At 56.9% G+C, this 47,206-nt stretch carries 31 protein-coding genes and 1 tRNA gene; 14 read left to right on the top strand and 18 right to left on the bottom strand.

Features of this window, described 5'->3' with window-relative positions; all coding sequences use genetic code 11:
• Positions 1–174: 174 nt before the first annotated feature.
• Positions 175–1,392 (top strand): IS481 family transposase, encoded by a 1,218-nt coding sequence (locus ADA16_RS09685; protein WP_048761456.1) that lies wholly within the window; start codon positions 175–177, stop codon positions 1,390–1,392.
• A 29-nt stretch (positions 1,393–1,421) separates the two neighbouring features.
• On the opposite strand, the gene ADA16_RS09680 is transcribed toward ADA16_RS09685, so the two are convergent.
• The 10 genes from ADA16_RS09680 to ADA16_RS09635 all read right to left on the bottom strand — a co-directional run bounded on the left by ADA16_RS09680 (position 1,422) and on the right by ADA16_RS09635 (position 14,125).
• Positions 1,422–1,494 (bottom strand) — tRNA-Arg (locus ADA16_RS09680).
• 93 nt (positions 1,495–1,587) lie between these two features.
• On the bottom strand, positions 1,588–2,379 hold the full coding sequence (locus ADA16_RS09675) for an ABC transporter ATP-binding protein (protein ID WP_048761453.1): 792 nt from the start codon (positions 2,377–2,379) through the stop codon (positions 1,588–1,590).
• Positions 2,379–3,554 (bottom strand): FecCD family ABC transporter permease, encoded by a 1,176-nt coding sequence (locus tag ADA16_RS09670; RefSeq protein ID WP_048761450.1) that lies wholly within the window; start codon positions 3,552–3,554, stop codon positions 2,379–2,381. The genes ADA16_RS09675 and ADA16_RS09670 overlap by 1 nt, the downstream gene beginning before the upstream one ends.
• A gap of 30 nt (positions 3,555–3,584) precedes the next feature.
• Positions 3,585–4,787 carry an ABC transporter substrate-binding protein gene (locus tag ADA16_RS09665; RefSeq protein ID WP_048761447.1) on the bottom strand — a complete coding sequence of 401 codons (1,203 nt, stop codon included), beginning with the start codon at positions 4,785–4,787 and terminating at the stop codon, positions 3,585–3,587.
• Between the two features lie 170 nt (positions 4,788–4,957).
• On the bottom strand, positions 4,958–5,410 hold the full coding sequence (locus ADA16_RS09660; RefSeq protein ID WP_048761446.1) for a MarR family winged helix-turn-helix transcriptional regulator: 453 nt from the start codon (positions 5,408–5,410) through the stop codon (positions 4,958–4,960).
• Between the two features lie 72 nt (positions 5,411–5,482).
• A complete protein-coding gene (locus ADA16_RS09655; RefSeq protein ID WP_048761443.1) occupies positions 5,483–5,974 on the bottom strand; it encodes a MarR family winged helix-turn-helix transcriptional regulator in 492 nt (163 codons plus the stop codon).
• A 14-nt stretch (positions 5,975–5,988) separates the two neighbouring features.
• On the bottom strand, positions 5,989–8,646 hold the full coding sequence (locus ADA16_RS09650; protein ID WP_048761442.1) for an ATP-binding protein: 2,658 nt from the start codon (positions 8,644–8,646) through the stop codon (positions 5,989–5,991).
• Between the two features lie 3 nt (positions 8,647–8,649).
• A complete protein-coding gene (locus tag ADA16_RS09645) occupies positions 8,650–9,825 on the bottom strand; it encodes a metallophosphoesterase family protein (protein WP_048761439.1) in 1,176 nt (391 codons plus the stop codon).
• Positions 9,826–9,827: 2 nt separating this feature from the next.
• A complete protein-coding gene (locus tag ADA16_RS09640) occupies positions 9,828–10,886 on the bottom strand; it encodes a hypothetical protein (protein WP_048761437.1) in 1,059 nt (352 codons plus the stop codon).
• Positions 10,886–14,125 carry a DEAD/DEAH box helicase gene (locus tag ADA16_RS09635; protein WP_048761434.1) on the bottom strand — a complete coding sequence of 1,080 codons (3,240 nt, stop codon included), beginning with the start codon at positions 14,123–14,125 and terminating at the stop codon, positions 10,886–10,888. Before ADA16_RS09635 ends, ADA16_RS09640 begins: the two co-directional genes overlap by 1 nt.
• 589 nt (positions 14,126–14,714) lie before the next feature.
• Here ADA16_RS09635 and putP point away from each other — a divergent pair.
• The 3 genes from putP to ADA16_RS09620 all read left to right on the top strand — a co-directional run bounded on the left by putP (position 14,715) and on the right by ADA16_RS09620 (position 17,575).
• Positions 14,715–16,238, top strand: a complete 1,524-nt coding sequence (putP, locus tag ADA16_RS09630) for a sodium/proline symporter PutP (protein WP_053084315.1) — start codon at positions 14,715–14,717, stop codon at positions 16,236–16,238.
• A gap of 97 nt (positions 16,239–16,335) precedes the next feature.
• Positions 16,336–16,965 carry an HNH endonuclease family protein gene (locus ADA16_RS09625; RefSeq protein WP_048761428.1) on the top strand — a complete coding sequence of 210 codons (630 nt, stop codon included), beginning with the start codon at positions 16,336–16,338 and terminating at the stop codon, positions 16,963–16,965.
• 109 nt (positions 16,966–17,074) lie between these two features.
• Positions 17,075–17,575 carry a hypothetical protein gene (locus ADA16_RS09620; protein WP_048761425.1) on the top strand — a complete coding sequence of 167 codons (501 nt, stop codon included), beginning with the start codon at positions 17,075–17,077 and terminating at the stop codon, positions 17,573–17,575.
• 195 nt (positions 17,576–17,770) lie between these two features.
• Here ADA16_RS09620 and ADA16_RS09615 read toward each other — a convergent pair whose 3' ends face one another.
• The gene (locus ADA16_RS09615) at positions 17,771–19,771 is read right to left on the bottom strand and encodes a DEAD/DEAH box helicase (protein ID WP_048761422.1); all 2,001 of its coding nucleotides are present in this window, start codon (positions 19,769–19,771) and stop codon (positions 17,771–17,773) included.
• A 709-nt stretch (positions 19,772–20,480) separates the two neighbouring features.
• On the opposite strand from ADA16_RS09615, the gene ADA16_RS09610 reads away from it, so the two are divergent.
• Positions 20,481–21,413, top strand: coding sequence for a bile acid:sodium symporter family protein (locus ADA16_RS09610; RefSeq protein ID WP_048761418.1), 933 nt, complete (start codon positions 20,481–20,483; stop codon positions 21,411–21,413).
• On the opposite strand, the gene ADA16_RS09605 is transcribed toward ADA16_RS09610, so the two are convergent.
• Complete coding sequence (locus ADA16_RS09605) at positions 21,410–22,792, bottom strand: MFS transporter (protein WP_048761416.1); 1,383 nt, start codon at positions 22,790–22,792, stop codon at positions 21,410–21,412. The genes ADA16_RS09610 and ADA16_RS09605 overlap by 4 nt on opposite strands.
• A gap of 119 nt (positions 22,793–22,911) precedes the next feature.
• Here ADA16_RS09605 and ADA16_RS09600 point away from each other — a divergent pair, with 119 nt between their 5' ends.
• Together ADA16_RS09600 and ADA16_RS09595 are read left to right on the top strand one after the other, a co-directional pair.
• A complete protein-coding gene (locus tag ADA16_RS09600) occupies positions 22,912–23,304 on the top strand; it encodes a (deoxy)nucleoside triphosphate pyrophosphohydrolase (RefSeq protein ID WP_048732825.1) in 393 nt (130 codons plus the stop codon).
• A 41-nt stretch (positions 23,305–23,345) separates the two neighbouring features.
• A complete protein-coding gene (locus tag ADA16_RS09595; protein ID WP_048761413.1) occupies positions 23,346–26,234 on the top strand; it encodes a DUF3427 domain-containing protein in 2,889 nt (962 codons plus the stop codon).
• 98 nt (positions 26,235–26,332) lie between these two features.
• Here the strand turns inward: ADA16_RS09595 and ADA16_RS09590 are convergent, their stop codons facing one another.
• Together ADA16_RS09590 and ADA16_RS09585 are read right to left on the bottom strand one after the other, a co-directional pair.
• Positions 26,333–27,502, bottom strand: coding sequence for a trypsin-like serine protease (locus ADA16_RS09590; protein ID WP_048761410.1), 1,170 nt, complete (start codon positions 27,500–27,502; stop codon positions 26,333–26,335).
• Positions 27,503–27,759: 257 nt separating this feature from the next.
• Positions 27,760–28,842, bottom strand: coding sequence for a S1 family peptidase (locus ADA16_RS09585; RefSeq protein WP_239659435.1), 1,083 nt, complete (start codon positions 28,840–28,842; stop codon positions 27,760–27,762).
• Positions 28,843–29,119: 277 nt separating this feature from the next.
• On the opposite strand from ADA16_RS09585, the gene ADA16_RS11035 reads away from it, so the two are divergent.
• Positions 29,120–29,674 carry a hypothetical protein gene (locus ADA16_RS11035; RefSeq protein ID WP_082150699.1) on the top strand — a complete coding sequence of 185 codons (555 nt, stop codon included), beginning with the start codon at positions 29,120–29,122 and terminating at the stop codon, positions 29,672–29,674.
• A 27-nt stretch (positions 29,675–29,701) separates the two neighbouring features.
• Here ADA16_RS11035 and ADA16_RS09580 read toward each other — a convergent pair whose 3' ends face one another.
• Positions 29,702–30,544 (bottom strand): hypothetical protein, encoded by an 843-nt coding sequence (locus tag ADA16_RS09580; protein ID WP_048761406.1) that lies wholly within the window; start codon positions 30,542–30,544, stop codon positions 29,702–29,704.
• Positions 30,545–30,742: 198 nt separating this feature from the next.
• The gene (locus ADA16_RS09575; RefSeq protein ID WP_048761403.1) at positions 30,743–31,555 is read right to left on the bottom strand and encodes a (2Fe-2S)-binding protein; all 813 of its coding nucleotides are present in this window, start codon (positions 31,553–31,555) and stop codon (positions 30,743–30,745) included.
• 185 nt (positions 31,556–31,740) lie between these two features.
• Here ADA16_RS09575 and ADA16_RS09570 point away from each other — a divergent pair, with 185 nt between their 5' ends.
• The 3 genes from ADA16_RS09570 (at position 31,741) to ADA16_RS09560 (ending at position 40,258) form a co-directional block, all read left to right on the top strand.
• Positions 31,741–32,559, top strand: a complete 819-nt coding sequence (locus tag ADA16_RS09570; RefSeq protein WP_239659434.1) for a hypothetical protein — start codon at positions 31,741–31,743, stop codon at positions 32,557–32,559.
• 90 nt (positions 32,560–32,649) lie between these two features.
• The gene (locus ADA16_RS09565; protein WP_048761399.1) at positions 32,650–36,486 is read left to right on the top strand and encodes an ABC transporter ATP-binding protein; all 3,837 of its coding nucleotides are present in this window, start codon (positions 32,650–32,652) and stop codon (positions 36,484–36,486) included.
• 103 nt (positions 36,487–36,589) lie between these two features.
• The gene (locus tag ADA16_RS09560; RefSeq protein WP_048761396.1) at positions 36,590–40,258 is read left to right on the top strand and encodes a multifunctional oxoglutarate decarboxylase/oxoglutarate dehydrogenase thiamine pyrophosphate-binding subunit/dihydrolipoyllysine-residue succinyltransferase subunit; all 3,669 of its coding nucleotides are present in this window, start codon (positions 36,590–36,592) and stop codon (positions 40,256–40,258) included.
• A 419-nt stretch (positions 40,259–40,677) separates the two neighbouring features.
• Here ADA16_RS09560 and ADA16_RS09555 read toward each other — a convergent pair whose 3' ends face one another.
• A complete protein-coding gene (locus ADA16_RS09555; RefSeq protein WP_239659433.1) occupies positions 40,678–41,382 on the bottom strand; it encodes a hypothetical protein in 705 nt (234 codons plus the stop codon).
• 94 nt (positions 41,383–41,476) lie between these two features.
• On the opposite strand from ADA16_RS09555, the gene ADA16_RS09550 reads away from it, so the two are divergent.
• A complete protein-coding gene (locus ADA16_RS09550) occupies positions 41,477–42,700 on the top strand; it encodes a magnesium and cobalt transport protein CorA (RefSeq protein WP_048761394.1) in 1,224 nt (407 codons plus the stop codon).
• Positions 42,701–42,921: 221 nt separating this feature from the next.
• The gene (locus ADA16_RS10805; RefSeq protein ID WP_053084313.1) at positions 42,922–44,847 is read left to right on the top strand and encodes a DUF6777 domain-containing protein; all 1,926 of its coding nucleotides are present in this window, start codon (positions 42,922–42,924) and stop codon (positions 44,845–44,847) included.
• A gap of 122 nt (positions 44,848–44,969) precedes the next feature.
• On the opposite strand, the gene ADA16_RS09540 is transcribed toward ADA16_RS10805, so the two are convergent.
• On the bottom strand, positions 44,970–45,452 hold the full coding sequence (locus ADA16_RS09540) for a general stress protein (RefSeq protein WP_048761391.1): 483 nt from the start codon (positions 45,450–45,452) through the stop codon (positions 44,970–44,972).
• 334 nt (positions 45,453–45,786) lie between these two features.
• Here ADA16_RS09540 and ADA16_RS09535 point away from each other — a divergent pair, with 334 nt between their 5' ends.
• Positions 45,787–46,920, top strand: coding sequence for an Mrp/NBP35 family ATP-binding protein (locus ADA16_RS09535; RefSeq protein ID WP_048761389.1), 1,134 nt, complete (start codon positions 45,787–45,789; stop codon positions 46,918–46,920).
• Positions 46,921–47,206: the final 286 nt, after the last annotated feature.

The following is a 47,206-nucleotide window of genomic DNA, read 5'->3' as shown; positions in this document are numbered from 1 at the left end:
GTGTCTGGTTCGGTGACATCGTTCCGCATGTCTCATGAGATCGTTCCGGTGCCGAGAACCATCATGTCTCGTCACATCGTTCCGGCGAGAAACGATGTGCCCGGCAACACGCCACAGTTGCCCCAAACACGCTGAAACTGATGTCTCGCGACATCGTTCCTCCATGCTGAAACCATGGAGAAACCAGCTCCGAAAATCATCATCGAAACCATGCTCGCCACCGGCATGACCCAAACCGAAGCAGCCCAACACTTCGGCGTGACAACGCGTTGGATCCGAACATTACAAAAGCGCTACACCGAAGGCGGCATCAAGGCACTGACCCCTAAATCAAAACGCCCTCATACAAATCCACGCGCTACCGCCCCTGACGTAGTCGACCGCATCCTCCAATTACGCTACGAACTAACCAACCGCGGCACCGACGCGGGAGCCCACACCATCCGCTGGCACCTCGAGCAAGAAGACACAACCCCACTGCCAGCAACAGCAACGATTCATCGCATCCTCAAAAACAACGGACACATCACACCCCAACCACAAAAACGTCCCCGCAGCTCATGGATACGATTCCAAGCAGACCAACCCAACGAAACATGGCAAATGGACTACAGCGACTGGACCATCGCCGGCCACCAACGCGTCGTCATCCTTACAATCCTCGACGACCACTCACGCTATGTACTTCACTGCCAAGCCTTTAACAGCGCAACCGTCACCCACGTCATCGAAGCCTTCACCTACACAGCCACCATCCACGGTTACCCACAATCAACCCTGACCGACAACGGACGAGCATTCACAACCAGCAACGACCGCACCAACCCAGCACGCAATGGCTTCGAACAACTCATCCTAGACCTAGGAATTGAACAGAAAAACGGCAAACCCTACCACCCGCAAACCCAAGGGAAAGTTGAACGATTCCACTACACACTCAAACTGGCACTACGTAACAGACCCCAAGCTAGAGACATCGACAACCTCAACGAACAACTCGATGACATCATCGACTACTACAACAACAAACGCCCCCACCGAGCACTCAACCGATGTACCCCTGCGGAGGCCTACAACGCTTTACCCAAAGCGCATCCCCGCCCAGGAAACAAGACTCATGACTACCGCCTGCGCACCGACAAAGTCGCCAAAAACGGCAAAACAACACTGCGGTGGGGCGGACAACTCAGACGCCTCTATATCGGACGCCGATGGGCCGGAGAGCCCATCACCATCATGTGCGTAGACAACACAGCAGACATCAAAATCACCGCCACGGGGCAACACATAGCCCACTACACACTGACCTCAGACAAGATCTACTACAACCAAAAAGACAACGAACTAAACCCCACCCCGGGCAACAAAAATAAAGGAAGCCTCGAGACATAACCGGAACGATGTCTCGAGACTTCACATCGTGCCCCCGAGAGGAGTCGAACCTCCGACCTTCGGTACCGGAAACCGGCGCTCTATCCACTGAGCTACGGGGGCCTGTAGCACAAGTACAACAAGTGCAACGAGAAAAGATGTTACCACTTGGCTGGGGCGATTAGCGAAATGCCCCGCGCCCCAGCCAAATCCGCACTACGCAGCCTCCGAAACCTGGTCTTCCTCAATAGGACACACCACGGGCACGCCTTCGTCATCAAGCACGCGGGCTCGAATTCCATAGACGCGGGCCAAAAGGTCCGGAGTGAGAACATCAGCAGGACTCCCCTGGGCAACCACGTGGCCGTCGTGAAGCATGACAAGCTCATCGCAGTAGCGGGCAGCGAGGTTGAGATCGTGGATTGCGACGAGTGCCAAGGAGCTCCGCGAGGCGACCTCCGCGCGGATGAGCTGTAGGAGTTCCACCTGGTGGCGCAGGTCGAGGGCGGAGGTGGGTTCGTCGAGAAGCATGACCTCGGGGTCGCGCACAAACATCTGCGCGACGGCGACGAGTTGACGTTGGCCACCGGAGAGCTCACCGACGAAGCGATCGGCAAGGTGCTCAATGCCAACCTTTCGGAGAACTGCCGCCGCGTGCTCAATCTCAGAGCCGCGCACGCGCAGTCGCCCGGCGCGTCGCCCGGAGACCAACACCGACTCGAATGCGGTCAGCGAGGCACTAGCGGGCAGGTCCTGTGGCACGTAGCCTACGACATCGCGCAGCTCGGAGCCGATAACCCGCTCATTGTCACGGGTCAGGACAATCTCCCCGGACATCGGCTTTCGAATCCCCGCCAGCGTCGTCATCAGTGTGGACTTGCCCGCAGCGTTTGGCCCCAGCAGCCCCGTCACCGTCCCCGGCTTCAGGGTGCGAACTAACGCCCCGCGCAGCACTTGCCGCTTGCCATAGCCGGCGACTACGTCATTGACATCGAGAAATACACTCATTAGTTCCACACCGTCCTCTTGCGTAGGAAAACCAAGCCGACAAAGAATGGGACACCGACGATTGCGGTAATGATGCCAATCGGCACAGCCACGCCCGGCACCACCGTGATGGATACCGCATGGGCTGCCGCAAGCAGCGCCGCGCCCGCCGCCATTGATGCCGGGGCAAAGAAGCGCTGTTCCTCACCGACCAGCATGCGCGCAATGTGCGGGCCGACCAGTCCGATGAACCCGATGATGCCGGCAAAGGCCACAGCGGTGGCCGCCAGCAACGAGGCTACAATTAACGTCGCAATGCGCAGCCTATCCACATTGATACCCAGGGCTTTTGCGCGGGCATCGCCAAGCCGCAGCACTGTCAGCGCCCAGGCATAGCGGATGGTGAACGGAATAGCGATCAGCAGCGCTGCCGCGATGATGCCGTTGGCCACCCAGTTCGCGCGCTGAAGCGACCCCATCGTCCAGAACACAATCTGCTGCAACGCCTCGGTGGTCGCGCGGTACTGCAGTAGGGCCAGCAGCGCCTGAAACAGAAATACCAGGCCAATACCCAGCAGGATCATCGATTCCTTGCCCGAGCCACGCCACACCGACGCCGCCGCCACAATCGCCACAGCGATGACCGACGATACCCAGGCCACGGCCGCGAGGTTGAACTGTGCGTGCGGAATAATCACCCAGCCCAACACAATCGATGCCGCCCCACCGAACGCCGCTGCGGCCGAAATGCCGAGCGTAAACGGTTCCGCCAGCGGGTTGTCGAGGATTGTCTGCATCTGCGCGCCGGCCAGCGACAGCGCTGCACCAATCAGCACTGCCATCACCGATGCAGGCAGACGCAGCTTCCACAGCACCGTGCGGGTAGTTTCGTCAACATCATTCGGGCTCACGATGCCGCGGACAACGTCCCCCACGCTCAACGACATCGGCCCCACAATCGTCGCCACCACGAACGCGCACAGGGCCAGGCCCACCAGCACCGCAATGATGGCAACCTTCCGCGCCGAGCGTCGTCGGTACTGTCGCGCAGAGTCGTAGGCCGTGCTTGACGACGGACACTCGTGCTGGTCGGTGACGGGCTGCGACTCTTGACCACCACTGTCGTTGGTGGAGGTGGACTCGCGGGGTTCGTCGTCAAGCCCTGGCTCGGGGGCGTGCAGATTGGTGTAAATCATCGGATTCCTTCTTCGGTGGCGGAAGGTGGGTTACTTGGTTGGCTCCAGGGAGGTGAAGAAGGTGCCGCTGAGCTCGAAGGGCAGGTAGTCCTTGTGGAACTTGGCGAAGTCCGCGACCGGATCGAGATCAGCGAACTCTTCGGGGTGGATCCACTTCGCAAACTGCTCGAGGGCGAAGACGTTGTACGGCGAGTCGTAGAACTGGTGGAAAGCAGCGTGCAGTTCGCCCTTCTTCGGTGCGTTCAACGTGTCGAAACCTGGGGTCTTCAGCAGGCCTTCCAGAGTGCGCTGTGCAGTCTCTGGGCCGACGGTGTAGCCGAGTTCGACGTGTGGCAGGACTTCCGGTTTCTTCGGGTCGAGTGCCCAGGATCCACCGGTGGCGATGATCTTCTCCGGCTGGACGGACAGGACCTTCTCTGCGGTCACGTCGCCGGATTCGGTGTCGAGAAGGGTGTCACCGAGGTTTTCACCTCCGGCGGCCGTGACGAGGTCGCCGAGGTTGGACTTATTGACGGTCGAGCAGCAGTCCTTAAGACCAGCTGCTCGCCAGACGAAGGTCTTGGGCTTGTCTTCGAGCTTGGCGGCACGTTCGCTGATCTCGTTAACCCGCTTGGTGTAGAAATCGGTGAACTTCTTGGCATTGTCCTGCTCATCGACAATCTGGCCGAGGAGCTCGACGGACTTGGCGGTGTTCTCCAGGGGCTTTTGGCGGAAGTCAGTGAATACGTACTTCAGGCCTGCCTGATCGAGCTTGGTGAGGAAACCGGACTGCTCCGCGGCCTTCTTGTGGTCAAGGGTCATGACGACCACGTCCGGGTTGTGGGAGATGAGGTTTTCTACCGTAACATCGCCCTTGGCGATATTGCCGATGGTCGGCATGTCCTTCAGCTCTGGGTTCGTCTCGAAAAGCTTGCTTTCAAACGACGGTGCACCCGAATGCAGATCGCTTCCCATGGCGACAACGTGGTCACCTGGGTTGTCCCGGTCAAGCATCGCGGTAACAAACATGGCGCGACCTTCACCAAGTACAATCCGTTCTGGCTGCTTATCGAAAGTCACCGTACGACCGGCGACATCAGTGACAGTGAGTTCTCCCTTGTTGTCGGCAGCGTCATTCGACTCCGCGTCTGCACCGCAAGCTGCGGCGACGAAGCTCAGCGCGGCGCATCCGATGGCAGCGAGGGTTTTGGTTTTTGGCGTGGTTTTTGCCTTGGCGAAAATATTGGCTCTCATGCGTTTTTGTTTCTGCCTTGTTTATCTCTGCGTAGTTTTTTGGTGTTTAGGGTGCACAAAGGGAAGTAAACACTCATCCCTTTGTATTAGGCACGCCTTACCTTACAACTTGAGCTGAAGATAAAAAAGAGCCCTGCTAGTCAGGGTTTTACTAGCAGGGCTTGGAAGTCTTACTTCCTTTCGAGAACCGCCTGGAAGCACCTCAGCATCGCTTCTCGGTCTTCATCGGCAAGTGGGGTAATAACTTCCTCGCGGACGGTGTCCACATAATCCGGCGCGGCCTCGGCGAACACGTGTCGGCCAACCCCGGTTAGGACGACGACATAATCCGAGTCCGGGTCCTCGCCGTGATCTTCGGTGTGAATAAATCCGCGCTTTTCCAACCTGTTGGTATGCAGCAGCGCGCGCGGGTGGTTCCACTTCAGTCGGTCACAAATCTTGTCAACGTGCAGGATGCCATCCTCCACCTCATGCAAAGCGATGAGCAAGGTAAAGTCCGCGAATGTCAGCCCAGTTCGAGTACGCAGGCTCCGCTCAATATTGCGCTCTACCTCGCGAAAAGAAGCCACCATCGACTGCCAAAAGAGCTGTTCTTCATCACTCAGCCATTCATACGAGTTCATACTGCTCTAGGCTAATGGTGAAAGCCTCGGAGTGGAAACGAATGAGAAAAACAGTCACAGAAAAACCTTTAACTACTCCGATTTTCCGCCAATCGGATCGGTGACGGTTGCATTAGCGGTCTCTGCGATTTTATCGAGCACAGCGGAAATCCCCTGATAATCAATGTTTTCGCCCAGTACGTCGAACACCACATGACGCACGAGCTTCACATGATTCGGCGCCGCCTTCTCAATCACGGTTCGACCGTGCTCAGTTAACGTGACATCGATACCGCGGTTATCGCAGGCACAGCGTTCCTTGGTTACTAGTCCCCGTCGCTCCATGCGAGTAATTTGGTGCGACATTCGGCTGCGGTCCCAGTCCAGGGACTCACACAGTGTGCGCATGCGCACGACATTGTTTTCGGCCTCAGAAAGAACAACCAGAACCGAAAAATCTGCAGTGGAAATATCGAGAGTTTCTTGCAACTGAAGGTCGATTGACCTGTCAACGGCCCGTTTTGCGCTCAGAATTGAGCGCCATAACCGCTGCTCTTCATCACTTAACCACGGAACATCTTGCATATATACAGAGCCTACTATCTTGTAACCAAATCCTGAATTTTCATAAATTCCGCTCCTGTCACACGGTCAAAGCGTGCTTCATCGCACGTCAGGACTAGTACCTGCATATCCCGCCCTGCTTTGGCAAGAGCATTATTCATCCGCCGCAAACGGTGTTCGTCTGAATAACCTAATGCATCATCAATAATTACCGGCGCACCTTGTCCGCCCTCCATTACGCCGGCGACGGCCAAGCGCAACAGAATGTCCAACTGTTCCTGTGCTCCACCAGATAGCTCATCGACATCGAACTTGCCGTCGGCATTGGACCGTGACTCGATCTGCAAGTCCTCGGTCATCGTGAACTGGGTTCCCGCACCGAACACACCCCCGCCATACTCTTCGAGCTTGCGGAGCAAAGGTTCAGCTAGCGCATTCCGCGATGCCGCGCGTGCCTGTGTCATTACCTCCATCAGAGTCTTGGCGGCAGCTGCACGTCGACGCATTGAGTCTCGATCTCGCTGTGTTCGCTCCACTACGCCTTTTGCTGCTGCCAGCTTCTCATTCGCGCTGTCGAAATAGTCCAAGTGCACCCGAATTTCTTGCCGACGCTTTTCCAGCTCAGCCAGGCGCTTCTCCACTGCATCCCGTCGCTGCTGAGCGCCCGCGAGCGATGCCTCCACATCGTCGGCGTCCCGCTGTGCCAGCTCCTTCTGAGCCGCGGCAAGCTGCTCTTCGGCGACCTGGAAGTCCTTGCCCCGGTTTTCCACTGCAGCAAAGATCTCAGCATCCGAGGCCTTTTCTCGCGCCGTCCTGAGCGAATCTTCTCGCACCTTCAGCACAGACCGGAACCCTTCAAGCTCGCTGCTGGCCTTCGTATAGTTGGCGTGCGCAGGACGCTTTTCCAACTTCGACAGGCGCATATCCGCATTGTCGCGATCCGACTCGGCATCCTTACGCCCTGCTGTGGCTTCTTCCAACCGCGCTCTTGCCGACGCCAAGTCAATCTCCGCCGGCGCATCTTCGCCCGCGAGTTCCCGATACCGCTCACCGTGTGCTCGCGCTTCCTCCGTCGCGTCGTCCAACTCTCCTGTGAGCTGGTGATACTCCGCGCCGTCGGATACCGCAGTAATGGATGTCTCCACCTGGAACTTTGCTTTTTCCGCTTCACGACGTCGTGTGTGAGCCTTTTGTGCTTCCGCAACGGAACCAGCGCCCGCAGCCTCAAGCTGTTCCTTGAGCGATTTCTCTGCCTTTTCTAGCTTGCGCTGCTGTGAGTCTGAACCGTCACCGGGCTGGATAGCAACCGTCACATCGCCAACTTCAATCGCCACCGGCTTCGTAACCGCGCGTTGGACTGCCCCGGCGTCCGGCGCTAACCCCACTTTCTCACCGTCAACCGTGACCTCTTGCGCGCTGCAAGCCGAAAGCTGCACACTCGGGCTGGACGCTTCCAAAACAGCGGTTGCTGTTGCAACTTCGCGCTCGCAGGTCAATAGCTTTTCCAGTGCCTCCTCGGTTACAGCATTCCGAGCGATAACCTCCTTGTGCTCTGCCAATTGCGCGCGGAGCACATCGAGCTTCTCCACTCGCTTCGACAGAGATTCAACCAAGCTGCGCTTGTCTCCCAACGCAACCTCGGCAGCAGCCAGCTCTTCCGTCTTCCGCGCTTCGCGGTAGGCGCTCACAACCGCATCGCGGTCTTCCTGCGCCTGTTTTAATGCCGCCGTCTCCTTATCGAATGCTTCCTTGAGTTCAGCGACTTTCTTCTCTGTGGCAGAGTGCTGGTCCAAAGCTTCCTGCGCTTGTTGAATAAGGGTCTCCCGCTCTTCCTGCGCCTGCTTCGCCAAGTCCAGCTGCTGCTGTGCCGCTGCAGAAACCTCCTGCGCCTTCGACACGGAGAGCCTAAACTGCTCGAGCTCTTCAAGGGCTTGTGTCCAGTGCTCGACCTCAGTCTTGGCTTCTGGCAACGACGCCCGCTGCGTATGCTGACTCTCTTCATTACGAGCAGCTTCCTCATTGAGCGCTTCGAATTCCCGAACCTTTTTCGCCGCTTCGTCACGCACCTGCTGGGCTTCCACCAGCTCCTTGTCTACGTCGGTAAGCTGCTTGCGTTCCTTGCCATTTTTTTGGAAATAATTGTTGTACTCAGCTTCGACGGCTTCAAATAGGCCAACTTCTTCTGCGGTTTCCGCGCGCTGCCCCGATGCCGACTGCAGTGCGCTAGTGACCTGCGTGTAACCGCCCAAGGATAGGGTCTTTTGAGCTTGCCCTTGTTCGGCAACAAAGACCTGCCACAGGTTCTTGGTGTCTGCATTTTGCATTCGGGCGGCTAACCATTCTTCCGCCTGGTCGTCTTTAAGTACCTCGGCTGTCGGCGAGTGGACAGTGATGATTGTGCCGGTGTCCTTGGTGCTACCGAAAATCTTATCCAGAGTAAATTCGTAACCGTCGAGCTCCACCCGGAGCTTAACCTGTGGCTTTTCCTGGCTGTAGTGGCTGTTCAGACTAAGCGCTTCGCTGGACCTGGACTTCCATTTTGTCGTCAGCGCCACGTGAATGGCTTTGGCGATTGTTGTCTTACCCGACTCGTTTTCACCGGAAATCACTACCACGCCACGCTCGGCGAGCCCCGTGATTGAGAGTGAATCAATCGCACGTACATTGTGTAATTCGATGTCGTGGAAGCGCATGATTTATTCCTTCTCTCCTGCCAAACGAGCCAGCAAGCGAAGTGCATCGGCGGCCGCGGTGGTTTCTGATTCAGGTAGTGGGCTACCGCTCTCGGTTCGCCCCTTACTCAAGACCGTTAGTTTTTCTGCAGCTATCAGCGGATACCCGGTGAGGTTGAGGTTGGAGATATCCCCCTCGGACGGAACCACTGTCAGATCAGAGCCACTTTCCCGGCGGTAAAGTGCAGCGAAAAGCTGTTGATACTGCTCAAGTCGTTTTTCAAAGGCAGTCGACTCTGACAGTGTCACGGTTCCTCGCAGGGAATACTTCACCGCTGTATCTGTCTTCGCCTCTATACCGTCCAGTTCGGCAAAGAATTCACCGAGATCTTCCGCTCCAGTGATATCCATGTCGATGGCATGAAAAGCCCACTGTCCCACTCTGTGGGAGGTCACAGTGACGGATCCCTTTTCGGGACCGTCCTCTGTGATGTCGACGACTAGCGCATTGCCGGAATCTCGCTCTTTGTCGTCATACGCTGTGGTTTCGTGTGCGCCGGAAAAGTAAACCCGACCGGCATGATCAAGTTGGCTCGTGGAGTGGGAATCCCCGAGCGCAACATAGTGCAATGCCCCTCGATCAATAGCCTGTTCTAGACTGGTCAGGTCAATGGTGGCTCCGGCATCAGCGCCAAAACCTTCCACTTGGCCGTGTGCCACCATCACTCGGATTCCCACTGCGGGCTCAAGCTCTGTGGCGATTTCTGCCACGATGTCGTCTGCCGAATACTTTCCGCGTACTGGCACACCGATGAGTTCCACCTCGTCACGGATGGAAATGGGCTCACTGTCGTGGATTACGAAGACTCCTTGGTCTTCCAAAGATTCGAAGGCACTACGTCGATATATGGAAGAAGCATCAAGCGCATCATGGTTGCCCGGTAGGAGATAGACCGGCACTGGTAGCTTGGCGATGCGGTCGAGAGCCCGCAAGAACACCTTGTCCGGCAGCGTATTGGAATCGAACACATCTCCAGCGACGACAATGAATTCAGCGCCTTCGCTGATCGCTAACTCTCCGATACGGTCGATGGCACTGAGGCGGCTTTCATGGAATCTTGCTTGAGCTTCACCGCCATCGAGCTCTAGGAACCACCGAGTCATTCCTAATTGCCAATCTGAGGTGTGAATGAATTTCATGACTAGAGCTCCTTTTGTCCCAGGCTCAGCGATTCCTGCAGATGTTGCCAACAGTCTTCCAAATCGGCGACTGCACGAATGGTCTCTCTCGAAATTACGCAGGTTGGCTGCAACGCTTCATGCAGCATGCTGCGGTCGGTAACTGCTAGTGGGTCGATTATCTCAAGCGAAGGAACACTGACTCGTTCCAAATCATTGCCCCAGTAATCGGCTTCGACAGCGAAAAGCTCGGTAACTTTTTGCTGTTCGGTGTCACCACCTTTATTTTCACCTGTGTCATCCGAATGCTGCGTGGTTTTATTGGGATTTTCCCGAACTGCGCCACCAAGTCCGAGTCGCTTTGGCCCAGTTCGGGTTCTGAGCTGTGTTAGTTCCTGAAGTCGGCGTTGTAACTCGCGCTGCGGATAATCGCGCAGCTGCATTAGCGACAGCGGGTCGCGGTCGATATCAGCGACAAGTTGAGCGGCAACTGCGACGGTGTGCTTACACACAGGCGCCGGATCTGGGCACGTGCATTCGCTGTAAATGTGCTCTTCACCATCGCACAACAGCATTTCCATCTGCTCATACGGCAATTCGCCGTGCTCAAACTCCGTAAAAGCCGACGGATTGTTTACCAACCACCGCAGTACGTCGTCAGTTTGTTTCTGCTCTCGCCGTGGAAACCGAATAAAGACTGAAAACGGTTCCGGTTGGCTGCCCTGTACTTCACCGATGACGTAGCCATCCGCGATTCGAAGCCCCAGCACATTGCCGTCGAACCTGTACTTCTCACCTCTGTGAATACGACCAGAATCGGCGCCACGGATGATGAACTCCCACACCCACCGGGCAAAAGTGGTACGTGGCTCGACTGCCACGCGCGCCGCGCTTCCACGTCGCTGCTGCCCGGTAAATGCACCCGCCCAGTCCTGGGTGGCCAGGAGTTTTTCTATCGTCGAGCTGGTTGCCGGTGCGCTTCGCGCCGTAGTCCTTTTACGACCACGCTTTCCAGAGGGGCCCTTGCCAAACTCGGCAAAGATGACATTGTCACCCCATGTCACGTCTCCGTCGCCGACCATTAGTACCACCTCTTCTGGACTCTAAACGGTGTCACATTATTGGGGATTGAATCGTTATCCGAAGTCGCGGCATCCGATGCCTTAACCTCCGAATTGATCCCATCAGTCACCGTCTCACCGGACTTTGACTCCGCTGCATCCATCGATTCACGCAGTGACTGAATCTTGTCCTTGTCCAATTGCCACAGTGAACGCAATCGGTGAAAGTCCATCTCCGTCAACTTGGTTTCACCAGCGCGTACAACCGCGTCGGCCAGTTCTGCCTTTTCAAAAATCAGCTCATCGATACGCTCTTCAAGCGTTCCTACGCTGACCAGCTTGTGCACATGCACGTCTTTCCGCTGACCAATGCGGTAGGAACGGTCCGTGGCCTGGTTTTCAACCGCAGGATTCCACCACCTGTCAATGTGAATGACATGGTTGGCGGCAACCAGGTTAATTCCGACCCCCGCCGCAAGAGTCGACAGCAAGATGATTGGTGGCCCATCCGGGGCATTAAACTCTGCCACTACTTTCTCGCGCTGAGCCGGCGTCATCGCCCCCTGAATAAACGGAATATCCACGCCCAGGCGCTTACTGAAATAAGGAGCAAGCATCTTGCCGAACTCCACGAATTGTGTGAACACGAGCGCACGTTCACCGTTTTGCACAATCTCATCGACGAGCTCTTCCAGACGTGCAACCTTGCCCGAGCGATGCTGCCCATGATTGAGCAGTCCCGAGCCATCGTGCTGGTAGTGCGCTGGGTGGTTGCAAATCTGCTTCAACTTCATGATGCCGCCAAGAATGATGCTCTTTCGTCCGAAGTTGCCAGAGCGATTCTGCTTCGAGCGCTTGAGCTTGTCCTCCAGGTCCTTTACGGCTTCCTGATACAAGAAAGCCTGCTCCGTAGTGAGAGGCACCATCTCCACCTGCTCATTCTTCTTGGGCAGATCCGGTGCGATAGCTGGATCAGACTTGAGTCGGCGCAGGATAAAAGGTGCTGTAATCGACTGTAATTGCAACAGCATTTCCGCATTCCCGTCACGCTCGATTGGAATCGCGAACTTGTTGCGGAATGCGTTCGCCGACCCCAGCATGCCTGGGTTACAAAAATCCATGATTGTGCGCAGCTCGCCCAAATCATTTTCTACCGGGGTACCGGTCATTGCGATGTTGTGCCGCGAGCGCAGACTCCGCAGCGCCCTGGATACCTGTGCGTTGGGGTTCTTAATCGCCTGCGCCTCGTCAGCAATCACATGGTCCCACTGCACTTGGGAGAGCTCGCCCACGTCACGGGTTGCCACACCGTAGGTCGTCACAACGACATCGTGGTCTGCGATGAATTCTTGTAATTCCTCATCATGAGGGCGATTTGAACCATGCAGCAGCCCAACCTTGAGCTCAGGAGTGAACTTTGCTGCCTCTGCTGCCCAATTGCGCAGCACGCCTGTGGGAACCACCAGAAGCGAAGTCTTGTGATCTTGATCCACCGCATCCGCTTGACGACAGCAACGCTCATATTCCAGCAGCGCCAGAATTTGCACGGTCTTACCAAGACCCATGTCATCAGCGAGAATGACACCAAACCCGCGGTCGGACATATCCGCCAGCCACTCCACGCCGCGCTGCTGGTACTCCCTCAGCTCACCGACAAAACTGGGTGGCACCTCGACTGACTCTGAGGGAGCCGCGGAACCGTCTGAGTACTTCGACACCAGCGCCTTAAGCCAAGATGGATCCCTGGGGGCCACTGGCACCGGCGCTGGAGCTTTCGACTCCAAGCCACCATCGAAGACCAGCTCTTTCAGGGTGGCTTGTCCCTTACCGGTTTCCTCCCCGGCCTTGGTCTGTTCCACCAAAAACTTTAGGGCTTCCCGAGCTACCTCTGGGTTCGCGTGCACCCAGTGGTCTCGAAGATGCACGAGCCCCGTACTCGATGCAGCGAGCTCACGCATTTCTGCTTCCGTCAATACGGCATCGCCCACGGCCAGCTTCCACTCGTAATCAACCAGTTGGTCAAATCCAAGTTTCGGTTCCGAGCGACGCCCGGCTGGACCCGTCGGATCTAACTGCACGATTTCAGTGTGCAGCTGCAAGGTTGTTTCCACCGACTTCCAATTCGGCGGCAACATCACATCAATATCGACCTTGGCCAACTGCGAGATACCGTCAGTCATAAGCTCTATAAGCTGTTCTGAGGTCAGCAGCAAATCCAAACCCGGGTGTCCTGCGGATTTCGCATATCTGAGCGTTGGGAATGCCTCTTGTGCGGCCAATAACTGAGGGCGAAGAAGCGACAGCACGGACCGACGACACATCTCTGGGTTCAGACGCTCCGGAGCTGCAACGCCAATGCGATAGTACATCCGCAATGGCCACAGAGTCTCATGTTCCACCGCAGCCGCACGCGGATCGAAACGGGTCACAGTGCCGCCTTCTTCATCCGCTCGGTCCCGCAACTCCAGCAGTTGCGGAAGATCAACATCCGGCAAGTCTTCCAGCTGGCCTTCAAATCCTACGGGCTCCTGCACCATTAGCTGCAGGCGAACATCCTCGCCATCGGCCGACAGCCTCCACTTTGCCAGCGACTGCGCCACCCCCGGCGTCGCACGCCCCAGGGACTGCGACTGCAACAACGACCGCACGAAACTCTGCCGCTGTTCTGCCGGCTCGTCCAAATCTGCCAGAAGCGCGTTGGTGACCCAATGAAACATCCGATTGATGAAATCCTCAGCCACCGTGGCACCTCCATTATCAATCAACACCGGTGGTGTACGAGAGATGACCTGGCTCTGCCATGCAATCTCACTAAGCCCCTCCGACATCCGCCACGTCGGCCACCACTCATTGTCTTCCCACGTCAGAGCCACCAATGCCCGCCCAGACCGCGCGAAAACATCCAGCCCCTGCACGACATCTACAAAAAACCGAAGATCCGGTGCCATCGCTGCCGAGGAAACTTCCTCCTGCAATTGCACCAGCGTTGTTACGGCCGACCACGGCGGGAACACCCAGGTGGGTACAACTTTCTCTACTTCCCGCCCCTTCGGTGTACGCAACTTTAACGTCAGTTGTGCTCGACTCCCCTGCCCCAGGACTGCAAAAAGCCGACGCTGATGCGCCGGAACTTCCAGCAAATCCACGTCCGAAACAATCCGGTGCCCCTCTGGCCGCTCCACCCACAGATGAAGACCCGAATCGCCCTTCCAGACCGCGTGCAGCAGCAACGGCACCGCTGACTTAGCAACTTGGTCCATTACTTCCTCCCCACTGCTTGCTCAGTCATCACCGTCTAATCACCCGGCGACTTCACCACCAGATATTTCTTCAATGAAGATTCTGCCACGCACCCCGGATCAGACTTTTCACCACACCATCAAATTAGTACATCTGTTCGAATTGCACATCTTGCAAAAATAACTCCGCCCCTACCCAAATACCCCTTTTTCCAGGTAGTTTGTCGGACTTAACCGATTTTTATAGCCTTTTTCAACGCTTCTTATCTTGCAATGCAGCGCATCACATGCAAACGTCGTATGAGCTACAACAATTAAAAATTGTGTGACTCGTGCAATAGTTCTGCCATAGTTCGCATACAACAGTAGGCTCCGCCGACTGTCATCGATAGTCCTGGAGCTGTCGTTGTGTTTCATTGCGACTCACAAGTTCCATCATTTACGCGGGCCGCTTTCTGGCTCAATATGGCTCGATGCTGCTGCGGCGCTGTAAACGTCGTCAAGCGGACTTGATTAAGCGAAATTGAATTGTGCGCCGGAAACGATTTCTGGCGTGCTGGGCAGTGTGCGAGTCCGACTGTACGACTAATAAATAATGAGGAGTTGCCCTGTGGACCAACACACATGGTTCATCATCGCACTAGTCATTTATCTGCTGTTGATGGTCTACATCGGTTGGACCGGATGGAAAAAGACTGCAGAGTATGACGAATACATGATTGGTGGTCGTGGCCTGCATCCGTTCGTCGCGGCACTATCGGCGGGCGCATCGGACATGTCCGGCTGGCTGCTGATGGGTCTGCCCGGCGCGATTTACCTTTCCGGTCTAAATCAGACGTGGATTGCAATCGGCCTGGTCGTAGGCGCATGGCTGAACTGGAAGTTCACCGCACCACGCCTGCGTAGTTACACCAAGATTGCTCGTAACTCGATTACCGTGCCGTCGTTCCTGGAGAATCGTCTGCACGATACGTCGAAGGTGCTGCGCGTTGCTGCAGGCCTGATTATTTTGTTGTTCTTCACCTTCTACGTCTCCTCGGGCATGGTCGCAGGTGGCCGCTACTGGGAGTCGACGTTCGGTGGCAACTACCTTGTCGGCATGCTGTTGGTTGCGGCTATCACTGTCGCATACACCCTGTTCGGTGGCTTCCTGGCTGTGTCCTACACGGACACTGTACAGGGCGTCATTATGTTCATCGCGTTGCTGGCGGTTCCGACTGTCGGCATCATTTACCTGGCCAACAATGGCAACTCCGCCTCGGACATCTTCAGCTTTGCTGCTAACAACCCCTACCCGGGCAGCGAGGGACAGCCGGTCGAGACCTTCTTCGATCCGTTCGCTGGCATTCCGCTAATCACGATTATCGGTCTGCTCGGTTGGGGTCTGGGCTACTTCGGTCAGCCGCACATTATCGTTCGCTTTATGGCTCTGCGTAGCGCAAAGGACGCAACCGAGGGCCGCCGCTGGGGCGTTGGCTGGCAGGCACTGTGCATGCTCGGCTCCGTCCTCGTGGCGCTGACTGCAACTGTCTTTTTCGCTACGAATCCGGATGCTTCGGTCACGGATGCATCTTCTTACGAGACCATCTTCCTGGACATGACCCGCATCCTGTTCCACCCGCTGATTGCAGGTCTGATTCTGACTGCGGTGCTGGCCGCCATCATGTCCACGATTTCCTCGCAGCTGCTGGTGTCTTCCTCCGCGCTGATTGAGGACTTGTTCAAGGCAACGGTCAACAAGTCGCTGCGCCCGAAGACCTACATGACTCTCTCCCGCGTCGCTGTCGCACTAATCGCCGTCATCGCCGCAATCATCGCGGCTAACCCGAACAGCTCCATTCTGGATCTGGTTGGCTTCGCGTGGGCTGGCTTCGGCTCGGCATTCGGCCCGGTTCTGCTGGCTTCGCTCTACTGGTCGCGTCTGAACACCCCAGGTGCGGCAGCCGGCATGATCACTGGTGCGGTTGTCTCCTTCGCATGGGGCATGAGCTCGCTCAGCGATACTCTCTATGAGATTGTCCCGGGCTTCGCCGCTGCAACTGTCGTGATGATTATCGTCACACTGGCTACGAAGGAACCGAACGAGAAGATTAAGGAAGAGTTCGACCACGCAGCCAAGCAGGCTCTGGTCTAAGACTTTGATCTAGGCTCCGCCTCCGCTAGCCCCGCAGGCTAGCCCCGGCGCATACCTCAAAGGGAACCGAAAAAGTATTTTTCGCGCCCAATTAGGTATGCGCCCTTTTTTATTTGCCACCCTCGCCGCCCTCTTCCTCTCATCTTTTGCCGCCACGCGACTTTTTGTTCCATCCTCCCCCGCGGGGCCGGACGCAGAGGTCGTCGTTAAGCAGTTGCGTGCCGTGCGCGTCGTCGCCGACCGCCCCACCGTCACTGGGTACAAACGCGAACGCTTCGCCGTCTGGGAAGGCCCCTCCGACTGCAATACGCGCCGCAAGGTGTTGGTGACGTGGTTCGGGGGTTCTGCATGTTCGCTTGACGACGGCTCCCCGCGCGAGATCCCCGACCCTTACACGGGTGACCCGGTGGGTGCGCATGAGGTTGATATCGACCACGTTTATCCGTTGGCGGCGGCGTGGGATTTCGGAGCCTACGCCTGGAATGCCGAGAGGCGTCGGCAATTTGGTAACGATATCGAGGCCAACCTCGTGCCCACGCGGAGCGCGGTCAACCGGGATAAAGGCGATGCCAGTCCGGCGGAATGGCTTCCTGAGGAGGCAGAGTCGTGTGACTATTCGCACCGCTATTTGACCGTAGCCATTAAATGGGACCTGCCCGTGTCCTCTGCGGACTGGGAAGCAATGGCAGCTGCGTGTGGAATCCGAGCTGGGAAAGGCACGAAATAGAGAATTTAGTGCAAGCGCGTTAAGTTAGGGACTGGTCTTAACAAGGAAAATATTCAGGCCACTCCTCGCTTGAACGCGAGGCCTACATTCAGTCGTGGAAAGGTAATACGTGCAAAACGTAGTTTCTATGGTTCACGTCCTAGCGGCAATTCTGCTGCTTGGACCGGTGACTGTCGCAATTTCGATGTTCCCGAAGCTCGCGCTTGCAGCCCGCGGCGGAGAGGCTGGAACGGTCGGCTCCGCGCGCACCATGCACGCCATTTCGCGCACCTACGGCATGTGGTCACTGCTCGTGCCGCTGCTCGGCTTCGGTGTCATGTTCACCGATGTGTCGACCTACATGAAGTCCGGCGCAATGCACGCCGCAATCCTGCTGGCAATCATCGCCTGGGCACTGCTGTTCTTCCTGATCATTCCGCGTCAGCGTCTGATGATGGCCGGTCTCGGCATCGCTGACGAGGACGAGGATGCCGACGACCCGGAGTTCGTCGAGCGCCGCAAGAAGGCTGATGAGCTTGACTGGGACAAGCAGAAGGGGCAGCTGGCCATGTTCTCCGGCATCTTCTCCCTGCTGTGGGTTGTCGCCGGCATTCTGATGTTCTTCATCTAAGAATTGAGCACTAGCGCCTAGGCAGCGCGCCTACGCACTCGCTCAGACAAAACAAAACTGCCGGTGCGCGTGTACGTTTCGGCCCAACTTATAGGGCTTGAAAGTACGTGCGCACCGGCAGTTTTTATGTGTAGGTTCACTCCCCGGACGATGGTCGCCTGACGACGACCACCTCGCTTACTTCACCTAGCAGGGTTAGCGGCGTCCACCACGGTAACCACCGCGGCGGTCATCACGGTCACCACGGTAGCCGCCGCGTCCACGTCCGCCACCACGACGGTCATCGCGACCGCGACCACGGCCACCGCGGTAACCTCCGCGACCACGGCCACCACCACGACGATCGCCACGGTAACCACCACGGCCACCGCGGTAGTCATCGCTGTCGTCGACCGAGGTGCCGTCGTCAAGCGTCAACCCAATGAGCTGGCCGGAGATGCGGGTGTCGGCGAGATTATCGATGACTTCCTGCGGCAGGTTAGCCGGCAGTTCGACCAGAGTGTGATCACCGCGAATGTCAATGTGACCGAAGTCCTTGGAGTTCAGGCCACCCTCGTTGGCGATAGCACCGACGATGGCACCCGGGCGGACGTGCTGGCGGCGACCAACGCTGATGCGATAGGTTGCGGTGCCCTCGCGGTCGAATTCGACCAGATCAGCGCGCTTGCCCTGACCTCGCTCGCCACGGGAGCGACCATCGTGGCCGCGGTTGCGGTCGCGGTCAAAACGATCACGGTCACGGTCATTACGACGGCCACGCGGCGGCTCCTTCATCAGGAAGTCGCCCGACTGTGCCTGGGCTGCGATGGCAGCGGCGATATCGACCAGCGGGGTGTCGTGCTCTTCTGCGTACTCCTCGATAAGCTCGCGGAAGACCGGAACCTGGGAATCGGCAAGTGCCTCAGTCAAATCATCAGCGAACTTCTGCTTGCGCGAATCGTTGACCTCATCGACAGTCGGCAGCTTCATCTCGTGCAGCTGGGACTTGGTCGCACGCTCAATCGAGCGCAGCAGACGTCCCTCGCGCGGAGTGACAAATAGCAGCGCCTCACCGGAGCGACCTGCACGGCCGGTACGGCCAATGCGGTGGACGTAGGACTCGGTGTCGTGCGGAATGTCGTAGTTGACCACGTGGGAAATGCGGTCGACGTCCAGGCCACGAGCAGCCACGTCAGTTGCCACCAGAATGTCCAGACGACCGTCCTTGAGCTGGTCAATCGTGCGCTCACGCAGGGTCTGCGGGATATCACCATTGATGGCGGCAGCGGAGAATCCGCGGGCACGCAGCTTCTCGGCGAGCTCCTCAGTCTCGTGCTTGGTACGCACGAACATGATCATCGCTTCGAATTCCTCGACCTCGAGAATGCGGGTCAGCGCGTCCAGCTTGTTGCGGTGGCTGACCATAAGGAAGCGCTGACGAATGTTGTCCGCCGTGCGAGTCTGGGACTTGACGGTAATCTCTTCCGGCTCCGTCAGGTACTGCTTGGACAGGCGACGAATCGAAGCCGGCATGGTAGCCGAGAACAGTGCGACCTGCTTGTCATCCGGAGTGTCGGCAAGAATGCGCTCGACATCCTCCTGGAAGCCCATCTGCAGCATCTCATCGGCCTCGTCCAGTACCAGGAAGCGCAGGTCGGAGATGTCCAACGAGCCCTTTTCCAGGTGGTCGATGACACGACCCGGCGTGCCGACGATGATCTGTGCACCTCGACGCAGACCCGACAACTGCACTCCATAGGACTGACCACCGTAAATCGGCAGGACATGAATCTTGCCCAGGTGATCAGCGAAGGACTGGAAGGAGTCCGCAACCTGCAGCGCCAGCTCACGGGTCGGAGCGAGCACCAGCGCCTGAGGTGCGCGAACGGAGCGGTCAATGCGTGCCAGAATCGGCAGCGCAAACGCGGCGGTCTTACCGGTACCAGTCTGAGCCAGGCCGACAACGTCGCGGCCGCTCATCAGAGTCGGGATGGTTGCAGCCTGAATTGGGGACGGAGTCTCAAACCCAACCTTGCGAACTGCATTGACAATGTCATCCGGCAGCTCAAGCTCATCGAAGCCAACGGTGTCTTCGCCATCTTCGGCCACTACATCCTCGGCCTTCACAATTGCGTCCTCGCGCTGGTTTTCGCGCTGATCCTCGCGCTGATCCTCGCGGTTTTCCTCGACGCTGCCATTCATTTCATTATTAGCCATTTGGGGCTCTTCCTGGGCCTTCTCGCCCGCACACTCAATATTCAACAGTTGATTACTCACAGTTGGGTCGCACATACATGACCCGCCCAATTTACGTTCTTGTTTTCAGTGCTCTCACGTCGGAATTGCGATGACATCGCTTCTTTTGCACATACTTCGAAAAATTGCGCCCAAACCCATTTCAGCTATTGCTTTCGAACAGGGCGCCCATCATGCACTATGCACTTTCAAGCGTTTCACCAGCGAATTTATACCGCTGCCAGATTCTCTGCGACATTGTCGTCAGGATTTCACACCGATGGTCCAGGTTACGCCACCGTCGGTCAAAAAACCATTTTCCGTCACCAAGGTCACAATGCTGAGAGCACAATTTCTCGCTCAGAGTCGGCGCTCGGACCGTCGTCAAGCGAGCGCATTGCACCCACTTCGGGGTGCCTATTTTGCAATCTCCCGGGGTGAGGTAGTTAACATTTTCCCTACACGTTTGTTCACGTATCACCAATTCTCCGCCGTGGAACATCCAGCATTCGGCGGACTTTTGCAATTACACAATGTATAAGCCCAAGGTCCCTAGAAAATGTCCAGCAATAACAACGCATCCGAACTACAGCCATCGTCGCCCCACAAATTCCCGCTAAAACCACATTCTCCCGACGAGGTTTCTGGGAACAGCGGACAGGAGAATAAGGAGCCGTCGAAGCTCTCGGCGATGATTGAAGTCCTCGGTTTTCCGGGCTTTATTTTGGCGGGTTCGGCGCTGGCATTCTTCTTCCCCGCCCCTTTTACGCCGCTGACGGATTACATCACGTACTTCCTGATGATCATCATGTTCGCGATGGGCCTCACCCTGACCATCCCGGACTTCAAGCAGGTCGCTAAGCGTCCACTGGCGATTCTGTTCGGCGTCATCGCGCAGTTTGTCATCATGCCGCTGCTAGCGATTGCCGTGGCGAAAGTGCTCGGGCTCAACCCGGCGCTGGCCGTCGGCCTGCTGATGCTCGGATCCGTCCCAGGCGGCACCTCGTCGAATGTCATCGCCTATCTGGCGCGCGGCGACGTCGCACTATCCGTCGCCATGACCAGTGTGTCGACGCTGATCTCTCCGATTATGACGCCGTTTCTCATGCTCGTGCTTGCCGACGCACACACGGAGGTCGACGGCCTTGGAATGGCCTGGAGCCTCTGCCAGACGGTCCTCCTACCCGTGATTGGTGGCCTGATTATTCGCTTTGTGGCCGATTCGTTTATTAACAAGATCCTTCCGATTCTGCCGTGGATTTCCATCCTCGGTATCGGTGGCGTGGTCTTCGGCGCCGTGGCCAAGAATGCGGAAAGCCTGGCGCACATTGGCCTGATCGTGTTTGTGGCTGTGATTATCCACAACATGCTGGGCTATGTGCTCGGCTTTTCTGCAGGTCAGCTGGTGGGCATGCCGACTGCGGGCAAGCGCACGGTGGCTGTGGAGGTCGGCACACAATCCGCGGGTCTTTCTTCCGGTATGGCAGCGAAGTTCTTTACCCCAGAGGCAGCGCTTCCGGGCGCGGTGGCCGCTGTGGTGCACAACATTACTGGCGCCATCTATGTGGCTGTTTGCCGAAAGCTGGATGAAGGCAAACCGGTTAACGAAGCTGCTTCTGCTTAGGCTGTTTTTGCTTTAGCTTCTGTTGCCCCGCCATTCGACGAGTGGGCCGGTAGAGTCTCGCGACCGAAAATCCAGCCCACCATTGCGACCAGCGAAATGACACCGCAAACCAGGAAACCGGCCTTGAAGCCTGCGGCATCCACGATTGCACCGACAATCAGCGGGCCGGAGATAGCCCCGAAGTCCTGAGCCATCTGGAAATTCGCGAGCACCTTTCCACCTTGGCGGTTGGCACCGATGACGTCGGCAAGCACGGCCTGCTGCGAAGGATTGATCATGCCAGCGCCGAAGCCGGCAAGGACTGAGAGAGCCAGTAGCGGAATGACCCCGCTGCTAAACCCGATAGCGCCGGTGAAAACGCCGTTGATGAACAGACCCGTGATGAGCAGCGGGCGACGGCCAATGCGGTCGGACAAACGACCGGAAAACTGCAGCGCCGTAACATTGCCGAGCGCGAAGGCCGTCAGCGCAAAACCAGCTGTGGCAGTGGCAGCTACTGCCCCATCGCTGCCCGGTTCTGGGGCGCCAACATGGGAGAACGTTGCCGCAGCGAACAGCGGGACAATCGCGACGCGCACGCCGAAATTTGACCAGCCGTTCGCGAAGGCTCCGACAAGTGCGCTTCGATATGCCGAGTCACGGATTGCCTCGGAGAACGTCAGCACCGGAGTCGTGCGCTTGGGCACTACGTGGCGAAGATGCTCAGCGCTCATCGACATGCCGACCACAATCGTTGCCACAATCAGCGCGCCACCGTAGATGAAAAACGGCACCCGCATACCCCATGCCCCCATTGCCGCACCAATAATTGGGCCAAAGACATTGCCCAGTAGGAAGGCGGTGCCGTAGGCGGCCGAGCTCTTGCCACGGATCTCCGGCGGTGAAATCCGAACGATTAGCCCCATTGCCGAAACCGTGAACATCGTCGAGCCGATGCCTCCGAGCGCGCGGAACGCCAGCAGTTGCCAATATGTCTGCGCAATACCGACAAGCAAAGTCGAGATCGCAACGATGCTGATGCCGGTTAGGTACGTGCGCCGGTATCCGAGCTTCTCCACCAGTGAGCCGGACGCCGGTGCGAAAATCAGCCGGAAGATGGAGAACGAGCTGACCACGAAGCTGGCCGCGAACACGCCTACATCGAAGCTGCGCGCATACTGCGGCAAGATCGGAGCAATCAGACCGAAGCCCAGCGCAATGATGAACGCAGCGCTGACCAGAATCCAAATCTCTCGCGGAATCAGCTGTTTAGTCCGGTCTAATTCAGTCGGCTGAGGACCCGAACCTTGTGGTTTACTTCCCACCTCCGACGTAATGTCTGGCTGAGATTCGCACTTTGCTTTACGACGAAGCAGGTCGCGCGAACGGGAAGCTGACAAGGTAACGGTCCTTTCTACTGTGCAAAAGAGAAAATCATAACCCGACAACTCACCATAGCCCGATCTGCAAACAGTGACGATTACTAGAATGAGGCGCAATGACAGAACCCGGAGTTGAGATGAAAAAACGAATCGAAGTTGTAGGTGCGGTTCTTACCTATGAAGGAAAAATCTTCGCCGCCCAACGAGGCCCAGGTCGCTCGATGGAAAACTATTGGGAATTTCCCGGTGGAAAGATCGAAGAAGGCGAGTCCCCTCGTGAGGCTCTAGCCCGTGAACTAAGAGAAGAGCTAAAACTTGACGCTGAGATTGGGAACCACATTCTCACTGTCGACCATGAGTATGACTTCGCCGTTATCTCACTTGCGACATACTTTTGTTCCGTTTCTTCTCCCGAAATCAAGCTAACGGAGCACACTGAATATCGTTGGTTAGAACCGGCCGAACTTTATTCCGTTGATTGGGCGCCAGCGGACATCCCTACAGTCGACATTCTTGTAAACGAACAGTAATCAATACAAGCGACGCAGCGTGCATTTAGTATGCTAAAACAATGATGAATTCCCTGGTCGGAGACCTACGCTACGGCTTCATCGATAAAAACATCGTTGCCGACAAAAAATACAATCCCCGACTCATTCGCAACGATGAGTCGGCCACTATGTACAATGCGCTTCGCGAGGAGCTACGCACCGCTACGAGTTTCATATTTTCAGTAGCATTTATTTCTCCGGCCGCTCTTGCCATGCTGAAGGAGGATCTCCTTCAGTTTTCTGGCCCAATGACGATCATCACGTCGAACTACCTTGACTTCAATTCACCATCGATGTTCAGAGAACTACTCGAAATTGAGGGACTGAACGTCTACATCTACCCCGAGGATCATCACCGAGGTTTTCATCCAAAGGGATACCTCTTTTACAAAGAGGTTGAGCTTTCAGCCATCGTCGGCAGCGCAAATTTGACGCAAAAGGCGCTCCAGGAAAACGAAGAGTGGAATCTGCACTTTTCCAGCCACCAGAATGGTGATATCACGTTCCAAATTGAGACGGCCATTGATATGCAACGTAACCGTTGCATCCCACTAACTCATCAATGGGTCGATGAGTACGAACAGAACCGCGTACCTCCAGTTTCGAAAAACACGCACACAAAGTTGCTGCCCGAGGGCCCAGTTATCGCCAATCAAATGCAGCAGGTAGCGCTGTCGAATATCGCTGACTTGAGGCAGTCAGGCGAGCGGAAAGGCCTCATAATTTCCGCTACCGGCACGGGGAAGACGATCCTTGCTGCACTAGCAGTTAAAGAAGCACAGGCCAGGCGCGTCTTGTTCGTCGCCCACCGGGAACAGATTCTGGAAAAGACTAAGAGTGAGTTCCAAAAGGTACTTGCTTATTCCGGTTCTGAGCTTACGGACGCCGACTTTGGACTCTTGGTTGGTGGGAAAAAAGAAACTGATGCACGATACCTTTTTGCCTCAGTTCAATCCTTGTATTCCCAATCGACTTACAAAACCTTTTCTCCAGATGCCTTTGACTTCATCATTATCGATGAGGTTCATCGTGGCGCTGCTAATTCCTACAAGCCAGTTTTTGAATACTTCAACAGTGAGTTTGTCCTCGGCTTGACCGCAACTCCCGAGCGTCCAGATTCAGGGGACATCTTTCGCCTCTTTGATTTCAACGTTCCTTACGAAATCCGACTGCAAGCCGCTCTTGAAGCCGACATGCTCGCACCATTCCATTATTTCGGTGTCACCGATTTTGATGATGGAGTTCGAGCGATCGGTGATAAGACTGCATCCATCGATGCTCTCGTCGCTGAAGATCGTATCGACTATTTCCTGGAGAAGCTCCGTGTCTACGGGTTTCCTGAGAGAGTTAAGGGGCTCATGTTTTGCAGTCGGAAAGACGAAGCGAAAGCGCTGTCGGAGCAGCTCAACCAAAAGCAGCTCTTTGGCCGGCAGCTACGGACGAAGGTGCTTCTAGGTGAAGACTCAATCTCGACACGAAATGCTGTCGTTGCGGAGTTATCTGCAGGCGAACTCGACTACATCATCACCGTTGATATTTTCAACGAGGGCATCGACATTCCGGCAGTAAATCAAGTAGTGATGCTGCGCGGCACCGAGTCAAACATCATTTTTACCCAGCAGCTGGGCCGTGGTCTTCGCAAAGCCCCAGGAAAAGACCATCTTCGAGTAATTGATTTTATTGGAAACTACAAGAACAATTACATGATCCCGATGGCTCTTTTCGGCGATTCATCTAGAAATAAGTCGAAGCTCAAGAGCAAAGTCGTTGATCCCTCCAATATCCCATCGGGCTCCACTGTGAGCTTTGATGAAATTGCCAAGGAGAAGATCCTTCAAGCCATCGATACAGCCTCGGTAGACACGATTGCTGAATTTAAAAAGGATATTCAACTTCTCCAGTACCGACTGAATCGTGTACCACGACTAATGGATTTTGCTCGGTTCAACCTCGTTGACCCTGCAGTGATCTCGACCAGGCGTACCAAGAATTATTGGGAACTCCTCCACCGAGTAGACAAAGCAGCAACAGGACCAACGGATAAGCAGAGTGAATACTTGAAGTTTTTGTCCCGCGAGCTACTTCCCGGAAAGCAACCCCAAGAGTTACTTCTACTTGACCAGCTTATTAAGCATGGTTCCATCACACGTGAAGAGTTTTCTGGCTTTCTCGACACAAGGGCTGTTTCTCACAGCGAGCTGGATCTCTCTGTTGTCGAACGAGTGCTCAACCTCGAGTTTTACCCGAAGCGGGCCTACGAAGAAATTAGATTGGTCCAGTACGATGACGAAACCTCACGTTACAGTCTGACTGAGGAATTTTTGACTTTGTACAACAAGTGGGATTCGACATATCCAAATAGCTTTCGAGAGCATGTGGATGACATCATTCAAACTGGTCTTTTCCTCTCCCGCGAAAATGGTTATTTCGCAGGCTCGCTTCGCCGCAATCACCGCTACTCCAGAAAGGATGTTTCTCGTCTTTTGAGGCTTCGGTCGGATCAAACAGGCACGCTAAATGGCTACAAGATTGATTCCCACTCGCAGACGATTCCAATCTTTGTGAACTACCGCAAGCACAAGGGGCTTGCTCCAAGCATCGCTTATGAGGATGAGTTTATTGACCGTTCGACGATGCGCTGGTTTACACGTTCAAATAGGACACTCAAGAGCCAAGAGGTCCAGAGCATCATCCAACACAAGTTCCCAATCCATTTGTTTGTGCGCAGGGATGATTTACCAGATGAAGGATTCACCTACCTTGGCGAAGTGACTCCCAGCGATCCACAACAAACGACAATGAAGGGGCTAAAAGACAAAGAATTAGATGTAGTCACAATGAAGCTTCACCTTGAACATCCCGTTCCCGACACATTCTTCGAGTACCTTCACGCAAAGCCGATTGACTAACGAAAGCTAAACCCCCTACCCCGCCGCTGTGGCGGAATAGGGGGTTAAACGGAGCGTCGTAAAGCAAACGCCCTATCTACGAGACTGCAGTGACCTGATTAGAACAGGTTCGGCAGACCCGCCTGAGAGGAAACGCTGCCGACTGCCTGTGCTACCTGAGCAGTCGAGTCCGACAGCTGCGGGGACGGCAGCTCCGGAATCGGCAGCTCCGGGAGAGCCGGGCTTTCCGAAATAATGTCGGCAATCTCCGGCGGGACCTCAACGCCCTCTGGCAGAAGCTCACCGATGGGACCCAGCTCCGGCTCTTCCTGCTCGACGTGCTGCTTGGTGAACTGGACGTCGTCGTCAATCGTGCGGAACTCGGACTGAGGCTCAGTGGAGGTTTCTACCTTGAAGCGCTCGTTAACCTGGCCGTCCGGGATGTCGTACTGCTCTTCAAGAGCAACATCAATCGGCTGGAAGCGGCTCAGCGGGCCAATACCCATGGAGTTAACGCCGATGGCCTCGCGAGTCTCCGGGTTGTAGGCGTTTCCGCCCGAATCGCCGTGGTCAATCGGAGCGATGGCCCAGACACCGTTGCGGACGCGGAAAATCTGGTAGCCGCAGCCGCGACCGGTACGAGAACCGTCGGTGCACACTGGCTCACCGAAGTTGTCGACGGAGATCTCCATCGGATCGAGAGTGCGCTTATCCTCAATACCGACAATCTGAACCGGCTCGCCGTGGACATTGCCAAACTCATCCACAGAATGCGACATAGACGTGGTCTTGATGTCGTCCTGGACCTCGATGATGCCGTAGTCAGGGCTGTTGAAAAGCTCGTTGAAGAACTCCGGAGCAGTGGTGTTCTCGTCGAAATCGGACTCTTCCGGCATGACATCGGTGCCCATGTAGTCCTTATTGACCAGCTTGTCGCCATCCTTGGTTGGGATGAAGAACTGGCCGGTGACCTCTTCGCCGGTCTCAGTATCCTTCGCCACAACACAGTGGCCGGCAGTCATGATGACACGGTGGGAAACGCCATTCTGGTCGACAACGGTGCCAGGAACGCCCAGCGAGCACATCGGGGATTGAACATGACGTCCATCGATGTTCTTGCTGCTCGGGAACGGCATTCGCAACGGCGAGCCCGGGCCGATGACAACATCCGAGCTTGCCGGTGCCGACTCGGCCGGCGCCACCCCAGCTGTCGCGATTCCCGGCGCAAAACCACCCGCAGCTACCGACAGTGCAGCCGTTAGTGCGGCTACCTTCTTCGAACTGGCCATAGTGTGCGGTACTCCATTTCTGTACAGAAAACTTGTCCAACACAGTGTATTAGGGGGCACCTTTACAAAGCTCTCCGAAAGCGAAAGCTAGGGTGAAATTCTCAGCCAAAGAAGTATTTATTCGCATCCATCCCCCGCGCATTACACATCAAAAAAGTTTGTTTAGCAGCAATGCAAGAGCCAGAACCATCCGGCTTGGATAGTTCTGACTCTCTTAACGGTTCGGGGGTGATTTTTGCCAGATTCTCAGACTGGTGCTAGCCCTCAAAGCTTGGAAGCTGAATTTCTGCCAACTGCGGCAACTCAGGCAGATGTGGCGATTGTGACAATTGGGGTGATTGTGGCAGGTCAGGGAGCTGTGGGAGTTGCGGCAACCTGTCCGCGAGATCGGCTAGCTGCGGAACAGAATCTTCCTGCGAAGGCTGCGGATCCTGCGCCTGTGCATACTCCCGATCCGCTGCCATGTCCTCATTGAGGGTGCGATAGGACGAGTCGCGCTGAGCAGTGGAATCCGATACCTCAAAGTGGTCGCTTACCTCACCGTCAGGAATACCATAGGCCTCCTGAATAGCGATGTCCGCCGGCATCACACGCGAGACCGGGCCAAAAGCCATCGAATTCACGCCAATGACCTCGTTGGTGGTCGGATCATAGGCATTTCCACCGGAGTCGCCGTGGTCAACGCCAATACCTACCGTCCAGATGCCATTTCGAGCTCGGAATACCTGGTATCCACAAGCGCGTCCGGTGCGCATGCCATCCTTACAGATTGGCTTGCCAAAATTATCGAAGGAGACTTCGCCACGCGGCAGATCTTCGTTGTCCTGAATGCCAGTCATCACTACAGGCTCCCCGTAGCTCTGACCATTTTCGTCAATAGAGTAACTTGCGCCAGTAGTCTCTACGTCCGAATCAAGGTTGATTACTCCATAGTCTGCGCCATTAAAGGCTGCCGGCAACGACTCCAGTCCGGCATCTTCTTGTGGCAATTCCCAACGGTGAGCACCGGCCGTGCCGATGCGCTTATCGCCTTCAGTGGTTGGCACATACACCTCACCAGTGACGATTGGCAGACCCACATCTGGAGCATCATTCAAGCAGTGCCCAGCCGTCAGCATGACCCTGTGCTTTTCTCCATTGCGATCCGTCACCGTCCCTGGCACACCCGCCGAGCACATCGGCGAGTTGATATTTCGATGCCCATCCCACGGACTGCCCTCCATAGGAGTACGAATCGGGTCACCCGGACCAACCACGACAGCATGCGCCGCGACCGGGGCCGCCAAAGACAAGAGTGCTGCGAAAGCCGATACCGCCAGTCGACTTCTTGCGTGCTTCATTGAGATGAATCTTTCAAATGTTTAGTTTTCCTTTAGGACCATCACTCACACTAATCCACCGCCCCACCCCCAGAAATAGCGTTTTCTCAGACTCCTGGGCTTTTACGAAAGTCGTTATCGAATCGTTTCCACAACCTCAGGTGCCCCTGCATTAACACCAGTCACTTAACCAATTAGCTACCCCCACTTGGGTTGCTTGTTGATGCTGATTTTATCTCGAACACATGTTCTACCTGTTCGAAAATATGAGTCCGGGATGTTCGATAGCTTGTGAGCCATGAGTACAACAAACGAGTTTCCCATTCATCGTCGTCTAGCTCTTCCCCCGCTATCCTCTACCTACCGTGCCGAATGTTCCGAGGATCTCGGTCTCATCCGCACAATCCTCTGTCACCCCACCATCGGCCGGAGACACTCGCCCGGCGCGCTAGATCACAGCTTCTCGCTTCCCGATGGGCCTGTGGTCACCGTCCGCGCGTCGCGGATAGCTCTTCCTCGCGTACTCGTCTCCCAGCTTGCCGACGTCCACGCGGAATACTTCATCCTGAAGGATGAGCCCATGTTCATGTATTCCGTTTCCGTCAAGGTGGAATCCTCATCAGAGGTGGTCCTCCGTGGAATTGGTGGTTCAAATCGGACGCGGGAAGAAAACCGCCGGCGCACTCGGGCAGTGGCTGAGGCTCTCCACCGTGTACAGGACTGTAGCAAGATACACGAAAACGGCACTGACCTTGCGCTCCCCGGGCGCCGTTATAGCTGGATCGGTACCAGGGACGCGCGGCCACTGCCGTGTCCTAACGAGCTCTTTTCGTCTCGCCCATCGGCGGCTTAACGCTGGCGCAGCACTGCCTCAGTACAGCTACTCGCTGTCGTCGCCTTCTTCGTCGTCCTCGTCCTCGTCGTCGTAGTCACCATCGTCGTAGAGGTCGTCATCGTCATCGTCCTCGTCGTCATCATCCTCTTCCAAGGAAGCAACGTGATCAGAGTAGATGTACTCCGCATACCCGTCATCGACGGGTGCCAGCTGATCTTCCCATTCCTCCGCGCGGTCTACCACAAGGGCAAGGACGTCCAGCAGTTTGTCAAAGTCCCTGAAGGTACCAAGCGTCAGAACCTCATTGCGCAACGTCTGGATGTCAGAGTAGAGGTCAGCGAACATCTTGCGACGGTCATCATCAGTGAGAACCGTCTCGGTGTCAGAGTCCCAGAACTCTGCGATGGCCTGGTCGACGATGTCGTCCAAGTTCGCGTCCTGGGAGATGAAGCGGACGTGTGCGCTGGGCTCGTTGTTGTGGGCAGTTACCAGAACCTGAACCAACGAGGAGGTACCAACTTCGGCGGTGACCAAGGTTGCCTCTTCGGGGTCCTGTTCAAACTCCAGGTCAGCAATGCGGTCATCATCGCCATCGAGCAGAGTGCGCAGCAGGCCAACAACCTGGTCAGTAGCTACATGGTGGGCGACTGCTGCGACAGCATCTTCGACGGAAAATACAGCGGAGACCAGAACAGCTTCGAACTCGTCATCCTCATCATCTACATCGGCAGCGGCTACGTAAACTTCGGCAGCCGGGATGTCCTCGTCGATGGTGACAAACTGAACCTCCAGGTCAGAGGTAATGGGAACGAAGAGGGTGTCATCATTGACACGGCTTTCAATGCCCTCGCGGTCCAGTGCCGCAGCAATCTGCTCGAAAAAGCTCATGGGTGGAATCCTCCCTTGAAAGATAATTGGCCTCTACCCGCAGCCAATCGTAGCGACAAACGCGCAACCATGCGGTGGCTCATGCCCCCGACAATCGCTGTAAAAGGTCACGTAGACAGCATGCTTGCTCCATCAAAGTCACCGACGCGGCCGGTAGAGGCACAGGACGGCAGCTGTCTGCTACGGGCAGCAAAGCGGTCAGTAGCGCGCCCAGAGTTGATGGCGTTCCTCGCGCGAACGTTTCGGACACGAGACGCACAGGTCGGCTTCGGGGCTGAGATAAATCATGCAGCAGGTAGCTCTCTCCAAGTGAGTAACTACGTCGAAGCCCGGCTCTTCTCCCGCCTCAGCGGCAGCTTCATCCCAGGGGCTCACCTCGCCGCTGCAGGAATCCATGAAACGAGGAAGAGGAACTTTATGCACTCTGTGCATTCCTTCAACAACATGCTTGCCGACAAGCGCACCGCGCCAAGGCTCCATCAGCTCATTTCCGGCGGCGACTGCGGCGTTAGCCACGGCATCTGCGGCCACGGCCCACAGAGGGGCGGGCTTGATTTCCCCGACTTCTCCAACAACCTGAGCCAACGGCTCCAAGAAATGAGCCAACGCTTCACCGGAATCCCTCAGCTCATCCGGATCCTCAGCGGAAATGTCTTCAAACTGTTGAGCTTGGAACCCCACCCAATAGTCATCTCGGAGAAAAGTGAACCAAGAAGACCACTGCCACACTGGCACTCGATTGGAAACCAACACGCATGCCAGCGATGGTCCCACCAATGCTCCGCACATGGACCACCACCAAAGCTGTGCTTGGAATCTAGTATCCCGCTCGACTTCGGGCATGGGAAACAGCTTCCTGCCGGACTCAATTCTGGCAGCTACAGCTTCGGCGGAAAGGTGCCACTCCACAGCACCGTCGTGAGGCATAACATCTGCGGAAAATCGGGGAAAGTCCGCCACCAGTTGAGAGTACTCGGGAGGGAATACGGCACCTCGCGTGACATCGTTCACCAGTCTCACCCTTCTATCAACCTTAGTAATCGCCGTACACCTACCTATTTTCCACCAACCACGGAATTTCCCACAGCTCAGTAGTGTTTATATGGGCATATGGCTCTCAACAGGGTCTGTTTAGGAGGTCTAGTACTTTGTTCCAAAAGACGAAGAAGGATTCAACTCGTACAGTAACTGATGCGGTGAATTCAACTCCCGAAGCCATCGAACGTGATGCGGGAAAACTGGGAACACTTCTTATCCAAACACTGGATAAGACCATGAGCTGGCAGTCATCTGCCATCACCGGGTACGTGGGTTCCCTGCACAAGCGCAAAAAAGATGAAACTCCAGCGCAGGTGCAGGAACGTATTGATGCCCACTACCTCAACATAGTCACCGGCACCGGTGGTGCAGCTGGTGGCAGCGCAGTTCTTCCCGGCGTCGGCATGATTACGGGCTTGGCTGCAGTTACCGGCGAATCACTGCTGTTCTTGGAAGCATCAGCCTGGTACACACTCGCCTCGGCAACCCTGCGCAATATTGACATCACCGATCCGCAACGCCGTCGCACGTTGATTCTGGCAGCGATGAGTGGATCTGAAGGAACAGCTATCATGGCCTCCCTGCTTGGCGAGGAATCGCTGCGGAAGCAAACCAAAACTTCCGTCAATTCCCTACTGCCACGGCTTGGCGTACCACAGCTGGGTGCAGCAAACCGGTTGCTGATTCGCGAGGCACGCAAGCGTTTGATGAAGAACGCTCGTCTGGCCATTATCGGTAAGATTTTGCCATTTGGCATTGGCGCCGTGGTCGGAGCCTCCGCAAACCGCAAGCTCGGTGGCATTCTTATTAGCTCCACCCGAGCATCTCTGGGGCCACTTCCCCAGGACTGGTCGGATTTTGAACGAAAGCTGCCGGCTAAATCTGACAGCTCTGGTGGCTCATTTGGAGGCTCTAAGTCATCGAGGTTCTCTATTCCCTCGGCGCTGAAGTGGCCTAGGAAAAAGAAGAATAAGTAGTTCCTCGTACCCCGATTACCCTTCAGCGACGTTTTTCAATGGAAGAGCGGTACCACCATGGCCCAGAGCAAACCCCTCAGAACTTCTCCCATGAAGTTCTTGTGGAAACAGTCTCTTCATAGGCCATTACCGCTCTATGGCGTCATTGTCGCCGCACTGATCGTTGTCGGACTGGAGTCCGTCCTTCCGCTGCTCACTCGAGATGCCATCGATGTGGCAACTGGCTCTTCCGATGGCGGTGTCCCCGCACGCCTGCTACCTTCCCTAACTTCCCTGCAGGCAGTCATTTCCATATTCCTGGCCGTCGCGTTGGTGCGCTTCGTCGCCCAGGCGGGGCGAAGATTCTTCTCCGGCAAACTCTCCATCGATGTTCAGCACGACCTGCGCCTAAAAATCCTTCGCTCCCTACAAAACCTCGATGGTCCGGCACAGGACCGCGTCAACACCGGCCAGGTTGTGTCACGGTCAATTTCAGACCTCCAGGCAGTGTCCGGACTACTGGCGATGTTGCCGCTGACGCTGGGATCCGTCGTCAAGCTGTTCATCACCGTCGGCATCATGCTCGCCCTCTCGCTGCCACTGACTTTGGTCGGTCTGGCCGTGACACCAGCGATTGTCTACATTGCGGTGAGCTCACGTGACAAGCTCCACGCCGCAACCTGGGCAGCCCAACAGCAAGCTGGCGAGATAGCCGGCCAGGTCGAGGAAACAGTTTCGGGCATCCGCGTTGTCAAAGCGTTTGCGCAGGGCGACAACGAAGTTGCGAAGATGGAGCGTAACTCGTCTCTGCTCTATTCCCTCCGCCTGCGCGCGGCTAAACTCAGCGCTCGATTCCAACCGGCGCTGCAGTCGTTGCCGCAATTGTCCCTCGTCGGAAATATCGCGGTCGGTGGTTGGCTCGCGATTAACGGGCACATCACCCTTGGTACGTTCGTGGCTTTTGCCACGTACCTCACCAGTCTGACTACCCTGTCGCGCTTGGTCTCCAACATGGTCATCTCGATACAGCTGACGTCGGCAAGCATCGACCGCATTTCCGATGTCATCGACGCTCGACCAGACAACCCCGAACCCGCCGACCCTCTTCCCCTCCCAGACGGTCCCGTCGGCATCAGCTTCAACCACGTCACCCACATTCGTGGCGAACGCACGCTTATCGACGATGTCTCATTCTCCGTCGCACCAGGGGCGACCTTAGCGTTGATTGGCCCGCCGGGATCCGGAAAGACTATCGCCACGGAGTTGCTCGGGCGTCATTATCTGCCGGATTCGGGGACTATCACTATCGATGTGCCCAGCCACGGCACATCCACAGATACCGCACGAATCCGCTCCAACGACGTGTATGACGCTATTACTGTCGTTCCGGATACTCCTTATTTATTTGCGGGCACGTTGCGTGAGAACATCGCATTCGCCAATCCCGAGGCCTCCCAGGAAGAGATTATCGCCGCAGCGACAGCCGCCCAGGTCAACTTCGTCGACGACCTGCCGCAGGGTTGGGATACCGCGATTGGCGAGCGCGGGCACAACCTCTCCGGCGGACAGGCTCAACGCGTGGCATTGGCACGGGCATTCCTCGCCCGTCCGCGGATCTTGGTCCTCGATGACGCGACCTCTGCCATCGATGCCGCAACAGAGTTGGAGATCTTTAACGCGCTGACTTCCCAGCTAGCGGATACGACCATCGTCATCGTGGCTCATCGATCTTCCACTCTCGAGCAAGCGGACCACATCGCTATTTTCGAAGACGGTGCCATCACCGGCATTGGCACCAAGGCCGAACTGATCGTTTCTCATCCGCGCTTCACCGAGCTGATGGACATCGACCGGAGCGTGTACCCCGAAATCGAGAACCTCGTCCTCGACCCCATTGACAGTGACGACCCCAGTCCTGAGGAGCTCTGGCCCGACGAAGCCGCATCGACCTCTAACGCGTCCGCTTCAGGCACCGCTTCCCGACGTCCCGGAGGTATCACCTCTCAAGTAACCGGTGGCGCTGGTGGAGCCGGAGGCCGTCCCGGTGGCCCCGGTGGTCCCGGTGGTCGCGGTGGCGGTCGTGGTGGCATGGGGGCGGCTCTTGCCAATGCTCCCGCAACACCTGAGCTTCTCGAGCGTGTGCGAAACCTCCCGCCCGCCACCGAAAAACCCCGTGTGCCAGCTCGTGCACTCGACAACTCCGAACCTTTTTCTCTGCATCGACTGCTCTCCTATGTCCGTGGCCTATTTATAAGTGTCATTGCGCTGCTCGCTCTAATTGCCGTTGCCGACCTGGCGTTTCCCATGCTCGTGCGCTACGCCATTGACCACGGCATCAGTGAGCGCAATGAGGCCGTGCTGTGGGCCTGCGCCGCAGGTGGTTTGGCGACAGTCCTCGTCAGCTGGATTGCCGTAGCTACAAATGCTGTCATTACCGCGCGCACGGGTGAGCGGCTGCTCTATGCCCTGCGCGTGCGCTGCTACCGTCACCTGCAGTCACTTGGCATTAACTACTTCGAGGTCAATCGCTCGGGCGCCATCATGACCAGGATGACAACCGACATCGACGCGCTGTCCTCTTTCCTGCAAACGGGATTGGCACAGGGCGCGATTGCCACGTTTACTCTGCTCGGTGTCTCGGGGCTGTTGCTTGCCACGCAGCTGTCGCTTGCCGCGGTAGCGTTGGCGTCACTTCCTATCATTGTGGTGGCCACCCTGGTATTCCGCCGAATCTCCTCGCGCTTATACAAAGCTGCACGCGAGCAGCTTTCCTTGGTCAACGCTGACTTTCAGGAGACCATTGGTGGGCTTCGCGAGATTCAGATGTACCACCGCGTCGCCGATATCGAATCTTCCTTTGCCGAGGAATCCGATAAGTACCGCGCAATTCGTCAGCGAGCACAGATGGCCGTGGCTCTGTTCTTCCCCGGTATCAACTTCATCTCTGAGTTGGCAACGGCTGCGGTGTTGGCTGTCGGTGCCCAACAGGTCGCTGCGGGAACAACGACGCCCGGGGTACTCGTTGCCTTCACGTTGTACCTGGGCATGCTCTTTGGCCCAATCCAGCAACTGTCTCATGTTTTCGACGGCTACCAGCAGGCGAAGGTCGGCCTCAATCGCATTAGTGACCTCCTAAAGACCGACCCCATGCCAGATCACGGCACCACCGACGGCGCATCCTGCGCAGCTGCTGGCGACCTTCGTTTGGACAAGGTGACATTCTCCTACCCCGCCGCCAACTCCGACCACGAACGCCCGCAGGTTCTCGATGCTCTCGACCTGCACATAACGGCCGGCGAAACGGTCGCAATTGTCGGGTCCACCGGCGCCGGCAAATCGACAATCATTAAGTTGTTTGCCCGTTTCTACGATCCGGTCGACGGTGCGGTGCGAGCCTCCGAGACCGACATCCGCGACTTCCCTCTTAACGATTGGCGACGCACCCTCGGTTATGTTCCCCAAGAATCACACCTGTTTTCGGGGACGGTAGCAACAAATATTTCCTACGGGTTGCCGGACAGCAGTCATGCCGAAATTCAGCAGGCCGCAAAGAACGTCGGTGCCCTCAGCACGATTGCCAGCCTGCCCGGTGGCTTTCACCACCCCGTCGGCCCAGATGGCCGCGGACTCTCTTCCGGTCAGCGTCAACTCATCGCACTCGCTCGTGCCGAAATGATGCGTCCTGAACTGCTGCTTCTCGACGAAGCCACCGCGACACTGGACCCGGCAACAGAGTCGGCAATCCTTGAAGCCACCGACCGTGCGTCGCGTCAACGCTCGGCAATTATTGTGGCGCACCGTCTAGCTACCGCTGCTCGAGCCAACCGGATATTGGTACTTAACCACGGGCGTATTGTCGAGGACGGCTCCCATGACGAGCTTGTCGCGGCGGGTGGCCAGTACGCAGAGCTCTGGAACAAGTACCATATGGGGAGCGCGACGGTGTAGTGATTCAGAATTTTCGTTATCCTTAAATGACACTTTGACGCTTGCGCTCATTAGAATAAACGTGAGTTAGTAAAACTAAGACGAAAAGAGGCGAGTACCTGCCGTGAGCAGCGACATGAGCTTCGGCCAGAACGAATGGCTGGTCGACGAGATGTACCAGCAATTCCAGAAGGATCCACAGTCTGTGGGTCAGGAATGGCGCGAATTCTTCGCAACCCACACCCCATCCCAAAAGGACGGGGACCTTTCCGATATGGCAAAGCCCGCAGCAGCCACGAAGGAGGAAGCAAAGGCAACCGGACGTCGTGAGTCCAAGGGTGTCGAACCGACTAAGACCCCGAACAAGCCGGCGTCTCCGAAGCCGAAGAAGTCCCCGATGGATGCAGCAGCCAAGGTTTCGGCTGTTGAATCCGGCGAGGAGCCTCTAAAGGGCGTCGCAAGGGCTATCGCTAAGAACATGGATGTCTCCCTGGAGATGCCAACCGCTACGTCGGTTCGCGATATGCCGGCACGTCTGATGTTTGAAAACCGCACCCTGGTTAACAATCATCTGGCACGCGCCCGCGGCGGCAAGATTTCCTTCACTCACATCATTGGTTACGCCATGGTGAAGGCCGTCATGCTCCACCCGGACATGAACAACAACTACAAGGTTGTTGACGGCAAGCCAGTTCTGGTTACTCCGGAGCACATTAACCTCGGCTTGGCCATTGATATGCCGGCTAAGGACGGCTCGCGTTCGCTCGTAGTTGCCGCTATCCGCGAGTGTGAGACCCTAACCTTCAAGCAGTTCGTCGACGCCTACGAGGACATCGTCGTTCGTGCTCGCCACGGCAAGCTGACCGGTAAGGACTTCCAGGGCGTCACCATTTCCCTGACCAACCCGGGCGGCATCGGCACTCGTCACTCCGTCCCGCGCCTGACCAAGGGCCAGGGCGCGATTATCGGTGTCGGTTCCATGGATTACCCGGCTGAGTTCGCTGGTGCTTCCGCTGACCGTCTGGCAGAGATGGGCATCGGCAAGCTGGTGACCATCACCTCTACTTACGATCACCGCATTATCCAGGGTGCAGAGTCCGGCGAGTTCCTGCGTACGATGAGCAACCTGCTTGTCGACGACAAGTTCTGGGACCACATCTTCCAGACCATGCGCGTCCCGTACACCCCAATCCGTTGGGCACAGGACCTGCCGAACACGGGTATCGACAAGAACACCCGCGTTATGCGTCTGATTGAGGCCTACCGCTCCCGCGGTCACCTGCTGGCGGACATTGACCCGCTGCGTTCTGACCAGCCGAATACTTCCGCTCCGAACCACGCTGACCTCGATATCGAGGAGCACGGTCTGACCCTGTGGGATCTGGACCGCACCTTCAACGTCGGTGGTTTCGGCGGCAAGGAGACGATGACGCTGCGCGAGGTGCTTTCTCGCCTGCGCAACGCATACTGCCTCAAGGTCGGTTCCGAGTACGCTCACATTCTCGACCGCGAAGAGCGCGAGTGGCTGGAAGAGCGCCTTGAGGGCGGCCAGCCGAAGCCGTCCCACGCTGAGCAGAAGTACATCCTGCAGAAGCTCAACGCTGCCGAGGCATTCGAGAACTTCCTGCAGACCAAGTACGTCGGTCAGAAGCGCTTCTCCCTAGAGGGTGCAGAGTCGCTGATTCCGCTGATGGACTCCGCTATCGACACCGCTGCTGGTGCTGACCTCGATGAGGTCGTCATCGGTATGCCACACCGCGGTCGACTGAACGTGCTCGCAAACATCGTCGGCAAGCCGCTGCGCCAGATCTTCACCGAGTTCGAAGGCAACATCGACCCGGCACAGGTCGGCGGTTCTGGTGACGTCAAGTACCACCTGGGTACTACCGGCCGTCACATCCAGATGTTCGGCGAGGGCGAGATTGACGTCACCTTGACTGCGAACCCGTCCCACCTCGAGGCCGTCAACCCGGTCGTTGAGGGTCTTGCTCGTGCACGCCAGGACAAGATCAACAAGGGCGAAGAGGGCTACTCCGTCATGCCGCTGCTGCTGCACGGCGACGCTTCCTTCGCTGGCCTGGGCATCGTCCAGGAAACCCTGAACCTGATGTCCCTGCGTGGCTACAAGGTCGGCGGTACCGTCCACATCGTGGTGAACAACCAGATTGGCTTCACTACCTCGCCGGACTCCGGTCGTTCCTCCTACTACGCAACCGACATCGCCAAGGCATACGGCTGCCCGGTCTTCCACGTCAACGGTGATGACCCAGAGGCTGTCGTCTGGGTCGGCCAGCTGGCTGTTGAGTACCGTAACCGCTACGGCAAGGACGTCTTCATCGACCTGGTCTGCTACCGCAAGCGCGGCCACAACGAGGCCGATGACCCGTCCATGACTCAGCCGCTGATGTACAAGATCATCGACGAGAAGGAAAGCGTTCGCGCTCAGTACACTGAGGACCTCATCGGTCGCGGTGACATTTCCGAGGAAGAGTACGAGGCAGTACGCCGAGACTTCCACGACCAGATGGAAGCGGTCTTCAACGAGGTCCGCGCAGCTCAGGACGCAAAGCCGGGCGACCAGCACGGTATTGCAGGCTCCCAGCCGCTGCCGCACGGCCTGGAAACCGGCATCGAGAAGACCGAAATCGTCGAGATCGGTCAGTCTTACGTCAATCTCCCAGAGGGCTTCAAGATTCACCCGCGTGTTGCGCCGGTCGCTAAGAAGCGCGCTGAGATGACGCAGGAAGGTGGCATCGACTGGGGTATGGCTGAGCTGCTGGCAATCGGTTCCTTCACCGGCGCTGGCATCGACGTCCGCTTCGCTGGCGAGGATGTCCGCCGCGGTACCTTCACCTCCCGTCACGCAGTTCTGATTGACTCCGAGGACGGTTCGGAATACAACCCGATCGACGCCTACGGTAAGTCCAAGAACGGTGGCCGTTTCATGATCTACAACTCGGCCCTGACCGAGTACGCAGGCATGGGCTTCGAGTACGGTTACACCCTGGGTAACCCGGATGCAGCAGTGTTCTGGGAGGCACAGTTCGGTGACTTCGCCAACGGTGCTCAGACCACCATTGACCAGTACGTTTCCTCCGGTGAGGCCAAGTGGGGTCAGACCTCCAAGCTGATTCTGCTGCTACCGCATGGCTACGAGGGCATGGGTCCGGACCACTCTTCGGCACGCATCGAGCGCTTCCTGCAGCTGGCAGCCGAGGGTTCCTACACCGTTGCTCAGCCGTCCGAGCCGGCTAACTACTTCCACCTGCTGCGCCGCCACGTCCTGTCCGACCTGCACCGTCCGCTGGTTGTGTTCTCGCCGAAGTCGATGCTGCGCAACAAGATGGCAGCTTCTTCTGTTGAGGACTTCACCAAACCGAACAAGTTCCGCTCGGTCATCGACGACCCGAACTTCGACTCCAAGGACAAGTCCGGCATCAAGACGCTGCTGCTCTGCTCTGGCAAGATCTACTGGGAGCTGGAGAAGAAGCGCAAGAAGGACAAGCGCGACGATATCGCAATCGCTCGCCTGGAGATGCTGCACCCGCTGCCGCACAACCGTCTCCGCGACCTCTTCGAGTCCTACCCGGATCTCGAGGAAGTCCGCTGGGTCCAGGATGAGCCGGCAAACCAGGGTCCGTGGCCATTCCTGGCACTGAACCTCCCAGAGGCTCTGCCGGATATGCCGAAGCTGACCCGCGTTTCCCGCCGTGCTCAGTCCTCGACCGCAACTGGTGTGGCCAAGGTTCACCAGATTGAGGAGAAGGCACTGCTGGAAGAGGCTCTCAAGTAGTTTTGGACAGACCTATGGTCTTGTGAGACCGCGGTGAAGTCGCGTGTTTGAGATCGCCGCTTCACCAGGTGGTCTTCACAGGTGGTCTTTACGAGCTGGCGATCAAACGCTAAGGGGCTCCAACCACTCGGTTGGAGCCCCTTACTTGTTGCTTGTGAGACCGTTGCCAGGCATCCAGGGCGAATAGACAAAAAGCGTGTCCGGTCGGCGTGTTACCGGGTCGGCACCATTTACTACTGAGTCCTCAATGCGAGTTACTGACTGCGTTTATGACAAAAATGACCTGAAAAATGGCATGAAAGTGCCCTAAACTCGCACAGTTTCACATTTGCAGCCCGCGTTCAAGGACTAATAGACAAACGCAGAGCAGCCAACAGCAGATACGCGTCAGATACCACCCGCAACTAGCCCCTCCCCGACTACGCCTTATCCAGCCACTCCTGACCCACCAACTCAGGGTTGGCACCGCTGGCCACAGCCCGAGTCATTAGCTTTAAATCCTCAGTGCTCAAAGAACCAGCAATCTCGTTGAGTACCCGGACTCGGTCGCTCCGGTCCAACGCCGGCTTGGCGTAGAAAGGCACGATCCACTGCGGCAGGTTAGCCCCGGGGTTGTCAGCTGACACATCCGTGCACCCCTGGGCCATGCCCGCGTCGGTGGCCATAACTTGCCCCGGCAGCGACCGCGAAAAAGCATCGTAAACGCGGTCGCGCCACTCGCCACTGAACTGCTTGTCCGGAGTGGAGTCCTCTGCGTAATCCTCGGCCAACAGCTCCGCCGACGCCGGGTCACTCAAGCCGAGCAGTTCACCGGTGCACCCGAAAGAAACCAGAACCGCTTCATTGCGCACAGCTCGCAACCGGTCCTCAGCATCGCGAATGCCGACGACCTCCGCTTGGCGCCCTACCCTCTCAAAACTTTGCGCATACACGTACGCGAGAGCTGCTTGCTCGGGGTTGCGCAGGTCTGCCCCGATAGTTACTACCGCCTCCTGCTCGGGAGGAACAGGCATCTGCGGATCCAAATCAGAACACGCGGAAAGGCCGAACCCCGCTGTCCCAGCGACCAACGCCAGGGCAGCAAAAGTGCACACAGCAGCCTTGGAGCTACCCCTGTTCCCCATTGAGCCAGTGCAATAGTGGAGCTCGCCGCTCGCACGTCTAAAATCAATCATCGACACCAGCGTAACCTACGAACGGATTGTGAGGTCTCCCAGAATGGGTGATACGAATAGCCGCAACAACAGCGCTTCGGCGAAAGCTCGCAATCCGCGAACTAACTCGACAAGTAAAGGCTCAACACCGTCGGCCGCAACAAAACCCGGCAAGACCGCTCGGGCAACGAATGCCGCTAAATCTGCAGCAATGTCAGCTGTCTCGAAGGTGACGCGCACCAACGGATCGTCGTCAAGCGTGGGAGAAACGCAGTCGGAGGCGGTGCGCGACGCCCTGCGCGATTGCGGCGTCTACATCGGCGGCAAGCGTTTGCCGGGCACCTACGACCACTTCTCCGGTCTGTCCGAGGTGCGTAATTTTGGCGAGGGCTTCACGTGGCTGTCGTTGTCGCGCCCCAACGCGACGCAGATGGACGCCATCGCTGAGCTCTACGGCCTGGATGAGCTGACGGTGGAGGACGCACTGACCAATCGTCAGCGCCCTAAGATTGAGATCCACGATGATCACGTGGTTTTTGTGATTCGTTCGATTCACTACTCTCCGGAAGGTCTCGCGGACGACGAAAATGAGATCATTCGCTCTGGCCAGCTGATGATTGTTATCGGCCAGGAGTACGTCATCACCATTCGCATGGGCATGCCGAGCTCGGATATGCAGCGCATTAGCGCGCGTGTGGAAAACACCACCGACGCCATCGACTACGGCCCCGCGGGCGTGCTGTGGGCGCTGACGGACAACCTCGTCGATGCGTACCTGCGCATTGCGTTGCAGCTGGAAGATCGCGTGGAGATTATGGAAGATGCCGTCTTCGAGCCGAATTTGGTGTCGGATATTGAGGACATTTACATCCTCAAACGAGAAATCCTGGAGATGCGCCACGCGATTGATCCGCTGACGCCGGCACTGCGCTCGTTGATGAATCTGCGGGAAGACATCATGCCTAAGGACGTCAGCCGTTATCTTTCCGATGTTCTCGACCACCAGCTCGCCGCGGCGGACCTCGTAGCCGGACTCGACGAACGCCTCTCATCCCTGATCGACGCCGCCGCAGTGAAGATCCAGCTGCAGCAGAACCAGGACATGCGTACCATCTCGGCCTACGCAGCTATTCTCGCCGTGCCGACCGCACTCGCCGGCATCTACGGCATGAACTTCGACCGCATGCCCGAACTACACTGGGAGTACGGCTACTTCATCGTCCTCGCCATCATGTTCGCCATTGTGGCGTTTTTGGTGTGGCTCCTGCGCCGCAACAAGTGGCTGTAATCTCTGCTTCTTACAGCCCTCGCTTTACGACGGTCATTGCGACTCATCCCCCGCGTTTAGCTGGGTAGCTTGTTGCCCGCGTTTAGCTGGGTAGTTCGCTAGCTCTGCGCTGATGGTTCCTCTAAGTGGGGAGCTTTCCCCATTGGGGACTGGCCGCGCTGGACAGGTTAGTAAACTTAATTAAGGTTTAAAAAATTTCTTACTGATTTTAAGGCACCTTAATGAGTAACAACCCCTGGGAGCTCCCACCACCCGAGGAAAATGGTTCCGATTCCTGGGCACTTCCTGCAGATGACCACGATGAGTCGCATCCGAGCTTCGATTCGGCTGGAACTCGGGACGCTGCTGAGCCGGAGTCGGTTGAGCGGGAGCCGGAGTCAGTCGCGTCGGAGCCAACGCCAGTTGAGCCTTCGGAGCAGCCAGCATCGGAATCGCCGGTCCCGTCAGAATCGCAGGAACCTGTTGCCCCCTCGGAGCAGGCGGCACCCGAACCGTCGGCACCACAGGATGACGCGCCGGAGTTAGCGTGGAGCACGCACGCTCCCGATCCCGAAACCTTGCAGTTCGCTCCCGAGCGAGCCCAAACGGAATGGACGCAGTGGGGAGAGTTCAATCCGGACCGCCAGATACTTCCGCAGTCGTCTGACCAGTATTCTGACCAATATTCCGAGCAGGCGCCGTCGGACACAGAGCGCGGCAAGAAGAAATCCGGCCTGAGCGGAAAAGTGTTAGCACTTATCGCTGTCGTCGTTTTGGTCATCGCCGGCGGCACCACTGCCTTTTTCCTTACCGGTCGAGGCAAGAGTCTTGCGGCGATGTCTTACATTTCTTCCGAAGACCCTGGACCGAGTCCTTTTATGAATTCCACGGTCAACGAAAAAGCGGTCGCAGCGCCAAACAACTCGAGCTTAGTTAACACATCTTCTCAAGGTGCTGTCGCCGGAAACGACCCCAACCTCTACGGCGGATCCGGCCAGCTCAGCGTCTGCGATGCAGATGCACTCGTTACGAACCTCAACGACAACGCTGACCTCAACGCTGCATTCGCCGAGGGAATCGGCATCAATGCGTCTGATGTGCCGAGGTACGTTAAGTCCCTGACCCCAGTTGTCCTGCGCCAGGACACGTGGGTCACCAACCACGGCTACGACAACGGCCGAGCAACTCCTTACCAGTCAGTTCTGCAGCGTGGCACCGCAGTCATGGTCGACGCTTACGGCGTGCCCCGCGTCCGCTGTTCCTGTGGCAATCCCCTCGCTGAAGCATGGAACGGCTACACCGCGCCAGAGACTAGTAAGGCCAACTGGGACGATTACGAACCGCGAAGTGTCGTGACCATCTACGAAACCGACATCACCATCAACAACATCAACGTCATCGATATTGAAGATGGCACATCAATCAATATCGACATTGACGATGACGATGTCTCCACACAGGAAGAGGTCCTCGATGCCGTCGCCGAAGACACTCCAACAACCACGCCGAAAGACATGGGCGTGCGTCCCGACGGCGCACTCCTCGGCAAGTTAGGCCTAGCCGAGGCCGAAGGCGACGCCTCCGAGCGTCCCACCGGCGCAGACCGTTTCGACGATTACCAGCAGTGGGCCGAAACTGGCTGGGGCGGTGTTGGCGATGACTCCGGTGAGGAAGCTGACAGCTCTGACTGGAAGTCTCAAACTACCGAAGTTGATCCTGAGGAATTCTGGACTGACAGTGTTGCGGACTACATGGGCCACTACTACATTCAGTTTTCCAACCGTGACGTAGGGTGCTTCATCAATCCAAAGAGTCAAGCAGTCAATTGTTTTGTGAAGGCTTTTCTGGACTCTGGCCGAGAAGGTCGGACGATATCTATTGACCCGAAGTATCCAAATTCTTCTGGTAACAACGGTCCGCTGAATTACCTCATTGCCGGAGGGCCACGGGAGCGGTTCCTTGCGGTCTCGCTAATGCTCGAGAGCCCACTTATTGGCTTGAATCCTTCCAAGCTCCTTGAACCAGGTGAATCTGTCACAGTTGGCGGAATGTCATGTTTCAACCTGGGCGACACCATTGGCTGCGATGCCATTGCATCGGGATTCATCATGGATAAAAACGACGATGTTTATGTCGACCATTCAGAAATAGCGGTATTAGACCAGTAAGTCACGCCCCAATGACACTGATTCGAAACCACTAATAGAAAATGAGCCGGAGTCTTTTCAGACCCGGCTCATTTTCTTACCATTGTGCTCTAACGCGGAATCAACGCGTAAAGCCCAACAACCTATCCACGGTTCCCACCGAGCGCCCGCTGCGCAAGCAGGTCACGGGCGCGTTCGGCATTGCGGGGGTTGCACAAGACGTCGTAGCGACGAGCAACGATCTCCGTGGTGGTGGAGAAATCCCGCTTGCCGTTCTGCATAGCGTATGGGACTGCGGCCAGCACGATGCCAAAGATGGCGCCCATACCGAGGCCAACAATCAACGGGCTAACCCAATCTTCCTGGAAAAGCCCCAGAATAAGGCCGAAGAACAGGCCCATCCACAGGCCGTACAGCGCGCCACCACCGAGAACCTTCGGCCAGGTCAACCGGCCCACCACGCGCTCCACCTGCATCAGGTCAACACCGACGATGGTGAGATCTGACACCGGGAACTCATCGCGGTCACTGAGCGAATCCACTGCCGCCTGCGCGTCAGCGTAGTTGGTGAAACTGCCCACCGGCCACCCTTCGGGCACCTGACGCTGAGGCATCCGGGACTTCATGCTCTGTTCCCGGCCGCTCCCCCAGCCGCTGTTCGCTTCCCCATTTGCCATCGGTACTCTCACCGTTCCCTTGCAGTTGTTGTCGCAGTAGTTGTTGTCACAGTAATTGGTGACGCAGTTGCTAAAAGTGTTGCTAAAACTATTGCCAAAAGGCGTTCTACCGAAGACAACGCCTAACAGTTTCCAATTGTTCCACCGCCTGCCCCACCACACATTTCGCCACCACCGCGCTTACCGCAGGGGCTGGGCGCTATGCCCGTCGTAAAGCGGAAAACTGCTGATTTTGTCAGTAGTTCTTTGTCTTACGGGGTCTCACGATAAGATTCACTACATAATGTCTACGATTACTGAAGCTGAAGTTCGCACCGCCCTGGCGCAGGTCGAAGATCCTGAGGTACGTCGCCCGATTACCGAGATTGGCATGGTCAAGTCCATCTCGGTGGCGGACAACAACGACGTGGCCGTGGAGATTTACCTCACCATTGCCGGTTGCCCCATGAAAAACACCATCATCGAGCGCACCGAAGATGCGCTGAACGGTATCGAGGGCGTTGGCAACGTCACCGTCACCACCGATGTGATGAATGACGAGCAGCGCCGCGAGTTCCGCAACGCCGTCCGCGGCACCGCCTCCGAACCGGTGATCCCATTCGCCCAGCCAGACTCCCGCACCCGCGTGTTCGCCGTGGCATCCGGTAAGGGTGGCGTTGGTAAGTCCTCTGTGACCGTGAACCTCGCCGCCGCGCTGGCCGCGAAGGGTCTGTCCGTCGGCGTGCTCGATGCCGATGTCTACGGCCACTCCATCCCGCACATGATGGGCTCCGAGGAAAAGCCGCACCAGGTCGACGACATGATTATGCCTCCGCAGGCACACGGCGTGTCGCTGATTTCTATCGGACACTTCGTCGACGACAACGCACCGGTTGTCTGGCGTGGCCCAATGCTGCACCGCGCAATCCAGCAGTTCCTCGCGGACGTGTTCTGGGGCGACTTGGACGTCCTGCTTTTCGACCTGCCCCCAGGAACCGGCGACATCGCCATCTCCGTGGCGCAGCTCGTGCCGAATGCTGAGCTGCTGATTGTTACTACCCCGCAGATGGCCGCCGCCGAAGTCGCCGAGCGCGCCGGCACCATTTCGCTGCAGACCCGCCAGCGCATCGCCGGTGTCATTGAGAACATGAGCTGGATGGAGATGCCCGACGGCTCCAAGATGGAGGTCTTCGGCACAGGCGGCGGCGAGACCGTTGCCCGTCGTCTTACTCAGATCACCGGCGGTAAGGTCGAGCTGCTCGGCCAGGTGCCACTGGACACCGAACTCCGCGAGGGCGGCGACAAGGGCACCCCGATTGTCCTGTCTAAGCCGGATTCTGGCGCGGGCGAGGCTCTGAACGCTATCGCTGACAAGCTGGTGGTTCGCCGCGAGTCGCTGGCCGGCAAGTCGCTCGGCTTGGGCGTGACTCCGAAGTAGGCCTTCGCTTTACGACGGTCACAGCGACGCCCCCTTTCCGGTATTTCGGTGCCGGGAAGGGGGCTCTACTCATTGTGGCTGCGGTGTCTGGAGCGTATGTGTTGTGAGTGTTTTCGGTGGTGTGGGTCTTGCGGGTGTTGCTGGTGGTGTTTTCGGAGGTGCTGGTGGTGCATCCGCCGAAGCGGCTGCGTGCACTTACTGACTAGGTTTATGACAGTTCCGTGGCAAAATTCGTGCGGTAGGGTCAGGCGGTCATTGCATCATGGATAACACCAGAGATTACCTC

The organism is Corynebacterium vitaeruminis (assembly GCF_001054325.1).
GTDB classification, from domain to species: Bacteria; Actinomycetota; Actinomycetes; order Mycobacteriales; family Mycobacteriaceae; genus Corynebacterium; species Corynebacterium vitaeruminis_A.
This window is presented reverse-complemented; position numbering and strand designations above follow the sequence as displayed.

Bases quoted from the DNA above. Each gene is read 5' to 3' on its own strand.
- ADA16_RS09610 (WP_048761418.1), top strand. From the start codon at position 20,481: ATGATTGAAGTCCTCGGTTTTCCGGGCTTTATTTTGGCGGGTTCGGCG.
- ADA16_RS09635 (WP_048761434.1), bottom strand. From the start codon at position 14,125: ATGGACCAAGTTGCTAAGTCAGCGGTGCCGTTGCTGCTGCACGCGGTC.
- ADA16_RS09535 (WP_048761389.1), top strand. From the start codon at position 45,787: ATGTCTACGATTACTGAAGCTGAAGTTCGCACCGCCCTGGCGCAGGTC.
- ADA16_RS09590 (WP_048761410.1), bottom strand. From the start codon at position 27,502: ATGGCCAGTTCGAAGAAGGTAGCCGCACTAACGGCTGCACTGTCGGTA.
- ADA16_RS09665 (WP_048761447.1), bottom strand. From the start codon at position 4,787: ATGAGAGCCAATATTTTCGCCAAGGCAAAAACCACGCCAAAAACCAAA.
- ADA16_RS09585 (WP_239659435.1), bottom strand. From the start codon at position 28,842: ATGAAGCACGCAAGAAGTCGACTGGCGGTATCGGCTTTCGCAGCACTC.
- ADA16_RS10805 (WP_053084313.1), top strand. From the start codon at position 42,922: ATGAGTAACAACCCCTGGGAGCTCCCACCACCCGAGGAAAATGGTTCC.
- ADA16_RS11035 (WP_082150699.1), top strand. From the start codon at position 29,120: ATGAGTACAACAAACGAGTTTCCCATTCATCGTCGTCTAGCTCTTCCC.
- ADA16_RS09550 (WP_048761394.1), top strand. From the start codon at position 41,477: ATGGGTGATACGAATAGCCGCAACAACAGCGCTTCGGCGAAAGCTCGC.
- ADA16_RS09580 (WP_048761406.1), bottom strand. From the start codon at position 30,544: ATGAGCTTTTTCGAGCAGATTGCTGCGGCACTGGACCGCGAGGGCATT.
- ADA16_RS09555 (WP_239659433.1), bottom strand. From the start codon at position 41,382: ATGGGGAACAGGGGTAGCTCCAAGGCTGCTGTGTGCACTTTTGCTGCC.
- ADA16_RS09675 (WP_048761453.1), bottom strand. From the start codon at position 2,379: ATGAGTGTATTTCTCGATGTCAATGACGTAGTCGCCGGCTATGGCAAG.
- ADA16_RS09600 (WP_048732825.1), top strand. From the start codon at position 22,912: ATGAAAAAACGAATCGAAGTTGTAGGTGCGGTTCTTACCTATGAAGGA.
- ADA16_RS09565 (WP_048761399.1), top strand. From the start codon at position 32,650: ATGAAGTTCTTGTGGAAACAGTCTCTTCATAGGCCATTACCGCTCTAT.
- ADA16_RS09660 (WP_048761446.1), bottom strand. From the start codon at position 5,410: ATGAACTCGTATGAATGGCTGAGTGATGAAGAACAGCTCTTTTGGCAG.
- ADA16_RS09615 (WP_048761422.1), bottom strand. From the start codon at position 19,771: ATGGCTAATAATGAAATGAATGGCAGCGTCGAGGAAAACCGCGAGGAT.
- ADA16_RS09650 (WP_048761442.1), bottom strand. From the start codon at position 8,646: ATGCGCTTCCACGACATCGAATTACACAATGTACGTGCGATTGATTCA.
- ADA16_RS09640 (WP_048761437.1), bottom strand. From the start codon at position 10,886: ATGGTCGGCGACGGAGACGTGACATGGGGTGACAATGTCATCTTTGCC.
- ADA16_RS09645 (WP_048761439.1), bottom strand. From the start codon at position 9,825: ATGAAATTCATTCACACCTCAGATTGGCAATTAGGAATGACTCGGTGG.
- ADA16_RS09540 (WP_048761391.1), bottom strand. From the start codon at position 45,452: ATGAAGTCCCGGATGCCTCAGCGTCAGGTGCCCGAAGGGTGGCCGGTG.
- ADA16_RS09625 (WP_048761428.1), top strand. From the start codon at position 16,336: ATGCGCCCTTTTTTATTTGCCACCCTCGCCGCCCTCTTCCTCTCATCT.
- ADA16_RS09595 (WP_048761413.1), top strand. From the start codon at position 23,346: ATGATGAATTCCCTGGTCGGAGACCTACGCTACGGCTTCATCGATAAA.
- ADA16_RS09685 (WP_048761456.1), top strand. From the start codon at position 175: ATGGAGAAACCAGCTCCGAAAATCATCATCGAAACCATGCTCGCCACC.
- ADA16_RS09670 (WP_048761450.1), bottom strand. From the start codon at position 3,554: ATGATTTACACCAATCTGCACGCCCCCGAGCCAGGGCTTGACGACGAA.
- ADA16_RS09655 (WP_048761443.1), bottom strand. From the start codon at position 5,974: ATGCAAGATGTTCCGTGGTTAAGTGATGAAGAGCAGCGGTTATGGCGC.